51 protein-coding genes and 3 pseudogenes (2 of these 54 cut by a window edge) are annotated in these 55,877 nt (G+C 65.4%); 27 read left to right on the top strand and 27 right to left on the bottom strand.

Annotated features, from left to right (window positions below; all coding sequences use genetic code 11):
• Both octT and G6N15_RS00620 read left to right on the top strand, forming a co-directional pair.
• Positions 1-222 carry the final stretch of a diglucosylglycerate octanoyltransferase gene (gene octT, locus G6N15_RS00625; protein WP_083084401.1) on the top strand. The gene continues 567 nt to the left of window position 1, outside the view, so 222 of the gene's 789 nt are visible here — the last part of the coding sequence; the start codon falls outside the window, past its left edge; it ends in the stop codon at positions 220-222.
• Positions 210-1,043 carry a DegV family protein gene (locus G6N15_RS00620; RefSeq protein WP_083084403.1) on the top strand — a complete coding sequence of 278 codons (834 nt, stop codon included), beginning with the start codon at positions 210-212 and terminating at the stop codon, positions 1,041-1,043. The genes octT and G6N15_RS00620 overlap by 13 nt, the downstream gene beginning before the upstream one ends.
• A gap of 5 nt (positions 1,044-1,048) precedes the next feature.
• Here the strand turns inward: G6N15_RS00620 and G6N15_RS00615 are convergent, their stop codons facing one another.
• From G6N15_RS00615 to G6N15_RS00580, 8 genes are all read right to left on the bottom strand, one after another.
• Complete coding sequence (locus tag G6N15_RS00615) at positions 1,049-3,922, bottom strand: MMPL/RND family transporter (RefSeq protein WP_083084406.1); 2,874 nt, start codon at positions 3,920-3,922, stop codon at positions 1,049-1,051.
• The gene (locus G6N15_RS00610; RefSeq protein ID WP_232070515.1) at positions 3,919-4,308 is read right to left on the bottom strand and encodes an MmpS family transport accessory protein; all 390 of its coding nucleotides are present in this window, start codon (positions 4,306-4,308) and stop codon (positions 3,919-3,921) included. The genes G6N15_RS00615 and G6N15_RS00610 overlap by 4 nt, the downstream gene beginning before the upstream one ends.
• A 238-nt stretch (positions 4,309-4,546) precedes the next feature.
• On the bottom strand, positions 4,547-5,617 hold the full coding sequence (locus G6N15_RS00605) for an NAD(P)H-dependent amine dehydrogenase family protein (RefSeq protein ID WP_083084408.1): 1,071 nt from the start codon (positions 5,615-5,617) through the stop codon (positions 4,547-4,549).
• An 85-nt stretch (positions 5,618-5,702) separates the two neighbouring features.
• Positions 5,703-6,125 (bottom strand): PPOX class F420-dependent oxidoreductase, encoded by a 423-nt coding sequence (locus tag G6N15_RS00600; RefSeq protein ID WP_083084410.1) that lies wholly within the window; start codon positions 6,123-6,125, stop codon positions 5,703-5,705.
• 16 nt (positions 6,126-6,141) lie between these two features.
• Entirely contained in the window at positions 6,142-7,233 is a 1,092-nt protein-coding gene (locus G6N15_RS00595) for an acyl-CoA dehydrogenase family protein (RefSeq protein WP_083084412.1), read from the bottom strand.
• A gap of 7 nt (positions 7,234-7,240) precedes the next feature.
• Entirely contained in the window at positions 7,241-8,401 is a 1,161-nt protein-coding gene (locus tag G6N15_RS00590) for an acyl-CoA dehydrogenase family protein (RefSeq protein ID WP_083084415.1), read from the bottom strand.
• A gap of 114 nt (positions 8,402-8,515) precedes the next feature.
• Positions 8,516-8,755, bottom strand: a complete 240-nt coding sequence (locus G6N15_RS00585; RefSeq protein ID WP_083084418.1) for a DUF3618 domain-containing protein — start codon at positions 8,753-8,755, stop codon at positions 8,516-8,518.
• Positions 8,742-9,152, bottom strand: a complete 411-nt coding sequence (locus G6N15_RS00580; protein ID WP_083084421.1) for a phage holin family protein — start codon at positions 9,150-9,152, stop codon at positions 8,742-8,744. The genes G6N15_RS00585 and G6N15_RS00580 overlap by 14 nt, the downstream gene beginning before the upstream one ends.
• Positions 9,153-9,322: 170 nt before the next feature.
• Here G6N15_RS00580 and G6N15_RS00575 point away from each other — a divergent pair, with 170 nt between their 5' ends.
• From G6N15_RS00575 to holA, 3 genes are read left to right on the top strand one after another with little or no spacing between them, the layout of a single operon-like run.
• Positions 9,323-10,165, top strand: coding sequence for a ComEA family DNA-binding protein (locus G6N15_RS00575; RefSeq protein WP_083084424.1), 843 nt, complete (start codon positions 9,323-9,325; stop codon positions 10,163-10,165).
• Between the two features lie 5 nt (positions 10,166-10,170).
• Positions 10,171-11,748: a ComEC/Rec2 family competence protein gene (locus G6N15_RS00570; RefSeq protein ID WP_139797672.1), complete on the top strand. Its 1,578-nt coding sequence runs from the start codon at positions 10,171-10,173 to the stop codon at positions 11,746-11,748.
• Positions 11,745-12,728, top strand: a complete 984-nt coding sequence (gene holA, locus G6N15_RS00565; protein WP_083084427.1) for a DNA polymerase III subunit delta — start codon at positions 11,745-11,747, stop codon at positions 12,726-12,728. The genes G6N15_RS00570 and holA overlap by 4 nt, the downstream gene beginning before the upstream one ends.
• Before the next feature lie 12 nt (positions 12,729-12,740).
• On the opposite strand, the gene rpsT is transcribed toward holA, so the two are convergent.
• The gene (gene rpsT / locus G6N15_RS00560) at positions 12,741-13,001 is read right to left on the bottom strand and encodes a 30S ribosomal protein S20 (RefSeq protein WP_083084429.1); all 261 of its coding nucleotides are present in this window, start codon (positions 12,999-13,001) and stop codon (positions 12,741-12,743) included.
• A 171-nt stretch (positions 13,002-13,172) separates the two neighbouring features.
• On the opposite strand from rpsT, the gene G6N15_RS00555 reads away from it, so the two are divergent.
• Genes G6N15_RS00555 through G6N15_RS00540 form a run of 4 tightly spaced genes read left to right on the top strand, consistent with a single transcriptional unit; the run spans position 13,173 to position 17,414 of the window.
• Positions 13,173-14,831, top strand: coding sequence for a circularly permuted type 2 ATP-grasp protein (locus G6N15_RS00555; RefSeq protein ID WP_139797680.1), 1,659 nt, complete (start codon positions 13,173-13,175; stop codon positions 14,829-14,831).
• A gap of 14 nt (positions 14,832-14,845) precedes the next feature.
• Positions 14,846-15,823: an alpha-E domain-containing protein gene (locus G6N15_RS00550; protein ID WP_083084431.1), complete on the top strand. Its 978-nt coding sequence runs from the start codon at positions 14,846-14,848 to the stop codon at positions 15,821-15,823.
• Positions 15,823-16,662 (top strand): transglutaminase family protein, encoded by an 840-nt coding sequence (locus G6N15_RS00545; RefSeq protein ID WP_083084433.1) that lies wholly within the window; start codon positions 15,823-15,825, stop codon positions 16,660-16,662. Before G6N15_RS00550 ends, G6N15_RS00545 begins: the two co-directional genes overlap by 1 nt.
• Before the next feature lie 26 nt (positions 16,663-16,688).
• Positions 16,689-17,414, top strand: coding sequence for a hypothetical protein (locus tag G6N15_RS00540; RefSeq protein ID WP_179961768.1), 726 nt, complete (start codon positions 16,689-16,691; stop codon positions 17,412-17,414).
• A 3-nt stretch (positions 17,415-17,417) separates the two neighbouring features.
• On the opposite strand, the gene G6N15_RS00535 is transcribed toward G6N15_RS00540, so the two are convergent.
• Entirely contained in the window at positions 17,418-18,260 is an 843-nt protein-coding gene (locus G6N15_RS00535; RefSeq protein ID WP_083084435.1) for a ribonuclease Z, read from the bottom strand.
• Positions 18,261-18,413: 153 nt separating this feature from the next.
• On the opposite strand from G6N15_RS00535, the gene G6N15_RS00530 reads away from it, so the two are divergent.
• A complete protein-coding gene (locus G6N15_RS00530) occupies positions 18,414-18,842 on the top strand; it encodes a CBS domain-containing protein (protein WP_083084436.1) in 429 nt (142 codons plus the stop codon).
• Between the two features lie 76 nt (positions 18,843-18,918).
• Here the strand turns inward: G6N15_RS00530 and G6N15_RS00525 are convergent, their stop codons facing one another.
• On the bottom strand, positions 18,919-19,521 hold the full coding sequence (locus tag G6N15_RS00525) for a type II toxin-antitoxin system PemK/MazF family toxin (RefSeq protein ID WP_179961767.1): 603 nt from the start codon (positions 19,519-19,521) through the stop codon (positions 18,919-18,921).
• Between the two features lie 59 nt (positions 19,522-19,580).
• Positions 19,581-19,715: a hypothetical protein gene (locus tag G6N15_RS23685; RefSeq protein ID WP_372506470.1), complete on the bottom strand. Its 135-nt coding sequence runs from the start codon at positions 19,713-19,715 to the stop codon at positions 19,581-19,583.
• Between G6N15_RS23685 and lepA the strand changes: the two genes are divergently transcribed.
• Positions 19,669-21,468, top strand: coding sequence for a translation elongation factor 4 (gene lepA / locus G6N15_RS00520; protein ID WP_372506474.1), 1,800 nt, complete (start codon positions 19,669-19,671; stop codon positions 21,466-21,468). The two genes, G6N15_RS23685 and lepA, sit on opposite strands and share 47 nt — an antisense overlap.
• Before the next feature lie 92 nt (positions 21,469-21,560).
• A complete protein-coding gene (locus tag G6N15_RS00515; RefSeq protein WP_139797673.1) occupies positions 21,561-22,286 on the top strand; it encodes a sensor domain-containing protein in 726 nt (241 codons plus the stop codon).
• Positions 22,287-22,298: 12 nt separating this feature from the next.
• On the opposite strand, the pseudogene G6N15_RS00510 reads toward G6N15_RS00515, so the two are convergent.
• Positions 22,299-23,814, bottom strand: a pseudogene (locus G6N15_RS00510) (glycoside hydrolase family 15 protein); the annotation flags it as partial.
• 51 nt (positions 23,815-23,865) lie between these two features.
• Positions 23,866-24,177, bottom strand: a pseudogene (locus G6N15_RS00505) (FAD-dependent monooxygenase); the annotation flags it as partial.
• A 52-nt stretch (positions 24,178-24,229) separates the two neighbouring features.
• On the opposite strand from G6N15_RS00505, the gene G6N15_RS00500 reads away from it, so the two are divergent.
• From G6N15_RS00500 to G6N15_RS00480, 6 genes are all read left to right on the top strand, one after another.
• Positions 24,230-24,430, top strand: coding sequence for a hypothetical protein (locus G6N15_RS00500; RefSeq protein WP_232070318.1), 201 nt, complete (start codon positions 24,230-24,232; stop codon positions 24,428-24,430).
• 141 nt (positions 24,431-24,571) lie between these two features.
• The gene (locus G6N15_RS23680) at positions 24,572-24,664 is read left to right on the top strand and encodes an Ms4533A family Cys-rich leader peptide (protein ID WP_369407271.1); all 93 of its coding nucleotides are present in this window, start codon (positions 24,572-24,574) and stop codon (positions 24,662-24,664) included.
• A gap of 126 nt (positions 24,665-24,790) precedes the next feature.
• Positions 24,791-25,825: a sulfate ABC transporter substrate-binding protein gene (locus tag G6N15_RS00495; RefSeq protein ID WP_083084441.1), complete on the top strand. Its 1,035-nt coding sequence runs from the start codon at positions 24,791-24,793 to the stop codon at positions 25,823-25,825.
• Complete coding sequence (gene cysT, locus G6N15_RS00490) at positions 25,822-26,700, top strand: sulfate ABC transporter permease subunit CysT (RefSeq protein ID WP_083084443.1); 879 nt, start codon at positions 25,822-25,824, stop codon at positions 26,698-26,700. Before G6N15_RS00495 ends, cysT begins: the two co-directional genes overlap by 4 nt.
• Entirely contained in the window at positions 26,697-27,512 is an 816-nt protein-coding gene (gene cysW, locus G6N15_RS00485; RefSeq protein WP_083084446.1) for a sulfate ABC transporter permease subunit CysW, read from the top strand. The genes cysT and cysW overlap by 4 nt, the downstream gene beginning before the upstream one ends.
• A 50-nt stretch (positions 27,513-27,562) precedes the next feature.
• Positions 27,563-28,597 (top strand): sulfate/molybdate ABC transporter ATP-binding protein, encoded by a 1,035-nt coding sequence (locus G6N15_RS00480; RefSeq protein WP_083084448.1) that lies wholly within the window; start codon positions 27,563-27,565, stop codon positions 28,595-28,597.
• A gap of 80 nt (positions 28,598-28,677) precedes the next feature.
• Here G6N15_RS00480 and G6N15_RS00475 read toward each other — a convergent pair whose 3' ends face one another.
• From G6N15_RS00475 to G6N15_RS00465, 3 genes are read right to left on the bottom strand one after another with little or no spacing between them, the layout of a single operon-like run.
• Positions 28,678-29,373, bottom strand: coding sequence for a sirohydrochlorin chelatase (locus G6N15_RS00475; RefSeq protein WP_179961766.1), 696 nt, complete (start codon positions 29,371-29,373; stop codon positions 28,678-28,680).
• Positions 29,370-30,110 carry a phosphoadenylyl-sulfate reductase gene (locus tag G6N15_RS00470; RefSeq protein WP_083084453.1) on the bottom strand — a complete coding sequence of 247 codons (741 nt, stop codon included), beginning with the start codon at positions 30,108-30,110 and terminating at the stop codon, positions 29,370-29,372. The genes G6N15_RS00475 and G6N15_RS00470 overlap by 4 nt, the downstream gene beginning before the upstream one ends.
• Positions 30,107-31,786, bottom strand: coding sequence for a nitrite/sulfite reductase (locus tag G6N15_RS00465; RefSeq protein ID WP_083084621.1), 1,680 nt, complete (start codon positions 31,784-31,786; stop codon positions 30,107-30,109). The genes G6N15_RS00470 and G6N15_RS00465 overlap by 4 nt, the downstream gene beginning before the upstream one ends.
• Before the next feature lie 501 nt (positions 31,787-32,287).
• On the opposite strand from G6N15_RS00465, the gene G6N15_RS00460 reads away from it, so the two are divergent.
• From G6N15_RS00460 to hemW, 3 genes are read left to right on the top strand one after another with little or no spacing between them, the layout of a single operon-like run.
• On the top strand, positions 32,288-32,851 hold the full coding sequence (locus G6N15_RS00460) for a hypothetical protein (RefSeq protein ID WP_139797674.1): 564 nt from the start codon (positions 32,288-32,290) through the stop codon (positions 32,849-32,851).
• Between the two features lie 47 nt (positions 32,852-32,898).
• Complete coding sequence (locus tag G6N15_RS00455) at positions 32,899-33,285, top strand: transglycosylase family protein (RefSeq protein ID WP_232070317.1); 387 nt, start codon at positions 32,899-32,901, stop codon at positions 33,283-33,285.
• Positions 33,286-33,344: 59 nt separating this feature from the next.
• Positions 33,345-34,517, top strand: coding sequence for a radical SAM family heme chaperone HemW (gene hemW, locus G6N15_RS00450; protein WP_083084459.1), 1,173 nt, complete (start codon positions 33,345-33,347; stop codon positions 34,515-34,517).
• Positions 34,518-34,866: 349 nt separating this feature from the next.
• Here the strand turns inward: hemW and G6N15_RS00440 are convergent, their stop codons facing one another.
• Both G6N15_RS00440 and G6N15_RS00435 read right to left on the bottom strand, forming a co-directional pair.
• A complete protein-coding gene (locus G6N15_RS00440) occupies positions 34,867-37,734 on the bottom strand; it encodes an MMPL/RND family transporter (protein ID WP_083084462.1) in 2,868 nt (955 codons plus the stop codon).
• Positions 37,731-38,159 carry an MmpS family transport accessory protein gene (locus G6N15_RS00435; RefSeq protein WP_083084464.1) on the bottom strand — a complete coding sequence of 143 codons (429 nt, stop codon included), beginning with the start codon at positions 38,157-38,159 and terminating at the stop codon, positions 37,731-37,733. Before G6N15_RS00435 ends, G6N15_RS00440 begins: the two co-directional genes overlap by 4 nt.
• A gap of 194 nt (positions 38,160-38,353) precedes the next feature.
• Between G6N15_RS00435 and G6N15_RS00430 the strand changes: the two genes are divergently transcribed.
• Entirely contained in the window at positions 38,354-39,151 is a 798-nt protein-coding gene (locus G6N15_RS00430; RefSeq protein ID WP_083084467.1) for a helix-turn-helix transcriptional regulator, read from the top strand.
• 203 nt (positions 39,152-39,354) lie between these two features.
• Here G6N15_RS00430 and G6N15_RS00425 read toward each other — a convergent pair whose 3' ends face one another.
• Together G6N15_RS00425 and G6N15_RS00420 are read right to left on the bottom strand one after the other, a co-directional pair.
• On the bottom strand, positions 39,355-40,560 hold the full coding sequence (locus G6N15_RS00425) for a sodium-dependent bicarbonate transport family permease (protein WP_083084470.1): 1,206 nt from the start codon (positions 40,558-40,560) through the stop codon (positions 39,355-39,357).
• A gap of 202 nt (positions 40,561-40,762) precedes the next feature.
• Positions 40,763-40,978 (bottom strand): hypothetical protein, encoded by a 216-nt coding sequence (locus tag G6N15_RS00420; RefSeq protein WP_083084472.1) that lies wholly within the window; start codon positions 40,976-40,978, stop codon positions 40,763-40,765.
• Between the two features lie 332 nt (positions 40,979-41,310).
• Between G6N15_RS00420 and G6N15_RS00415 the strand changes: the two genes are divergently transcribed.
• Positions 41,311-42,666: a salicylate synthase gene (locus G6N15_RS00415; protein ID WP_083084475.1), complete on the top strand. Its 1,356-nt coding sequence runs from the start codon at positions 41,311-41,313 to the stop codon at positions 42,664-42,666.
• A gap of 2 nt (positions 42,667-42,668) precedes the next feature.
• On the opposite strand, the gene G6N15_RS00410 is transcribed toward G6N15_RS00415, so the two are convergent.
• Genes G6N15_RS00410 through G6N15_RS00390 form a run of 5 tightly spaced genes read right to left on the bottom strand, consistent with a single transcriptional unit; the run spans position 42,669 to position 47,870 of the window.
• A complete protein-coding gene (locus G6N15_RS00410; RefSeq protein WP_083084477.1) occupies positions 42,669-43,583 on the bottom strand; it encodes a MerR family transcriptional regulator in 915 nt (304 codons plus the stop codon).
• Positions 43,584-43,589: 6 nt separating this feature from the next.
• On the bottom strand, positions 43,590-45,092 hold the full coding sequence (locus G6N15_RS00405) for a flavin-containing monooxygenase (RefSeq protein WP_083084479.1): 1,503 nt from the start codon (positions 45,090-45,092) through the stop codon (positions 43,590-43,592).
• On the bottom strand, positions 45,089-46,009 hold the full coding sequence (locus tag G6N15_RS00400) for a reductase (protein ID WP_083084481.1): 921 nt from the start codon (positions 46,007-46,009) through the stop codon (positions 45,089-45,091). The genes G6N15_RS00405 and G6N15_RS00400 overlap by 4 nt, the downstream gene beginning before the upstream one ends.
• Positions 46,006-46,881 (bottom strand): SDR family NAD(P)-dependent oxidoreductase, encoded by an 876-nt coding sequence (locus G6N15_RS00395; RefSeq protein WP_083084483.1) that lies wholly within the window; start codon positions 46,879-46,881, stop codon positions 46,006-46,008. Before G6N15_RS00395 ends, G6N15_RS00400 begins: the two co-directional genes overlap by 4 nt.
• 2 nt (positions 46,882-46,883) lie before the next feature.
• Entirely contained in the window at positions 46,884-47,870 is a 987-nt protein-coding gene (locus G6N15_RS00390) for an alpha/beta hydrolase (RefSeq protein ID WP_083084485.1), read from the bottom strand.
• Positions 47,871-48,005: 135 nt separating this feature from the next.
• Here G6N15_RS00390 and G6N15_RS00385 point away from each other — a divergent pair.
• Positions 48,006-49,393 (top strand): annotated as a pseudogene (locus tag G6N15_RS00385) (WS/DGAT/MGAT family O-acyltransferase).
• Here the strand turns inward: G6N15_RS00385 and G6N15_RS00380 are convergent.
• Entirely contained in the window at positions 49,390-51,036 is a 1,647-nt protein-coding gene (locus G6N15_RS00380) for a (2,3-dihydroxybenzoyl)adenylate synthase (protein WP_083084623.1), read from the bottom strand. The pseudogene G6N15_RS00385 and the gene G6N15_RS00380 overlap by 4 nt on opposite strands.
• A 158-nt stretch (positions 51,037-51,194) precedes the next feature.
• On the opposite strand from G6N15_RS00380, the gene G6N15_RS00375 reads away from it, so the two are divergent.
• The 3 genes in view from G6N15_RS00375 to G6N15_RS00365 are tightly spaced (each overlapping or abutting the next) and all read left to right on the top strand, a layout consistent with a single transcriptional unit that may run on beyond the window.
• Positions 51,195-54,680, top strand: coding sequence for a non-ribosomal peptide synthetase (locus tag G6N15_RS00375; protein ID WP_372506471.1), 3,486 nt, complete (start codon positions 51,195-51,197; stop codon positions 54,678-54,680).
• Positions 54,667-55,431 (top strand): thioesterase II family protein, encoded by a 765-nt coding sequence (locus G6N15_RS00370; RefSeq protein ID WP_139797675.1) that lies wholly within the window; start codon positions 54,667-54,669, stop codon positions 55,429-55,431. Before G6N15_RS00375 ends, G6N15_RS00370 begins: the two co-directional genes overlap by 14 nt.
• Positions 55,424-55,877 carry the beginning of a beta-ketoacyl [acyl carrier protein] synthase domain-containing protein gene (locus G6N15_RS00365; RefSeq protein ID WP_083084493.1) on the top strand. It continues 863 nt past the right edge of the window, so the window shows 454 of its 1,317 coding nt (coding positions 1-454); it begins with the start codon at positions 55,424-55,426; the stop codon falls past the right edge of the window. The genes G6N15_RS00370 and G6N15_RS00365 overlap by 8 nt, the downstream gene beginning before the upstream one ends.

The following is a 55,877-nucleotide window of genomic DNA, read 5'->3' as shown; positions in this document are numbered from 1 at the left end:
CACGACATTCCGCTGGTCGATCTGAAAGCCGCGGTGGCTGAACACATCATGAGCGGCCGCGGCAACCCTGACGGGATCCACTGGAACTTCGAGGCGCACCAGGCAGTCGCGGAGCTGATGCTCAAGGCGCTGGCCGAGGCCCGCACGGCGACGACGCAGAGCGCGCAGCGCGATGAGGAGGAGCCGGGCAATCAGGCAGGCGTAGACACATGCCGGTCGTAGTCGTCACCGACTCGTCGTCCCGCCTGCCGGAGGAGCTGCGCGAACGATGGGGGATTCGCCAAGTGCCGCTGCACATCTTGGTCGGCGACCTCGATCTGCGCGACGGTGTGGACCAGATCGCCGACGACGTGCACGAGCATGGTCAGGCCACCACCTCGGCGGCCACTCCGGCCGAACTGTGCGACGCCTACCAGCGGGCGCTGGCTGACAGCGATGGTGATGGGGTTGTGGCCGTGCATCTTTCGGCGCAGCTGTCCGGGACCGTCGGCGCCGCGGAGTCGACTGCGGCCGACATCGGCGAGAGCGTGAAAGTGGTCGACTCGAGAACGGTCGCCATGGGGACCGGGTTCGTCGCGCTGGCCGCCGCCCGCGCAGCAGCCGACGGCGCCGACCTAGACACCGTCGATCAGGCGGCGAGGGCGGCGGTGGCGCGCAATCATGGATTCATCGTGGTGCACCGGTTGGACAACCTGCGCCGCAGCGGGCGGATCGGCGGTGCCGCAGCGTGGCTGGGGACCGCGCTAGCGCTCAAGCCGTTGCTGCGCATTGACGACGGCAAACTCGTACTGGAGCAACGGGTTCGCACCGCCAGTAAGGCCGTCGCGGCGCTGATCGACCGGGTGTGCGATGTCGTCGGCGACAGCGCGGCAGCGATCGCCGTGCATCACGTCGCCGATCCGCATGGAGCGGACGGGGTGGCGGCGGAACTGGCCGAGCGATTACCCGCATGCCAGCCGGCAATCGTGACCGGGCTGGGTCCTGTGCTAGCGCTACACGTGGGCCCGGGTGCGCTCGCTGTGTGCGTCGAGATGCCAGAGTAGCGGGCTTAACGCTGGGTTTGCACCGCGAGCGGCGCGGTGTCGTCGCTCACCCGATCCCGGCGACGCACGGCATTGTCGCCGCGGGGGTGGATCACCTGTGGCCACCAGAACCAGCGCCCCAGCAGTGTGGCGATCGAGGGCATGAACAGCGTGCGAACGATCAGGGTGTCCATCAGTAGACCGACACACACCGTTGAACCGAATTGCCCGAGAACTCGCAAATTGCTGCCGAGCATCGCGGCCATGGTGAACGCGAACACCAGACCGGCGGCGGTCACCACCCCACCACTGCCGGCCATCGCCCGGATATATCCCGTCTTCAGTCCGGCGTGAATCTCCTCTTTGAACCGCGAGACCAACAACAGGTTGTAGTCAGATCCAACCGCCAGCAGGATGATGACGGACAGCGCAGCCACCACCCAGTGGACGTGGATGCCGAAAATATCCTGCCAGATGAGCACAGAGAGCCCGAATGATGCGGCGATCGAGCTGGCGGCGGTGCCAACGATCACCAACGCGGCAACAAGACTTCGCGTGAGCAGCAGCATGATTATGAAGATCAGAGTGAGCGATGAAAGCACCGCGATCATGAGGTCGTATTTCTCGCCGTCGTGCATGTCCTTGTAGGTTGCGGCGGTACCGCCCAGATAAACTTTCGCTTCCGACAGGGATGATTGTTTCAGCCCTTCTTGGGCGGCCGTTCGCTCTGCGTCGACGCGCGAGATTCCTTCCGGGCTCGCGGGATCGCCCTGATGCGTGATGAAAAAGCGCGCGGATTTACCGTCCGGAGACAAAAACTGCTTCAGACCGATCTTGAAGTCGGGGTTGTCGAAAGCCTCCGGCGGCAGGTAGAAGAAGTCATCGTTGCGAGACGTATCGAAGCTTTGTCCCATGACGATTGCGGTGTCGCTCATGGATTCCATCTGGTTGATCATGGCCTGGAATGTACTGTGCATGGTCAGCGTTATCGCGCGGGTGGTTTTCATGCTCTCTATCTGCGGCGGCAAGATCACGGCCAATTGGTGCGTGAGCATGTCCAGTGTCCTTGTGTCTGCCGATAAGTGATGCACCGTTTCCGCTAGCTTGTCAGTTTGGTCCAATGCGTCCCACAGGGAGCGGATCGACCAGCAAATTGGAATGTCGTAGCAATGTCTTTCCCAGTAGAAATAGCTGCGGATCGGCCGCCAGAAATCATCGAAGTCCGCTAAGTGGTCCCGCAGCTCATCAGTGATCCCCGCCATTTCTTCAGTGAGATTGGCCATGTCGTGAGCGTTGTCGGCCATCTGTTTGGTGATGTTATACATTTGCTCCAAATAATTTATGGTGATTTGCTGCTCAGCGGCCATCTTGAGGATATCGGCCATGCGCTCTTTCATAAATGCCATGTTTTGCATGGTCGTCTGGCTTTGCATACTGTTCTGAAACGGTATCGAACTATGCTGAATCGGAATTCCCAGGGGTCGGGTGATATCCTGGACCATCGCGATACCGTGGACACGGAGCACGTTTTTAGCTACCCGGTCTAAAACCAACATGTCGGCCGGATTACGCATATCGTGGTCGGCCTCGACCATCAGCATGTCGGGGTTCATCCTCGCCTGGGAGAAATGTCGGTCCGCGGCCGCGTAGCCGAGATTAGCCGGCGCGCTGGCAGGCAGGTAGTAGCGATCGTTGTATCCCGCCTTGAATCCCGGGAGGGCGATCATACCGATCAGCACGACCACGGCACTGGCAGCGAGAATCGGGCCCGGCCACCGCACGACCGAGATCCCGACCCGTCGCCACAGCCGTCCCCTGGCCGTCCGCTTGGACTCCATGAGACCGAAGCGACTGGCGACGGTAAGGACGGCCGGCCCCAATGTGACCCCGGCCGCCACCACCACCAGCATGCCTATTGCCGTCGGTTCGCCCATGGTGTGAAACCAGGGCAGCCGCGCGAAGCTGAGGCAGTAGGTCGCCCCGGCAATGGTCAGGCCCGAACCCAGGACAACCGGCGCAACTGAACGAAACGTCGTGTAATAAGCCGTTACCCGATCTTCGCCGGCCGTGCGCGCTTCTTGATAGCGGCCGGTGAGGAAAATCCCATAGTCTGTTGCGGCTGCGATCGCCAGCATCGTGAGGATATTCGCCGCGAACGTGGTAAGCCCGAACGCGTCGTGGTCGGCCAGCACGGCGACGACGCCCCGCGATGACGCCAACGCGATCCCGGTTATGAAAAGCTGGAGCAGTGTGGTGACGATCGAGCGGTAGACGAGAAACAGCATGATCGCGATCGCCGCGAGTGTGAACAACGTGATCTTCGCCAGGCTCGCGTTTCCGATGACGTGCATATCGTCGGACAGCGCCGCCGGGCCGGTGACATAGGCCTTCACTCCCGGCGGCGCAGGCGTCCGGTCTATGACTTTGCGGACCGCTTCGACGGAGTCGTTAGCCAGGGTGGTGCCCTGGTTGCCGGCCAGATTCAGCATGACGTAGGCGCCCTTGGCGTCGGCGCTCTGGACTCCTGCCGCCGTTAACCGATCGCTCCAGAAGTCCTGAATGTGCTGTATATGCTTCGGGTCCTCCCGCAGTTTGCGGATTGTGTCGTTGTAGTACTGGTGTGCTGCGTCGCCGAGCGTCTGCTGACCCTCGAGCACGATCATGATCGTGCTGTTGGAGTCGAATTCTTTGAAGTTATGGCCGAGTCGCATCATCGCCTTCATGGACGGCGCGTCCATGGGGGCCATCGGCGCCGAGTGTGCCTCACCGACCACTTCTAACCGTGGGACGACGGTATTCACCACGATGGTGATGAAGACCCACACCAGGATGATCGGCACCGCGAACAAGCGGATTGTGTGCGGGATGACGGGTCGGCGCTCGGTGCTCGTGTGGGTCATGCTGACTTCACCAGGCAGAAGGTCTGGGCATTTAAGCCATCGGCGGTTTGCTGTTCGCGGACGACACCGTCCACGGTGACGCGGCAGCGGATTTGATCGCCGTCATCCTGCGCCATGATGTTGGCGCTGACGGCAGGTAGGGTGGTGCTGAATGTGTAGGACCAGGGCAGCGGCGCGCCGTTGACTTGGTGCGTGTTAGCTTCAGCGTCCCAATAATTGATGTTGGCGGTACTCCCGGGCGGCCCGAAGACCTCGTAGGTCACGACCTTCGGGTTGAACTGCACAATCTCGATGCCGCCACCGGCGTTGGCGTTGAGGTCTTGGGAGCCGAAAATGCGGTGCAGCCGCGCCACCCCGAACCCCGACACCGTAAGCACCACGATCATCACGAGCGGTATCCATGCGCGTTTGGCGATTCTGGTAATTGGAATCTTTCTCACCCAAGTCTCCTCCCGCTCAGGCGAACCACGATCGTTCGCGCGAGTGGCTTAGCCGCGGATACTCGGTACCACGTTGGCCAAGCGTTCCTAGGCGCTGACCCTAATGCTGTCGGAAACGGGTGCCTCCGTTGCCTATAGCATCAGGGGTCAGCGGAACATTCGCACGTCTAAGCATCCTAGAACCTTACGGTACGACAGCGTTCTCCGGGTTATCCACGGCCGCACGGCCGGTGATCGGGGGCAGATCGGCCAGCGTCACGATCCCGGGTTCGGCTGCCACCACCGCCGGCACAGCGTTGGTGACCGGCATCGCGGTGTAGATCATGCCCAGGCCCATGAATCCCGGCTCTGTCCAATCCTGCGGCGGAAGGCAGTGAATGACGGTGCGCATGTTGGGCAGCCCGAAGACCTGGATGACGTGGCCGTGCTCAAGCGGTTTGGGAGGGACCACGTGCTCGCCCATGATCCAGTTGAATCCGACGCTGACGACGTTATTGTCGCCGACCCAGCCGCGGTGGTAGCCATAGACGCCGCCGACTGTGCCCTTGGGAATCGTCATGAAGCCGAGGTCGGTATCGCCGGTGGCGGCTGTGAACGTGACGTCGAACGTCATCCGGTCCAGTCGTGCGCCGACCGCGTCGGCCATCATCGCCGCCGACTCGGCGAAGACTTCGCTTTCGCGCCGCACGCTGTCGGCTAGGCCTGGGGTGTCGGGATCCCGCGAAAAGCCCATTGCTTTCTGGGTTTCTGCCGATTCGTAGGTCGAGCAGTCGACCGACTCGGTGATGCGGATTTCGTCGACGCGCTCGCACGCCCCGCTGAGCACCATGCCGACCGTGTTCGAGATTCCGGGATGCGCGCCGCTGCCGAAGATGGTCGAACTGCCGCGCTGACGCGCCTTGCGGATCCGGTCGAGGTCCTGGGGGCTTTGCTTGCCGCCGGTGATCCACGCCGCGCTGGAGCAGACATTGACCCCCGCCTCGAGCAGCCGTACCAGCTCGTCGATGTTGGGCCACAACGGGTTATAGCAACAGGCGTCGGGTCGCAGCGCCAACAGCGTATCGATGTCGTTGGTAGCCTTGGCACCGGTCGGCTCCGGCCAGCCGCACAGGTCGGCAGCGTCGACGCCGACTTTGCCCTGCCCGTGCGTATAAACCCCGACCAGCTCCATGTCGGGTCTGCCGATTATGGCGTGTAGGGATCGCCGTCCGATGTTGCCGGTCGTCCACTGGATCACACGAATCGGTGCGCTCATGTACCCCCTCCGTTCGATGGACGAGCAGACGCAAAAGCACCCCAAAATGCCTCGGATTGGGGGCCTTTGCGTCTGCTCGGCACTCCTAGTCGGCGATATTGAATCCCGCCACCACCTTGGTCGGACGCACCCGCACCACAAACTCGCCGGGTGCTGCGTTGCGGCGGCCGAACTCGCGGGCGCGATGCAGTCCCATGTACCGGGCGCCGATCCGGGTGGCGATCTCCAGCAGATCCGGCGCATCCTCGGTGATCGTGGCGACGCCTTGCACCTGCACGAACGAATACGGTGGGTGTGGGTCGTCCACGCAGATCACGACCCGCGAATCCCGCGCCAGCGCACGGCCTTTCGCGGTATTGCGGCCGGTGTTGAACACCAGCTCACCGTGATCGACGATGAACCACACCGGAGCAACCAGTGGCCGGCCATCGGCCGCGAGATAGCCGAGCATGCCGGTTCGGGTGCCGGCCGACAGGAATTCGACGACCTCGTCGGTCAATTCGGCCATCCGAGTCTCCGCGGGGTCAGAGCCTGACCAGGTCGTAGTCGCCGAGGTGGTCGACCAGCACGTGCAGCTGGTCAGTCGACGACCCCAGCGTCTGCTCGATCGCGGTGAGCCGGGCCGCGTAATGCCCGACCGGGTATTCGGCCGTCATGCCGATGCCGCCGTGCAACTGAATCGCCTCTTGGGCGATGTGGCGGCCAGATCGGCCGATCTGCAGCTTGGCGCGGGCCGCGATCAGCGGATCGAGGTTGCCGTCCGCGATCGACATCGCGGCGTAGAGGTTCATGCTACGAGCCAGCTCGAGCGAGACGTACATGTCGGCGGCGCGCTGGGTCAACGTCTGGAATTTGTTCAACGTGACGCCGAACTGCTTGCGCGTCTTGAGATAGTCGGTGGTCAGCCGAAGCGCTTCCTCCATCGCCCCGACGGCCTCCGCACACAGCGCCGACTGGATCCGGATGACGGCGTTGACGATCGGCGATGACGCGTCGACTGCCTCACCGAGCGGCTCGGCGGGGGCTTGGTCGAAGTCGATCTGCGCGCCGCGATGCCCGTCGAACGTTTGGTATCGACGCCGGGTCACCGTCTCGGCGTCGACCAGGAACAAGCCCGTGCCGCCTTCCGGTAACGCGGCGCTGACCACCAGGGTGTCGGCGCAATCTCCGGCCAGCACGGGGTTCTTCCGGCCGCTCAGTGTCCACGAATCCCCTTGCTGCACAGCCATCGTCGCAGCATCCCCCCGGGGCTCGAGGTGCGCGAACGCCAGCAGCTTCTGGCCCGCCGCGACGTCGTCCAGCAGCTGCTTCTGCTCCGTGGTACCGACTTCGGCGACGATCGCGCCGGGGCCCAGCGCGGCGTTGATGACCGGTTCGGGCGCCAGTCGCCGGCCGATTTCGATAAGCACCAACATGATTTCGATCTGGCCGGCCTCCGCCGGCTCGAACCCGAGCCCGAGAATGCCGATCTCGGCGAGCTGGTTCCACACCTCGCGGCTCCAGCCGAGCTCAGTGTCGACGATCTTGTTGCGGGTCTCCGGGTCATAGGTGCGGGCAAGCACGTCGCGGGTGGTGTCGCGCAGCAAGGCTTGCTCGTCGCTCAACTGAAAATCCATGGCTAGCTCACAATCCGAGAATGGTGGACGCGATGATGTTGCGCTGTACTTCGTTGCTGCCGCCGTAGATCGACGTCTTGCGGTAGTTGAGGTAATGCGGTGCGCTGAGTTGCGCCCATCCCGGTGAAGCGATGTCCTCGCCGGCGTGGAACGGCAGCGCGTCGTGGCCGGCGACCTCCATGAGGAGTTCGGTAGCCGCCTGCTGTAGTTGGCTGCCACGCAGCTTCAGTACCGAGGATGCGGGGTTGGGCTTGCCGTCGGCCGAGCTCGCGGTGACGCGCATCTGGGTGAGTTCCAATGCCAGCAGCTCGTTTTCGACTTCAGCGAGCCGAGCCGCGAACAGCGGGTCGTCGAGGATGCCGGTGTCGGCGGCATGCCGTTTCACTTCCGCCAGCCGCACCTTGGTTCGGCCGACTCCGGCGATGCCGGTTCGCTCGTTGCCCAGCAGGAACTTCGCGTAAGTCCAGCCCTGGTTTTCCTCGCCGACAAGTTGATCGACGGGTACCCGAACATCCTCGAAGAACACCTCGTTGACCTCGTGGCCGCCGTCGATCAGCTTGATCGGCCGCATCGTGATCCCGGGGGTGTCCAGGTCGATCAGCAGAAACGAAATCCCGGCCTGTTTCTTGGGGGCCTGCGGGTCGGTGCGCACCAAACAGAAGATCCAGTCGGCGTATTGGCCCAGCGTGGTCCACGTCTTCTGCCCATTGACCACGTAGCTGTCGCCGTCACGTTGCGCGGTGGTGCGCAACGAGGCCAGATCGGAGCCGGCTTCCGGCTCGGAAAAACCTTGGCACCACCAGATATCGAGGCTGGCGGTCGGCGGCAAAAAGTGCTTCTTGATGTCGTCGGAGCCGAATTCGGCGATCACGGGACCGACCATCTTGGCGTTGAAGTTCAGCGGCTCCGGCACGCCGGCCAGTTGCATCTCGTCGAGCCAGATCTGGTGTTGGGTTGGCGTCCAGTCCTTGCCGCCCCACTCGACGGGCCAGTTGGGCACCGCGAGCCCGTGGTCGTTCAAGATCTTGTGGCTGGTAGCGATGTCATCGCGGGTGGGCGGCAGGCCGGCTCGCGTCCGCTCCCGGATCTCGGCCGGGATTTCGGTGGTGTAGAAGGTGCGAAGCTCGTCGCGGAAGGCTGCTTCGTCTTCGGTGAGAGCCAGCTGCATGACGGCCTCCTTCAAACGGTCAACGACGGGAGCGAACCGGCGGTTCTGTCCTGCACGTTAGGCGGCCACTGTCGTCAACCACTCACCGGGTGCCGCAGCCGGGTTGCCGAGACGTCAGCGCCGGCGACGCGAGCGCCGACGCCACCAGAACATGCTGACCACGGTCGCGCCGGCAACGGATGCCACCGCCACAAGCGACGGTTTCGCGGCGGCCCGGGCCCTGCCGGCGACGTCGAACTTGTCCGACAGCGCTCCCACCGTGTCACCGAGTTCGCCGCGGGTGTGCTCGATATCGGACTGGATCTCGCTGATGGCGGCGTTGGGCCCGGGCTCGGGGCGCTCAGCTTCGGCCATGGCGGGCGGCTTTCACTTCTTGGACGTCTTTTTTCACGTTGGCGACGGTTTGCGGCGCCGCGGGGCTCGCCTTCTCGGCTTGGCTCTTGCTGACCAGGGCCGCCGCCCCGGCCGCGAGGAGCAGCGCCGCGCCCACGATCAGCGCGGCCGCCCAAGCGGGCAGTGCCAGGGCCACCGCGGCGATTGCGGCGGCGATCAAGCTGGCCGCCCCGAAGAACGCCAGCAGACCGGCTGCCGTGAAGAGACCGGCACCTGCGCCGGCATGCTTGGCGGATTGCTGGAATTCCTTTTGCGCCAGGCGCATTTCGTCTCGGACGAGCCGTGACAGCTGCGACGAGAGCTGAGCCATCAGCTCACCGGTCGATGCCTCCGACTTCGGTTTTGCTTCTAGACTCATCGGGTTACCTCCATGCGGGATGCTTCCCGGCTGCGCCGGGTTTGCTGTCCGTTCGGCTACCCACCGCAGGGGCGGCCAAACTTCTCCACAGTCCGGGTTTGCTCCACAACCGGCGATCAGCCGCTCTGCGCCGCGACGGTGATGACGGCCTTCGCGCCTACGGTCGGCGCATGCGAACAGAACTGCCCGCGCAGCGGCTGCACCGACGCCTCGCTACTCAGCCTGACGGCGACAGCCGCGCCGATGTCGTCGACGACACCGCGCACGACGGTGACCCGAACTCGCTGCTGCCGCGCTGGCTCCCGGACGGCTCGGCTCATACCGGTGCGGGCTGGCTGGCCCGGATACGCGCCGACCCGGGTCGCGCCGGTGTCATCGCATTGGCGGCCATCGCCGCTCTTGCGGTGTTGGTCACGGTGTTCACCGTGTTGCGCAACCGGCCCGCGCCGGTCATGTCAGCCAAATTGCCTCCGGTTGAGATGGTTTCGTCGGCCAGCCGCAGCCCCACTGCCAGTCCTTCGCCGAAAGCGGATCAACCGGTGGTCGTCAGCGTAGTGGGCCTGGTGCACAAACCCGGGCTGGTCACTTTGGCCCCCGGTGCCCGCATCGCCGACGCGCTGAGCGCCGCCGGCGGTGCAATGGACGGCGCCGACACCATCGGGCTAAATATGGCGCGCCAGCTGGGCGACGGCGAGCAGATCGTCGTCGGCATCGCGCCGGCCAAAGGCCAACCCGCGGCGCTGGGCAGCTCGGTGACGTCGGGAACGCCGGGCACCCCGGTGACATCAAGCAAGCCGGGATCGGCATCGCCTAAACCCGGGGAAGTGATCGACCTCAACACCGCGACGGTGCAGCAGCTCGACACCCTGCCCGGCATCGGGCCGGTGACAGCCGCCGCGATCGTGGCTTGGCGCGAGGCCAACGGCAAGTTCACCAGCGTTGACCAGCTCGCCGAAGTGGACGGCATCGGCCCGGCCCGGCTCGAAAAGCTGCGACCCCTCGTCCGTGTCTGAGACCAGTGCTGGAGGCCGGCGCCGATTCAGCCTCGGCGCGGCTGGACGTGCGCCTGGTCCCGGCCGCGCTGAGCAGCTGGCTCGTCACCGCCGCCGGGATCATCTGGCCCGTCGGCACGGTCGCCGCGTTGACATGCGTTGTGCTGGTGGCCTTCTCCGGTGCGCTCTGCTGGCACGCGGCAATTCGTCAGGGACCACAATGGGCTCGCACGGTCGGTGTGTGCCTGCTGGGCAGCGGTGTGGTGGGCGCCGGCTTCGGGTTCGCGATCGCACTGCGCGCCGAAGCGGTCGATCACCACCCGATCACTGCGGCGTTCGCGCATGCCGTACCGGTGACCGTCACACCCAACGAAAGCGCGATATCGGTTGGCCACGGCCGGCTGCTGTTTCGCGCCACCCTGGAGCGCCTGGCAGACCATGAAATGTCCGGTCGGGTGGTGGTTTTCGCGCCGGTAACCGATTTCGGCGAGGTGATGGTGGGCCAGCCGGTGCGTTTCACCGCACGGATTACCCGTCCCACCCGGCGGGACCTGACAGTCGCGGCGCTCACCGCGACGGGAAGGCCGACGATGGGCCAAGCCGGAGCGGTGCATCGGGCGGCGCATGTTGTCCGCGAGAGGTTCGCAGCTGCTGCCCGGGAAGCACTGCCCGCACCGCAGGCCGCCATGCTGCCTGCGCTGGTCCTCGGCGACACATCGGCGGTCACGGCGATGACCGGCCAGGAATTTCGTGCGGCTGGGCTGACGCACTTGACGGCGGTATCGGGAGCCAACGTCACGATCGTGTGCGGGGCGGTGCTGTGCTGCGCACGGCTGATCGGCCCGCGGTCGGCGGTGGGACTGGCCGCGATCGCCTTGGTGGTGTTCGTGATCGTGGTGCAGCCGACGGCCAGCGTGTTGCGTGCGGCGGTGATGGGCGCCATCGCGCTGCTGGGCATGCTGTCTTCGCGGCGACGACAAGCGATCCCGAGCTTGTCGGCCGCGGTGTTGGTATTGATGCTTGCTGCTCCCCAGCTCGCCGTCGACGTGGGCTTTGCCTTGTCCGTGGTTGCGACGGCGGCGCTGGTGGTGATCGCGCCGGTCTGGTCTCGGCGGATGGTGTCGCGCGGCTGGCCCAAGCCGCTCGCGGACGCGGTTGGTATCGCGTGCGCGGCGCAGTTGGTCACCGCGCCGCTGGTGGCCGGGATCTCCGGGCGCGTCAGCCTGGTGGCCGCAGCGGCCAATCTTGCTGCGGCGCCGGTGATCGCACCGATCACCGTGCTGGGCACCGCGGCGGCCACGCTCGGCATGTGCTGGCCGGCGGGGGCAGAACTGCTGATCCGGTTCACCGGTCCCGAGCTGTGGTGGGTGCTGAACGTCGCGCACTGGGCGGCCGGTGTGCCGGCCGCGAGCCTGCCCGTTCCTGCGGGCGTGGCCGGCGCCGTGGTGGTCGGCGTGTGCGCCGTGTTGGTCGTCGCCCTGTGGCGGTGGCGGTGGTTCCGGGCGGCCGCCGGGGTTGCCGTGGTGTGCCTTGTCGCGTGGGCGTTGTCGGGGCTCCTGTCCGGCGCGTCGGTGTCGGCTGGTCGTGACACGATCGTGGGGTGAGCTCACCGGTTTCGCCGTTACACCTGGTGCTGGGCGACGAAGAATTGCTGGTCGAGCGCGCCGTCGCGGCGATACTGCGATCGGTGCGCGAGCACGCCGGCACCGACGATGTGCCGGTGAGCCGGGTGCGCGCCGGCGATGTCGATGCCTACGAGCTCGCCGAGCTGCTCAGCCCGTCGCTGTTCGCCGACGAGCGAGTGGTCGTGCTGGAAGCCGCCGGCGAGGCGGGCAAGGACGCAGCCACCCTCATCGCCACCGCCGCTGCCGACATCCCGCCGGCAACCGTGCTGGTGGTGGTGCATTCCGGCGGTGGGCGAGCCAAATCACTGGCAAGCCAACTGCGCGACCTCGGCGCCGAAGTTCACCCCTGCGCCCGCATCATCAAAGCCAGCGAACGCGTCGACTTCGTTCGTGGCGAATTCCGCTCGCTGGACGTGCGGGCCGACGAGCAGACGGTCACCGCGCTGCTCGACGCGGTGGGCTCAGACGTGCGCGAACTGGCGTCAGCCTGCTCGCAGTTGGTCGCCGACACAGGGGGCCATGTCGACGTCGCGGCGGTGCGGCGCTACCACAGCGGCAAGGCGGAAGTGAAGGGCTTCGACATCGCCGACAAAGCTGTGACCGGCGATGTGGCGGGAGCAGCTGAGGCGCTCCGCTGGGCGATGATGCGCGGTGAGCCGCACGTGGTACTCGCTGACGCGCTGGCCGAAGCCGTGCACACCATCGCCCGGGTCGGGCCGGCCCCCGCAAGCGGGAGGTACCCCCCATCCGGCGACCCGTATCGGCTGGCGGCGGAGCTCGGGATGCCGCCGTGGCGGGTGCAGAAAGCCCAGCGACAGGCACGGCACTGGTCGCGCGACACGGTGGCGACGGCGATCAAACTGGTTGCGGCGCTGAACGCCGACGTCAAGGGGGCCGCCGCGGACGCGGACTACGCGCTGGAAGCCGCGGTCAGAAAGGTCGCCGAGCTCGCCCGGTGAGTCGGGCGGACGTCAGATCTTGTTGTACGCGCGCGCCAGGGCCGACTTCTTGTTCGCTGCCTGGTTTTTGTGGATCACGCCCTTGCTGGCAGCCTTGTCCAGCTTGCGGCCGGTCGCCACCAGCAACTCCGCGGCCTTGTCTTTCTCACCGGCCTCGGCAGCCTCACGGAACCTGCGGATCGCCGTGCGAACCGACGACTTCACCGACTTGTTGCGCAGTCGCCGGCGCTCATTGGTGCGGTTGCGCTTCGCCTGCTGCTTGATGTTGGCCACGCGCTAGTTCCTTCGTCGTTCTCGGCGGGTTTGTGGAAGTCAACGTTTGCCCAGGTTGCTGGGCAGCGACGAGCCAGGGTATCAGTCAGCGGGGCACTCTCTCAAAGCGGAGCGCCTTGGCCTGCGGAAACCGCCGCAGTGGTGCAGCATATTTCAGTGGGCGTTCGCACCCTGTCCGTCGAGACCAGGCGGAACTCGCGCAGCCAAACGCGCCCGTCGAAGCGCTACCAGCGCATCTTCGACGGCTACGACAACGCGGGCAGCTACGCGAACGCCTTCGACGAGATGTTCGACTCCCAAGGCAACGTCCGGGCCCCGTACCGCGGCGTCTACGCCGAACTTGCCCCGTCCGACGCCTCCGAACTCGAGGCGCGCGCTGAGGCGCTGGGTCGCGCATTCGTCGACCAGGGCATCACGTTCTCACTGTCGGGCCAGGAGCGGCCGTTTCCGCTCGACCTGATCCCGCGGGTGATTTCAGCCGCCGAGTGGGCGCGGCTCGAGCGCGGCATCACCCAGCGCGTCAAGGCGCTGGAGATGTATCTCGACGACATCTACGGCGACCAAGAAATCTTGCGCGACGGCATCATCCCACGGCGGCTGGTGACGTCCTGTCAGCACTTTCACCGCCAAGCAGCCGGCATCGTCCCACCCAATGGCGTACGCATCCACGTCGCCGGCATCGACTTGATCCGCGATCAGCGCGGCAACTTCCGTGTCCTCGAAGACAACCTGCGCTCGCCGTCGGGGGTCTCGTACGTGATGGAGAACCGCCGCACCATGGCGCGGGTCTTCCCGAACCTGTTCGCCACCCACCGGGTGCGCGCGGTCGACGACTATGCCGCGCATCTGCTGCGGGCGCTACGGAAGTCGGCGGCCACCAACGAGGCCGACCCCACGGTCGTCGTGCTCACCCCGGGGGTGGCCAACTCCGCGTACTTCGAGCACTCGCTGCTGGCCCGGCAGATGGGCGTCGAACTCGTCGAAGGCCGCGACCTGTTCTGCCGCGACAACCAGGTCTACATGCGCACGACCGAAGGCGAACGCCAGGTCGACGTGATCTACCGGCGCATCGACGACGCCTTCTTGGACCCGCTGCAGTTCCGCCCGGACTCGGTACTCGGGGTGGCCGGGCTGCTCAACGCCGCCCGCGCCGGCAACGTGGTGATTTCCAGCGCCGTCGGCAACGGGGTCGGCGACGACAAATTGGTCTACACCTATGTGCCGACGATCATCGAGTACTACCTCGGCGAGAAACCCCTGCTGGCCAACGTGGACACGTTGCGGTGCTGGCTGGACGACGAGCGCGAGGAAGTGCTCGACCGCATCGGCGAGCTCGTTGTCAAGCCCGTCGAGGGTTCCGGCGGATACGGCATCGTCTTCGGCCCGGAGGCCTCCGCGCAGGAATGCGCGGCGGTAGCCAAAAAGATCCGTGACGATCCGCGCGGCTGGATCGCGCAACCGGTGATGCAGCTGTCGACGGTGCCGACCCGGGTGGGAAACAAACTCGCGCCCCGCTACGTCGACCTGCGGCCCTTCGCGGTCAACGACGGCGACGAGGTGTGGGTCTTGCCTGGCGGTCTGACGCGCGTCGCCCTGCAGGAGGGCTCCCTGGTGGTCAACTCCAGCCAGGGCGGGGGTTCGAAGGACACCTGGGTCCTGGCGCCGCGCGCATCGCTGCTCGACCGCGAGCTGGGCGCGGCTGAAATCGTCCGGTCGCTGCCGCAGCCGGCCCCCGCGCCGGACGGCGACACCGCGACCGACGGATCCGCGTCGCCGCACCGCCAGCAGCCGGTGCGCCAGCCGCCGGATCAGCAGTCGCAGCAACAGTAAAGGCGGGATGGGCGATGCTGGCACGAAACGCCGAAGCGCTGTACTGGATCGGCCGCTACGTCGAACGCGCCGACGACACCGCACGCATTCTCGACGTCAGCGTGCACCAGCTGCTCGAAGACTCCAGCGTCGACCCTGACCACACCTCTCGGGTACTGCTGCAAGTGCTCGCGATCGAGCCACCGCAGACCCAGTTGGACGTGTGGTCGCTGACTGATCTGGTGGCGTTTCGCCGCAACACCCAAGGCGGCTGCTCGATCGTCGACGCGATCTCAGCTGCCCGGGAGAACGCGCGCTCGGCGCGGGAAGTGACGTCCACCGAGATCTGGGAATGCCTCAATACCACCTACAACGCCCTAGCCGAACGTGAACGGGCAGCCAAACGCTTTGGGCCGCATGACTTCTTGTCCTTCATCGAAGGCCGCGCCGCGATGTTCGCAGGGCTGGCGGACTCGACGCTGTCCCGTGACGACGGCTACCGCTTCATGATGCTGGGCAGGGCGATCGAGCGGGTGGACATGACGGTGCGGCTGCTGCTTTCGCGGGTGGGGGACAGCGCGTCGTCGCCGGCATGGGTGACGGTTTTGCGCTCGGCCGGCGCGCACGACACCTACCTGCGCACCTACCGCGGAGTGTTGGACGCGAACCGGGTGGTCGAATTCATGTTGCTCGACCGGCTTTTCCCGCGCTCGATCTTCTTCTCCCTGAAACTGGCCGAACACAACCTTGACGAACTGCAGCACCGCCCGCACAGCCGGATCGGAGCCACCGCGGAAGCGCAGCGGCTGCTCGGCCGGGCCCGCAGCGAACTCGAATTCCTGCAACCCGGTGCACTGCTCGAGTCGTTGGAGACCCGGCTGGCCGGCCTGCAGAACACCTGCCGGGAAGTCGGAGAAGCGTTGGCGCTGCAGTACTTTCATGTGGCGCCGTGGGTGGCGTGGTCCGATGTCGGCCAACGTGGTCCGCGGTCCGCATCGCGCGGGACGACCTGATGTGGCGGATGCGGGTGGTGCACACCACCGGCTACGCCTATCCGTCGCCGGTGACTGCGTCGTACAACGAAGCCCGGCTCACGCCGCGGTCGGACCCACGGCAAAACGTCATCCTCAACCGTGTCGAGACGGTGCCGGCCACCCGGTCATATCGCTACGTCGACTACTGGGGAACCGCGGTGACCGCATTCGATCTGCATGCCCCGCACACCCAACTCACCGTGACGTCGTCGTCGATTGTCGAGACCGATCGTCCCGAGCCGCCGACCGAGAAAATCACGTGGCCGGAGCTACAAACCGAAGCGGTGATCGATCGGTTCGACGAGGTGCTCAGCCCGACCGGATACACGCCGGCAAGCAAACGCGTAGCCGCCGTGGGCAGGCGGATCGCCAAATACCACGAGCCCGCCGACGCGGTGGTCGCCGCAGCACAGTGGGTGCGCAGCGAACTGGAATACCTTCCGGGAAGCACGGGCGTGCATTCCTCCGGGCTCGACGCGCTGCGCGACGGTAACGGCGTATGCCAAGACTTCGCGCACCTGTCGTTGATTGCTTTGCGCAGCATGGGAATTCCCGCCCGCTACGTCTCGGGCTACCTGCATCCGGAGCGGGAACCCGGGATCGGCGACAGGGTGGATGGTCAGACTCACGCGTGGATTCAGGCCTGGACGGGGGTGTGGTGGGACTACGACCCGACCAACTACGCCGAAATCAACGAGCAGTACGTCAGCGTGGGGGTAGGCCGCGACTACTCGGACGTGTCCCCGCTGAAAGGCATCTACTCCGGTGAGGGAGCCACCGACCTCGACGTGATCGTCGAAATCACCCGCCTGGCTTAGCCGCTGCCGGGCATATCGTTCCTGGAATGAACGACTCGTCTGCAGAGCGGTCGGCTCGGGCCGGCAGGCACGGTGGGCCGCTGCTGGTGCTGCTCGCCGCGGGGTGTTTGGTGCTGCTGTTCGGCGGGCTGGCTATCGCAGTTGCGCTGGGCGGGCTGATGCCCCTGCCTTACGGGCCGCCGGGGCCCATCCTGAACTATGTGCGCGCCGAACCGGTGGCGATACAGGCCGGCGCGGTTGGAGCGTTCGCGTCGTCGGTGCCGTTGGCGATCTACGCGGCAACGGCCGGTGCCCGGTTGCGTCAGCTCGGCGCGTCCGCATCGGCGGCGACGCTCACGCTGGCCGCAGGCACCGTGGCGGCGGCAGCGTTGGGCCTGACCGGTTTGCTGGCCTGGACGCTGTCGCGACCGGACGTCAGCGCCGACCCCGCCTTGGTCAGAGCCCTATATTTCCTGGTGTTCCTGGTCGGCGGGCCCGGGCACATTGTGGCCCTCGGGCTGCTCGTCGCTGGCATCGCGGTACCTGCGCTGGCCCTGGGATTGCTGCCGAAGCCGCTGGCCTGGGTGGGGCTGGCCATCGCGGTCGTCGCCGAAGCCGCCACGCTGGTCCTGGTTTGGCCCGGTCTGGGTGTGATCTTGCCCGTCGCGCGTGTTCTGGCGTTGCTGTGGCTGCTGGTCGCTGGCGCGATGCTGCCGCCGCGCCGCGCGCCGGTGGCCGTGGACCATCCCGCCAACCACACGGCGGGCGCATAGCCGTCACGACCGCGGTGCAATCTCGACGCGGTGCAGGTCGTCGCCGAGCTCGATGCGTCCATCGAACTCCGCCGCAGCCAGCGCCCGCCATTGTTCTTCCTGGCCTGGCGCGATGCCCGGCACGTAGTGGGTCAGGATCAGCGTGCGGACCCCGGCACGGGTGGCGGTCGCGGCGGCCTCCTGAACCGACGAGTGGTAATCGCAAATGTCCTTGATCCGCTGCTGCGGCAACAGCTCGACGATGTCTTTACGAAGCACGGTGTGCACCAACGCATCTGCATCGCGGGCCAGCTCATCCAGGCTGTCGCACGGCACGGTGTCGCCGGCCAGAACAACCGCAGCGCCCCCCGATTCGATCCGGAACCCGATCGTCGGCGCAACCGGACGGTGATCGGTGGGCGCTACCCGGATCGCCACGCCGCCGCGGTCCCACACCACGCCCTCGGTGTGTTCGCCGACTTCCACTGCAGGCGGCGCGGTCAGGTCAGCGTGGTGGGCAAGCCGATAGCCGATGTCGTGCCCGAACGCCGTCAGCGTCGCCTCGACCACATCGGACGTGCCGGGCGGTCCGATGATCGGCAGCGCAGCCGGATCGGGTCCGAAGGTCGTGACCCAACGCGTGATCAGAACGTCGCCCAGATCGGCGATGTGGTCGCTGTGCAGGTGGGTGAGCAGCAGAGCCGTCAAACCGTTGGCGCCCACGTCGATTGCGGCGGCACGCTGCAGGACTCCTCGGCCGCAGTCGACGAGGAAGAGCTGTCCGTCCGCACGCACCAGCGTCGACGGGCCGGCGCGGTTGGGATCCGGGATCGGGCTTCCGGTGCCCAGCAGGGTGATCTCGATCATGGCGCCATCCGTCGTAGTTCCAGGGCAAGCGCATGCAGCGTCTTCTAGGTATGGCACAGACTGCGGTCCGTTCGAAACCGATTCGCTGCTTTCACGCCGAGCAAGATCGCCGTAGCCTGGTGTGAACCAGCTCACAACCGGCGGGAGGCTTCGATGCGGATTCGGGACGTGTTGCGGAACAAGGGCGCGGCGGTCGTGACCATCAATCCCGATGCCACGGTGACCGAGCTGCTGGCCGCGTTGGCCGAGCATAATATCGGCGCGATGGTCGTCGTCGGGCCTGACGGCCTGGAAGGCATCGTGTCCGAACGTGATGTCGTGCGCGAACTTCACACCCATGGCGCCCGGGTGCTCGCGTGGCCGGTATCGAAAATCATGACATCGGTGGTCGCCACCTGCACCAAGGCCGACACTGTCGACGCGATCAGCGCGCTGATGACAAAAAACCGGGTCCGGCACGTGCCGGTGCTGGAAAACGGCAAGCTGGCCGGCATCGTCAGCATCGGCGACGTCGTCAAGACCCGCATCGACGAGCTGGAAGCTGAGCACGCGCAGCTGCAGTCCTACATCACCCAGGGCTGACCGCCGAGCGTGCGCTTGAGTCACGGTCCGCGCCGCGGAAGTGTGCGGTAAGTCCACACTCGGCGCAGAAAAGCGATCAGCTCCAGGAGTACTCGGCGCGCAGACGGGCGGCGACCACCTCGAAGATCTCCGGCTCCAAAATCGCGCCCTCGCGGCGAATGCTCTCCTCGGGCACGTCGAGCACCCGGTCGAGGCGAACCCAGCTCGGTCGGCCCGCCTCATCCCAGCTCCCGGCCCCGATGCCCACCCAGTTCGGGTCGTGGGCGTGGCTTTCCTGGCTGGAGAGCATCAGTCCGAGCAACGTTCGGCGATCACGTCCCACGACCAGCACCGGGCGGTCTTTGCCGCGGGTCGGGTCCTCCTCGTAAACCACCCAGGTCCACACGATTTCGCCCGGATCGGCACGCCCGTCCAGGTTCGGCGCATAGACGAGCTTGCGTGCCCGATGCGCGGTGGGCACACTGCGGCTGGTCACCGGCCGGCCCTGGGTGACGGCGGCCGGCGGTTGCGCGATGCTGCCGATGATGGCGTCCATCCCGACCTTGATGCCGCGCTGTATGCCCCGTTGCATGGTCGGCGAATTCTGCAGCTGGCGGATGAATTTCGGGGCCTCGTTAAATACCAGGTTCTCCGCCATCCGCTGCAACGTCTTCCACTGCGACTTCCGCGGGGAGGCCATGTGGGCCAGCATAGGCTCGCCGGATTGGGTCGTCGTTGCCTTGCCTCGATACCCTGGAGCTACCCGCGCAGCGCCGCGTAACCGCACGTCGACCAGGAGATTCCCATCAGCAGTTTCGCCGACCAGACTTTCACCGCGCCGGCGCAGATCAGGAATTTCTGCATCATCGCCCACATCGACCACGGCAAATCCACCCTGGCGGACCGGATGCTGCAGCTCACCGGCGTGGTCGACGAACGGTCCATGCGCGCCCAGTACCTGGACCGGATGGACATCGAACGCGAACGCGGGATCACGATCAAGGCCCAAAACGTGCGGCTGCCCTGGCGGGTGGGCGACACCGAGCACGTCCTGCACCTGATCGACACCCCCGGCCACGTCGACTTCACCTACGAGGTGTCCCGCGCGCTGGCGGCCTGCGAGGGTGCGGTGCTGCTGGTGGACGCCGCGCAGGGCATCGAGGCGCAGACGCTGGCCAACCTGTACCTGGCGCTGGACCGCGACCTGGTGATCATCCCGGTGCTCAACAAGATCGACCTGCCCGCCGCCGACCCGGACCGCTATGCGGCCGAAATCGCCCACATCATCGGCTGCGAGCCGGGCGATGTCTTACGGGTGTCCGGCAAGACCGGTGAGGGCGTGGCCCAGCTGCTCGACGAGGTGGTCAAGCAGGTGCCGCCGCCGACCGGCAACCCCGACGCGCCGACTCGGGCGATGATCTTCGACTCGGTCTACGACACCTACCGCGGCGTGGTCACCTACGTCCGGGTGGTCGACGGCAAGATCACCCCGCGCGAGCGGATCGCGATGATGTCCACCGGAGCCACCCACGAGCTGCTCGAGGTGGGCATCGTCTCACCGGAACCCAAGCCCACCGCAGGACTCGGCGTGGGGGAAGTGGGTTATCTGATCACCGGGGTGAAGGACGTCCGCCAGTCCAAGGTCGGCGACACCGTCACGACGTCGCGCCACGGCGCCACCGAACCGCTCACCGGTTACCGCGAACCCAAGCCGATGGTGTACTCGGGCCTGTATCCGGTCGACGGCTCCGAGTACCCGGCGTTGCGCGATGCGCTGGACAAGTTGCAGCTCAACGACGCTGCGCTCGCCTACGAGCCGGAGACGTCGGTGGCGCTGGGCTTCGGATTCCGTTGCGGCTTTTTGGGATTGCTGCACATGGAGATCACCCGGGAGCGGCTCGAACGCGAATTCGACCTCGATTTGATCTCGACTTCGCCTAACGTCGTGTACCGGGTCATCAAGGATGACGGGACGGAGGTCCAGGTGACCAACCCGTCGGACTGGCCGTCGGGCAAGATCCGCACCGTCTACGAACCCGTGGTGAAGATCACCATCATCGCGCCCAGCGAGTTCATCGGCACGATCATGGAGCTGTGCCAGTCGCGCCGCGGCGAGCTCGGCGGCATGGACTATCTGTCACCCGAACGTGTCGAGCTGCGCTACCGCATGCCGTTGGGTGAGATCATCTTCGACTTCTTCGACGCGCTGAAGTCGCGGACGCGCGGCTACGCCAGCCTGGACTATGAAGAGGCTGGCGAGCAGGAAGCCGAACTGGTCAAGGTCGACATCCTGCTGCAGGGCGAACCGGTCGACGCGTTCAGCGCGATCGTGCACAAGGACGCGGCGGCCGCCTACGGCCACAAAATGACCGCGAAGCTCAAAGAACTCATTCCGCGCCAGCAGTTCGAGGTGCCCGTGCAGGCGGCGATCGGCTCGAAAATCATTGCTCGGGAAAACATTCGGGCGATCCGTAAAGACGTGCTGTCGAAGTGCTACGGCGGGGATATCACCCGCAAGCGCAAACTGCTGGAAAAGCAGAAGGAAGGCAAGAAGCGGATGAAGACGATCGGACGGGTCGACGTGCCGCAGGAGGCGTTCGTTGCGGCGCTCTCCACCGACGTCAGCGCCGACAAAACCAAGAAGTAACCGTGCCGGCGACCACGCGCGTCGACTTGACGATCGACGCGAAATTCGTTAGAAGACTCCAACTGCTGTGCACGGCTGGAGGGCGCGAAGGTATGAAAAGGGTCGGGCGCGTCGGAGCGATTGCGGCCTGCGTGATCGCCGCGCTGCTCGCAACCAGCTGCAGCGCCGTCGTCGGCGGCCTAGCGCGTCCGGTCGCCGGGATCGCACCGCGCCCGGTCGTCGGGGTGACCATCGAGCAGGCGCTGCTGGGCAACGTGGAGCTGGAAAAACTGCTCGACCAGTCGGTCAGGACTCTCCAACCGCCCCGCTACGGCGGCGCGACGAAGCTGTTCCACACGTTGGCGCCCGGCCCTAACGATTGCTTAGGTGTACTGGCCGAGATGCAGTCCAGCAGCTACCGCTCCGCTGACGTCCGCGACGTCACCTGGGAAAGTTGGCTGGACGCAAGGACGCCGGCGAAAGTGATCGCCGTCGACGAGGGCGTGGTCGCGCTGCCGACCGCTGCAGAAGCCAACGCACTGTTCGCGGCGTTCGCCGATGAATGGAACCGCTGCAACGGTAGGGCCGCAACCTATCGCGACCAGACGTATCGGATCACCGATGTGCGCGTCGCCGACTCGGTGCTGGCCGCCACCCTGCAGACCTCGCCCACCCCTATCGCACGGGCGATCGGGGTCCGGGTGAATTGCCTTGTCGAGGTCAAGGTTCCGTTCTCCGCCGACGCCCGCTCGACCCCGGGCTCGCCGGCCGGCGATCCGGAAACCAGAGCCATCGAGGTGGCGCGGCTGATGATGGACAAGATCAGCGATTTGAGCTGAGGCCGTCCGGCGCTACATCGGAGCGTTGGCCGGGTGGAAAACCCCGGTGCTGTCGGCTTCTTCCTCGGCGCGGATGACGTGGACCACCGCATTGATCAACGCCAGGTGGGTGAACGCCTGCGGGATGTTGCCCAGGTGCCGGCCGGTACGTGGCTCGAGCTCCTCGGCGTAGAGATACAGCGGGCTGGCGAACGACAACAGCCGCTCACACAAATGCTTGGCTCGGCTGACTCCCCGATCTCGACCAGCGCTGAAACCAGCCAGAACGAGCAGATGGTGAAGGTGCCCTCCTCGCCGGTGAGCCCGTCGTCGGTCTCCTCGACGCGGTAGCGCAGCACCAGGCCTTGCTCGGTGAGGTGGTCGGCGATGGCCAGCACAGTGGCGCGCACCCGCGGGTCGTCCGGCGGCAGGAACCGGTTCAGCACCACCAAGAGCAGCGAAGCATCCAGCGCATCGCTTCCGTAGGACTGGGTGAACACGCCGTCAGAGTTGACCCCGTGTTTGAGGATGTCGGCCTTGATCTCGTCGGCGATCGCACGCCACTTCTGGGCGTACGCCGTCTCACCCTGGCGCGCGGCCAGTTTGGTGCCGCGGTCGAGCGCCACCCAGCAAGCCACCTTCGACGACATGAAGTGCTGCGGTTCGCCGCGAACCTCCCAGATCCCCCGGTCGGGCTCGCGCCAGTGCTTGATCGCCTCTTCCACCTGCGCCTTGAGCACCGGCCACAGCGTCTCGGGGACCTGCTCACGGGATCGGGAGTGCAGGTAGAACGAGTCGAGAAGGTTGCCCCAAATGTCGTGTTGGTCCTGGTTGTAGGCGCCGTTGCCGATACGGACCGGGCGCGCGTGGTCGTAGCCGGAGAGATGGTGCAGCTCTTCTTCTTCGAGGGTGCGCTCCCGCCGACGCCGTACATCACCTGCAGCGGGTGGCGTTCACCGTTGTTGGCGCCGGAGACGTCGGCGATGAACGAGAAGAAATCGTCGGCCTCGCGGTCCAGGCCCAGGGTGTAAAGGCCCCACAACGCGAACGTCGAGTCGCGGATCCACGCGTAGCGGTAGTCCCAATTGCGTTGCCCGCGAGGGGATTCCGGGAGCGACGTGGTGCTGGCCGCCAGCAGCGCGCCGGTGGGGGAGTAGGTCAGGCCTTTCAGTGTCAGCGCGCTGCGTTGCAGGTATGCCCGCCAGGGGTGGTCGGGGAAGTTGCCGATGTTGATCCATTGCCGCCAGCATCCGGTGGTCTGCCACATCTTTTCGGCGGCGTCGGCGTAGGTCTGCGGCGCCGGGTGCTTGGACCAGCTCAAGGCGACGAACACGTCATCGCCTTCTTTCAGCCGGGTGCGGGCCCGTGCTTCTCGGCCCTCCAACCCGATGCGCAGATTGGTGGTCAGCCGAAGTGTCGGGTGAGCGTCGGAATCCGTTTTCGCCCGCGCGACGGCCTCGCCGTAGGCGGCCGCCGAGTATTCCCACGTCGCGCCGATGCGGTGGTAGTCGAACGCCGGCTCGCAGCTCATCATCAGCTCGACCGTGCCGATCTGGAAATAGCCTTTCCGCGGGATCACGACCAGCGCCTTTGCCGGTCCGATGCGGGGCAGGAACGAAAACTGGGCGGGCCCTTCATGTGGCAGCCGAAACCACCACGCGTCGAAGTTCACCGGGTACTCGCGCCCGGTCAGTCCTGCCGCTTGCCGGACGGTGGACCGGCGACCGTCGCAGCCCACGGTCAGTTCGGCACGTAGCTCACCGGTCCCGTCGCGATCTCGATAGCGCACACCGGTCACCCGGTTGCCCTCCCGCAGCAGTCCGGTGGCTTCGGTGTTCATCCGCAGGGTGAAGCTCGCCTCGGTTTGGGCGGCTTCGGTGAGCAGGTTCAGCAGGTCCCATTGCGGCACCATCGCGATAAACATCGATGAGGTTACGTTGGTTTAGCACGCTGCGGCGAATAGGGTGAGCCCGGTGGACGGGTTCCTGAGTTGGTGGGACGGCGTCGAGCTGTGGCTCTCCGGGCTCGGCTTCGTGCTGCAGACCATCGTGGTGATGCCCGTCGTGCTGCTGCTGGCCTACCTCATCGCCGTGGTGCTCGACGAGATGCTGGGCCGCGGCATCCGGCTGATGCGCCGCGCTCGCCATGACGAGGATCCCCGATGACCGGCAAAACCGGGCTGCCCCGCTCCCAGGTGACCTTGATTTTGATCGTGCTGGTGGTCCTGGTGATCGTCACGTGGCTGTTGACGCGCTGACCTAGCGCGAACGGCGAGCGGGCAGCCACATTCTGTTAGGCTTCGCGCCATGCACGCGGCGTCCGGCAATCGAGAGTGCTACGTCTTGGCACTCATTGCCGTGGGTGATTGCGCTGTGAGCGATGTTCACTGTTGTCGCTGACCTCCTACCCGCGCGCGGTGTGGTCTCGAGCCTTTGGGAAGTCGCTACGGACTGATTCTTCGAAACCGCAGCACCCTTCCCGCAGCGTGGGACTCGTTGAGCAGAAACCGCACGGAAAGGCCGCCAATGTCTGACACCGCCGGATGCGTCCGACGCTGGCAGCTTGCGGTCGCATTTGCGGTGACCGCGAGTGTGGTTGCGGCGTGTCATGGTGGCGCCAGCGACGTCGTCGGCGGTGCAGCGGACAATGCGCACACCAGCATCACCCTGGTCGCTTATTCCGCGCCCGAACCCGGGTGGAGCAAGGTGATTCCGGCGTTCAACGCTTCCGAAGAGGGCAAGGGCGTGCAGGTGATCACCTCGTACGGCGCATCCGGAGACCAGTCCCGCGGTGTTGTCGACGGGAAGCCGGCGGACTTGGTGAACTTCTCGGTCGAACCCGACATCACCCGACTTGTCAAGGCGGGCAAGGTTTCCAAGGATTGGGACAAAGATGCCACCAAAGGAATCCCGTTCGGGTCGATAGTGACGTTGGTAGTGCGCGCCGGTAATCCGAAGAACATCAAGGATTGGAACGACTTGCTGCGTCCCGGTGTGGACGTCATCACTCCCAGTCCGCTGAGTTCCGGGTCGGCCAAATGGAATCTGCTTGCGCCATATGCCGCCAAAAGCGCCGGCGGCCGGAACGTCCAGGCTGGACTTGATTTTGTCAACAAGTTGGTGAGTGAGCACGTGAAACTTCGCCCGGCGTCGGGGCGGGAAGCCACCGATGTCTTCGTGCAGGGCAGCGGTGACGTGTTGATCAGCTACGAAAACGAAGCGATTGCTACTGAGCGCCAAGGAAAGCCGGTCGAACACGTCAACCCGTCGCAGACCTTCAAGATCGAAAATCCCTTGGCGGTGGTGACCACCACCAGCCACCTTGATACGGCGACCGTGTTCAAGAACTTTCAGTACACCGCGCAGGCGCAACGGCTTTGGGCGCAAGCCGGTTTTCGGCCCGTCGATCCTGCAGTTGCCGCCGAGGTCCGAAACCAGTTCCCAGCGCCGGTGAAGCTGTGGACGATCACCGACCTCGGTGGCTGGGACGTGGTCGACCCGCAGTTGTTCGACAAGAACACCGGCAGTATCACCAAGATCTACATGAAAGCCACCGGATGACGACCACGATCACGCCCGACCCGGAGGCCATCCGCCCGGAAGTCGACTACCACGCGCGCCGGGGGTCGAGCCGACCCGATGTGCTGCACGCCAGCACGTCGCTGCGGGTGGGGGTGGCGGTGGTGTGGCTTTCGATAATCGTGCTGCTGCCGCTGGCCGCGATCAACTGGCAGGCCGTCGGCGGCGGCTGGCGAGCGTTTTGGCTGGCGGTCACGTCGCATGCCGCGCTGGAATCGTTTTGGGTGACGCTGAGCATTTCCGCCGGTGTCACACTGCTGAACCTGCCGTTCGGCCTGCTGGTCGCGTGGGTGTTGGTGCGGGACGACTTTCTAGGCAAGCGGTTCGTCGACGCGGTCATCGACCTGCCGTTCGCGCTGCCCACCATCGTCGCCAGCCTGGTGATGCTGGCGCTCTACGGGCCGCACAGTCCGGTAGGCCTTCATCTGCAGCACACCGCGTGGGGCGTCGGAGTGGCGCTGGCGTTCGTGACGTTGCCGTTCGTGGTGCGGGCGGTGCAGCCGGTGCTGCTCGAAATCGATCGCGAGACTGAGGAGGCGGCTGCGTCGCTAGGAGCCACCAATCCGACGATCTTCACCTCGGTGGTGCTGCCGTCGCTGACCCCGGCGTTGCTATCCGGTGCGGGCCTGGCCTTCTCGCGCGCCATCGGCGAATTCGGCTCGGTGGTGCTGATCGGCGGCGCCGTGCCGGGCAAGACCGAAGTATCCTCGCAGTGGATCCGGACATTGATCGAGAACGACGACCGCACCGGGGCAGCTGCGATATCCATTGTGCTGCTTGCTATCTCGTTCGTCGTGCTATTCATCCTGCGCACCTTCGGGGCGCGGGCAGCGAAACACGAGGAGTTGGCCGCATGACGGTCTCGCCGCGGGTTCGCTACCTCCTCCGCTTTCTGGCGCTCGGTTACGTGTTCGTCTTGGTGATCGTTCCGGTGGCGGTGATCCTGTGGCGAGCGTTCGCACCGGGGTTAGGCCAGTTCTTCGCCTATGTCAGTACCCCGGCAGCGGTGTCGGCGCTGCATCTGTCGCTTTTGGTGGTGGCGATCGTGGTGCCGCTGAACGTGGTTTTCGGCATTCCGACGGCACTAGTATTGGCGCGCGACAAGTTCCGCGGCAAGGGTGTGCTCCAGGCCATCATCGACCTGCCATTCGCGGTTTCGCCGGTGATCGTGGGTGTAGCGCTGATCGTGTTGTGGGGTTCAGCCGGGGTGCTGGGCTTCGTCGAACGAAACGTCGGGCTCAAGATCATATTCGGTCTACCGGGCATCGTGCTGGCCAGTATCTTCGTCACCTTGCCGTTCGTGATCCGTGAAGTCGAACCGGTGCTGCACGAGCTGGGCACCGACCAGGAGGAGGCGGCGGCGACCCTGGGTTCGGCTTGGTGGCAGACGTTTTGGCGGGTGACGTTGCCGTCCATCCGGTGGGGACTGACCTACGGGATCGTGCTGACCATCGCGCGCACGCTCGGCGAATACGGCGCGGTGCTGATGGTGTCCTCGAACCTGCCCGGTACATCGCAGACGCTGACCTTGCTGGTCTCCGACCGCTACAACCGGGGCGCGGAGTACGGCGCGTACGCGCTGTCGACGCTGCTGATGGCGGTCTCCGTGCTGGTCCTGATCTTCCAGGTGGCCCTGGACGCGCGGCGCGCACGAAAGGAAGTGTTATGACTCGCGCCGGCAACGATGCGAAAGCGATGCGATGAGGAGGAGCGGCGCTTATGAATGACGCGATCATTGTGACCGGCGCCTACAAGCGTTACGGCGACTTCGTCGCGCTCGACAACATCGACTTCACCGTGCCCGCCGGTTCGTTGACGGCGCTGCTGGGTCCTAGCGGTTCGGGCAAATCGACGCTGTTGCGGGCCATCGCGGGCCTCGACCAACCCGACAGCGGCACGATCACGATCAACGGCCGCGACGTTACCCGGGTGCCCCCGCAGCGGCGTGGGATCGGGTTCGTGTTCCAGCATTACGCGGCGTTCAAGCATTTGACGGTGCGCGACAATGTGGCGTTCGGGCTGAAGATCCGCAAGCGGCCCAAAGCCGAGATCAGCAAAAAGGTCGACAACCTCCTCGAGGTCGTCGGGCTGAGCGGATTCCAAAACCGTTACCCCAACCAGCTTTCCGGCGGCCAGCGCCAGCGCATGGCGCTGGCCCGCGCACTGGCCGTGGACCCGCAAGTGCTGCTGCTCGACGAGCCTTTCGGTGCGTTGGACGCCAAGGTCCGCGAGGATCTGCGCGCCTGGTTGCGCCGGCTGCACGACGAGGTGCACGTCACCACGGTGCTGGTGACCCACGATCAGGCCGAGGCACTCGACGTGGCCGACCGGATCGCCGTGCTCAACAACGGACGGATCGAGCAGGTGGGCTCGCCGACCGAGGTCTACGACACCCCGGCCAATGCGTTCGTCATGTCGTTCTTAGGCGCGGTGTCCTCGTTGAACGGCACCTTGGTGCGTCCGCATGACATCCGGGTGGGTCGGCGTCCCGATATGCAAATCGCCACCGGTGACGCGGCCGCGGAGGCCACCGGCGTCATTCGGGCCACCATCGACCGGGTGGTGATGCTGGGCTTCGAAGTGCGCGTCGAATTGACCAATGCCGCCAGCGGTGCGCCGTTCACCGCGCAGATCACCCGAGGTGACGCCGAAGCATTGGGTCTGAAGGAGGGTGACACCGTTTACGTCGCACCCACCCGGGTGCCGCCGATTGCCGGCGAGGCGAGCGTGCCGACAGCCGACGCGCTGGCATAGACGTCGGCCTTGCCCGCCGAGATCTGCGTTTTGCAGGCCGCTACTCGAATTTCCGCTGCAGAACGTCGATCTCGGGGACGTTAAGCCGCCAACCGGTCGGCAGCCAGCGCTGCGTCGAAGCGATCCAAGACGGTCTCGGCAACCAGCCGGTGCGCACCGAGTGGGGCGGCCATCGGAATGCCTGCGGTGCAGGCGAACTCGCGTACCCGATCGGTCAATCGTCCGGGCGCCAAGAACCATGGCGCGATCACCAGCCGGCGCGCCCCGCGTCGCCGCAACTCGGCGGCAGCTTCCGCCAACGTCTGCGGCGACGTGGCAAACGCCGTCGTCGCACCTGCCCATCGGGTACCGACCGCCAGCCTGGGCGCCACCGAAGCGGTGCGGGCATTTGCGTCGGCGTGCGAGGAGCCGATGGCCACCACGATCACGCCAAGCTCACTATCGAGCCGGGAAACGCCTGCCGCACTGAGCCTCTCGCGCAGCACCGACACTAGCCGGCCGTCTTCGCCGAGGACCTCGGCCTGGCGTACACCGGCCACACCCGCGATTTGTCGGGGAATGTCGATGCGGGCATGGTAAGCGTCGGCCAACAACAGGGGAGCGACCAGGGCGCCAGGCGTCAGCACGTCGACCAGCCGTGGGCTGTTCAGCTCGCAGAACCCGACGCGCACATCGAGTTCGGACCGCATCCGCCTCAGCTGGCCGGCTACCGCGCGGGCGTTGGCGGCAGAGCGCGGATCTGCGCTGCCGTGCGCGGCCAGTACGAGCGTGGTCACGATGCGTGCAGCCCGCATTCGGTCTTGTTCAACCCCCGCCAGCGCCCGCTGCGCGGATCGGCGCCATCGGCTGGCTTGGCCGTGCAGGGAGCGCAACCAATCGATGGATAGCCCTCGTAGACAAGGGGATTGACCAACACGTCGTGTTCGGCGATGTAGTCGGCCACATCGTCGTCGGTCCAGGCGGCCAGCGGGTTGACCTTCACCAGCTTGAACTGCTCGTCGTAAGTGATGAACGGGGCGTTCGCGCGGGTCGGCGCCTCCACCCGGCGCAGCCCGGTCACCCACGCGGCGTAGCCGCGCAGCGCTTTGGACAGCGGAGCGACCTTACGTAACCGGCAGCACTCGTTGGGATCACGCGCGAACAGGTTCTTGCCCAGCAGCTTATCTTGCTCGGCCACCGTGTGCTCGGGAGTGATGTTGAGCACGTGTATGTCGTAGACGGCCTCGACCGCATCGCGGGTGCCGATGGTTTCCACAAAGTGATAGCCGGTGTCCAAGAACAGCACCGGCACGCCGGGGCGAACCTTGGCGGCTAGGTCGACCAGCACGGCGTCTTGCATGTTGCTGGCCACCACGTAGTTACAGGTCGCCCAGCCTCGTGGCCCGTTGACGCCGCCGAAGGTCTCGTCGGTCCAGCGCAACAGCTCGGTGGCGTCAGCGCCCTCCAGCTCTTTGGCGCCGCGCTCGGCGAGCTCACGCAGCTGTGCCTCGGTCCAGTTCGTCGAATCGCTCATCGCAGATCGTCCTCGTCGGCTCGCATGGCCCACTGTGCGAACCGCTCACCGTCGTTGCGGTGCTTGACGAAGTTGCGCACAACTCGGTCGATGTAGTCGCCCAGCTCGTCGCTGGTGACCTTGTGCTGGCGCAGCTTTCGGCCGAACCCGCTGTCCGCGCCGAGGCTGCCACCCAGATGCACCTGGAATCCCTCCACGGATCCGCCGTGGCCGTCGTCGATCATCTGGCCCTTGAACCCGATGTCGGCGACCTGGATTCGTGCACATGAGTTCGGGCAGCCGTTGATGTTCACCGTGATCGGCACATCAAGCTGGGTGTTGATGTCATCGAGGCGCTTTTCCAGCTCAGGCACCAAAACCTGTGCGCGGCCGCGGGTCTCGGCAAACGACAGCTTGCAGAACTCGATCCCGCTGCAGGCCATCAGGTTCCGGCGCCAGTGCGACGGCCGCGACGGTAGCCCGAGCGCGTCCAGGCCGGCGACCATTTCGTCCAGTTTCTCGTCGGGCACGTCGAGGATGATCAGCTTCTGGTACGCGGTGAACCGGGCCCGGTCCGAGCCGGCGCGCTCCATCAGGTCGGCCACCGCCGACAGTTTGGTGCCGGAGACACGGCCGGCGATCGGGGCGACCCCGACCGCGTTGAGCCCGTTCTTGAGTCGCTGCACCCCGACGTGGTCGATCGGGTGCTTCGCCGGTTCGGGGGCGGGCCCGTCGATCAGCTTGCGGTTCAGGTACTCGGTCTCCAGCACCTGGCGGAACTTCTCGACGCCCCAGTCCTTGATCAAGAACTTCAGCCGGGCTTTGGAGCGCAGTCGTCGGTAGCCGTAGTCGCGGAAGATCGCGGTCACGCCCTCCCACACGTCGGGCACCTCGTCGAGAGGCACCCAGACGCCGACGCGCTGGGCCAGCATCGGGTTGGTCGACAGCCCGCCGCCGACCCACAGGTCTAGGCCCGGCCCATGCTCGGGATGGTGCATCCCGATGAACGACACGTCGTTGATCTCATGCGCGACGTCCTGCAGACCCGAAACCGCGGTCTTGTACTTGCGCGGCAGGTTGGCGTACTCCGGTTTGCCGATGTAGCGGCGGATGATCTCTTCGAGCGCCGGTGTGGCGTCGAGCACCTCGTCGAGCGATTCACCGGCCACCGGCGAGCCGAGCATGCCGCGTGGACAGTCACCGCAGGCCTCGGTGGTCTGCAGGCCGACAGCGGCCAGCCGCTGCCAGATCTCCGGGACGTTCTCGATTTCGAGCCAGTGATATTGCAAATTTTCCCGGTCCGAGATGTCGGCGGTGTCCCGGGCGAACTCCGTCGAGATTTGGCCAAGCGTGCGCAGTGCGGAAGCAGATAACGCTTTGCCGTCGGTGCGCACCCGCATCATGAAGTAGCGGGCCTCGAGCAGGTCGGCGTTCTCGTCGCCGGTCCAGGTCCCGTCGTAGCCTTCGGCACGCTGGGTGTAAAGGCCCAGCCAGCGGAACCGCCCCCGCAGATCGGTCTTGTCGATGCTGTCGAAACCGCGCTTGGAGTAGATGTTTTCGATGCGCGCCCGCACGTTGAGCGGAGCGTCGTCTTTCTTGAGCTGCTCGGTGGCGTTCAGCGGCTCCCGGTAGCCCAGCGCCCACTGGCCTTCGCTGCGGCCCTTGGAACGAGGGGGGCTGGGACGGGGAGTGGTCATTCGCGGGTTCTCCTTCGCGGAGGTGCCGGCCTGGACCGCGCAGATCACGGGAGGCTGTCCCGGCGGCGCAGATCCGGCGGCCAGCTGGAAGTACAGGTGGGCGGGTCTACGACATCAAGGCCAGACAGCGACAGCTGCAGACACGCTTGAGATCGACGTGCCGACGCGCCACCAACGGAATACGAAACGGGCTGTGATGGGCGACGGTCACCCGGCCATTGTGCCATACCAGCTGGCGAGCCCGGCGACCAGGGATAACTTTGCATCACAGTGAGCAAAACTACGCCGGACCGCTGAATCGCAGGTGAACGGTTCCCGCGAATCTCCTGGAAGGGTCCGTTGTAGTAGCTCCGGGAGCGGGCTGCGGGCCCCCGGCCGACTCCTGCACCTCGCCTGGCTTGCTGACTTTGACGCGCGAGAAAATTCGCCGCGTGTCGGTCGCAGAAGCGGGGGCTGTAGCGAGTCAGGATGTTCTGACCACGCATAGGTTAGGCGATCGAATTGGAATCTCCCGGAGATGCCGCATCGGCTGGTCTCCACGAGTCAGCCGCGGAATCCACTGCCGATGACGGTGGCACTCGCCGCCGGGGGCGCGCACCGGTCCGCTTGCTCGCCGCTGCTGCGCTGATTGCCGTGCTCGCCGGGGCCGGCAGCGGGGGGTGGCTGCTGTATCAACGACACGAGAAGGATGTTGCCGCCCAGCAGGCGCTGAGTGCCGCCGAGAACTTCGTCGTCATGCTGACCAGCGTCGACAGCAACACCCTCGACAAGCACGTGGCCGATGTCCTCGACGGCTCGACCGGTGACTTCAGTGAGAAGTACGCCAAAACCGTCAGCGGGCAACACCATCAACACGTCGTCGAAAACAAGGTGACGACGCACGGGAAGGTCGTCGAATCGGCCGTTAAATCCGTCAGCGCGAACAAAGTCCAGGTTCTGCTCATGGTGGATCAGTCAGTGACGAGCTCGGCTAACCCGGAGCCGTATATCGATCGCAGCCGCGTCAAGGTGACCATGCAGAAGGTCAACGGTCGGTGGCTGGCCAGCGATGTGGAGCTGTTATGAGGACCTGGTGCACCCTGTCGGCCGCAGCATCGATCGCCGGATCGGTCATGGCAACATCAACCGCTTTGTTGACCGGTAGTGCGCACGCGGATGGGGTCAACTGGGAGGCCATCGCGCAATGCGAATCCGGCGGGAACTGGGCGGCCAATACCGGCAACGGTGACTATGGCGGTCTGCAGATCAGCCTGCGCACGTGGGATGCCAATGGGGGCGCTGCGTTATCCCCGTTACCGTCGACCGCCACGCCGCAAGAACAGGTTCTGGTGGCGCAGCGAATCATGGCCACCCAGGGGCCCGGAGCCTGGCCGAGATGCGCATCCTGTAGCCAGGACGAAGCGCCGGTGGGTTCTCTGACGCATCTCCTGACATTTATGTCGCGCCAGACCGGCGGGTGCCGGGGGTCGTCGCGCGCAGTCGAAGATGGAATAGCGTAACCGCTGGTGCGTGGCTGAGGACCGGCCTTGGCCGGCTCGCTATGTGATGATGGGGTGGCATGACAGCGAATCCGGCAGCGGTCGGGCTACCCGACATGCAGCTGACCCCTGGGGCACCGTTCGGGGTCTATGTACATGTGCCGTTCTGCCTGACGCGCTGCGGGTACTGCGACTTCAACACCTACACCCCGGCCGAGTTGGGCGGGGTCAACCCGGACGCCTGGCTGGGAGTGCTGGGCTCGGAGCTGGAGTTGGCGGCCGCCCGGTTGGGCGGCCCGACGGCCGACACCGTGTTCCTGGGGGGCGGGACGCCGTCGCTGCTGGGCGCCGAGCGCTTGTGCGCAGTGCTCGACACGGTGCGGCAGCAGTTCGGGCTGGCAGCCGATGCCGAGGTCACGACCGAGGCCAACCCGGAATCCACCTCACCGGAGTTGTTCGCGGCGCTGCGCTCCGCGGGCTACACCCGGGTATCGCTGGGCATGCAGTCAGTGTCGCCGCGGGTGCTGGGCACGCTGGACCGGGTGCACTCGCCGGGACGCGCGGTGGCGGCGGCCGGCGAAGCGCTGGCCGCCGGCTTTGACCATGTCAGTCTCGACTTGATCTACGGAACGCCGGGCGAATCCGACGACGACCTGCGGCGTTCGGTGGACGCCGCGATCGACGCCGGCGTCGACCATGTGTCGGCTTACGCGCTCGTGGTCGAAGAGGGCACGGCGTTGGCGAGACGGGTCCGGCGCGGAGAGCTGGCCGCGCCCGACGACGACGTGCTGGCGCATCGCTATGAGATCGCCGATGAGCTGCTGCGGGCAGCCGGTTTCGATTGGTACGAGGTCTCCAACTGGAGCCGCCCCGGCGGGCAATGCCGGCACAACCTTGGCTACTGGGACGGCGGCCAGTGGTGGGGTGCTGGCCCGGGCGCCCACAGCTATGTCGGCAACACTCGGTGGTGGAATGTCAAGCATCCCAACACATATGCGGCGCTGCTGGCCGATGCAGCCCTGCCCGTGGCCGGTTTCGAGCAACTCGACGCCGACGCTTTGCACACCGAGGACGTGCTGCTGAAAATCCGACTGCGCCGAGGCTTGCCATTGGATCTGCTGGAAGCGGCGGAACGCGAGCGCGCCGCGGTCGCGATCGCCGACGGTTTGGTGGTGACGGAGGATGAGCGGCTGGTGCTCACCGACCGCGGCCGGTTGCTGGCCGACGCGGTGGTACGCGCGCTGCTGGATTAAACAGCTAAAACGGCGGCGGCTGGTTGCGTTCGGCGACGTGCGCGTCGTTGAGTGCGCGTTCGGCGTCGATGCGGTAGGCGCGGTCTTGCTCTCGCGTTCGGCGGCGCCTGGGCATCATGAGCCCGCGGTCGTCGCTCAGTTGCGTCGTTTGAGCACAAGGCAACTGGCCGGTGGGCAGGCATAAGGCGGGAAATAGCAGGCGACTTCCCGGGCGAGTGGTATACGTCTAACCAGTTGGAGAAGTCCAGACCACCGTGCCGTCGGCCCATTGCTCGTCGCGCCAGTCCCAAAAGTCTTGAGCAAGTGGTGTTTTCGGTATAAACACTTGGGTTCGTCAGGTGGCGGAAATCTACCCCCTCAAAAGAAGAGCGCGAACCAGAGGACGGGGTCCGACAGATCGGAGCAGTTCGCTAGCCGGGCGGGTACGCACCCGCAGCGGCCACCAGAACCAGCGTCCCAGCAGGGTAGCTATGGACGGCGTCATCAGCGAGCGCACGATCAAGGTGTCGACAAGCAGGCCCAAGCCAATGGTGGTGCCGCCTTGCTTGAGCGTGTGCAGCTCGTTGACTGCCAATGAGGCCATGGTAAAGGCGAACACCAAGCCGGCTGCGGTCACGACTCCACCGGTGCCGCCCATGGAGCGGATGATGCCGGTTTTGAGTCCTGCGCCGATCTCCTCTTTGAACCGTGAGACCAGTAACAGGTTGTAGTCCGATCCCACGGCCAGCAGGATGGTCACCGAGAACGGCAGCACGATCCAGTGCAATTCCAAGCCGAGGAGGTGCTGCCAGACCAGCACCGAGAGCCCGAAGCCCGTCGCCAGCGACAGCACCACTGTGCCGACGATCACGATCGACGCGACCAGCGCGCGGGTGATGACCAACATGACGATGAAGATGAGGATCAGTGCGGCGATGGCCTCGGTCATGACGTCGTATTTGGTGGATTCTTGGATATCTTTGAATGCTGCCGCGGTGCCGCCGAGGTACAACTTGGCGCTGGCCAACGGGGTTTCTTTCACGGCCTCGCGCGCGGCCTTGAGTTCTGCGTCGACATGTGAGATGCCCTCGGGGGTCGCGGGATCGACGTCGTGGGTGATGATCATGCGGGTGGATTTGCCGTCAGGGGAGACCAGCAGTCTCAGCCCTGTCTTGAAGTCTGGGCTGTCGAACACCTCCGGGGCGATATAGAAAAGACCGTCTATTTTAGCCTTGTCGAAATATTCCCCTATGAGTGTGCTGGTGTCGGTCATGCGATCCATCTGAGTTAGCAGGTCCGAAAAACTGCTGTAGAGGGTCAAAAATGTGGTCTGCATTGACTTTGCGACGTCGATCATCGGCGGTATCAACGTGAGCATCTCTTGCGACGCGTCAGCGCTTCTCTGGAGGTCTTTGGCTAGCTTGTGAAAATTCTCGGCGAGTTTATCGAAGCCGTCCAAAGCGTCGAAGATAGACCGCAGCGACCAACATATGGGGATGTCGAAACAGTGTTTTTCCCAGTAGAAGTAACTGCGGATCGGCCGCCAAAAATCGTCAAAATCTGCGATATGGTCCCGTATTTCGTCCGTAATGGCAGCAGTATCATTCGTCACCCGAGCGCTATCGCCAATGGACTCGGATAGTTCTTTTTGCACGTTGTACATGCGCTCTAACGTCGCAATCTGGACGCCGAGGTCATCGCGACTCAGCTTGAGAATATCGGCTAACCGGTCCTTCAGATACTGCAGGTTTTCCCGGATGGGGACCGGCTGCATGCCTATTGCAAACGGTATGGTGCCGTGCTCGATGTTGTATCCCAGCGGTCTGGTGATGCTTTGTACCCTGGCGATGCCGGGCACCCGGAAGATATTTGCTGCGATCCGGTCCAAGTCGAGCATGTCGACCGGATTGCGCAGGTCGTGATCGGCTTCGACCAGCAACAGGTCGGGATTCATTCTTGCGTGGGTGAAATGCTGTGTGGCAGCTCGGTCGCCGACGTTGGATATCAGGCCGGCGGGTATGTAGTAGCGGTCGTCGTAGTTGGTGTGGTACCCGGGCAGGGTCAGCCCGCCGACGATGGAGACCACCACAGCGCTGGCAAGGATCGGCGCGGGCCAGCGTACGATCGCGGCCGCTAGGCACCGCCACCTGCGGATGTTGATCGCTCGTTTGGGGTCGAGCAGGCCGAAGCGGCCGCCGATGGCGATAAGGGCCGGGACCAGTGTCAGCGAGGCCGCGATCACGACGACCAGCGCCACCGCGCATGGGATCGCTAGGGTGTTCAGATAGGGTAGCCGCACCAACCGCAGACACAGCATCGCCCCGGCGACAGTCAGCCCCGAGCCCAGGACAACGTGGGCAACCCCGCGATATGTGGTGTAAAACGCCGTCTCGCGATCCTGGCCGGCCTGGCGGGCTTCGTGATAGCGGCCGAGGAAAAATATCGCGTAATCTGTGCCGGCCGCGATCGCCAGCGACATGAGCAGGCTGACCGCGAAAGTGGTGAAGCCGATCAGGTGAAAACTACCGATGAATGCGACGACTCCCCGCGCCGCCGCTAATTCGACGAAGATCACGCCCAGCACAACCAGCACGGTCACGAACGAGCGATAGACAATGAGCAACATGAGCGTGGCCACGCCGATCGTTATCGCCGTCCGCTTCGCAAGTCCCCTGTCGCCGGCTTCGGTGATGTCGGTAGTCAGCGGTGCCTGACCTGTGACATACGCCTTGATCCCCGCCGGCGGATGTGAGCGCGCCACGATGCTCTCTACCGAGTGCACCGACTCGTCCGCTCTCGTCGAGCCTTGATCGCCGGCGAGATTGACCTGCACGTAGGCGGCCTTGCTGTCGGCGCTCTGTTCGCCCCCTGCCGTGACCAGTTCGCCCCAGTAGTTTTGCACTTTCTCGACATGGGTGGTGTCGCGCTCAAGCCGGCCCACCAAGCCGTCGTAATAGCGGCGCGCCTCGGCACCCAGGGGCTTGTCACCGACCAGCACCACCATCGCGACGCTGTCGGAGTCAAACTCGTGAAACACCTTGCCCATGCGCTTCATCGCGATCAGCGACGGAGCATCCTTGGGCAACAACCCCACGGAGTTTTCCCGTTCAACCACATCCAGCCGCGGCACGAAGACGGTGACGACGATGGTAAGAGCCAGCCAGCCCAAGAGAATCGGGACCGCAAGCCGCCGCAACGTCCGCGCGAGCCGCGACGGTTCTGTGCGATCGCCGTTCATGCGGCCTTGTCCAGGCAGAAAACTTGTGCGTTAAGGCTAGTAGCGGACTGCTGGTCTCGGACTACCCCGTTGACGACGATGCGGCAGCCGATTGTGTTGCTATTCCCCTGGGCCACCACGTTGGCGAACACCCCTGGCAGCGTCGTATTCACGGTGTACGACCAAGGCAGGGTAGTGAAATCTGCCCGCTGGGGTTGGGCGTTTTCGTCCAGATAGTTCACAACTCCCGCAGTATCCGCGGGACCGGTGACCTCATAGGTCACGTGCTTAACGTTGACCGGCACAATCTGTTCGACTGGGCCGGCTTCGGAAAAAGGGTGCGAGCCGAAGATCCCTTGCAACCGGTAAGCCACAAAACTCCCGACGGCCACAACTGCAGCGATCACCAGCGGAATCCAGAAGCGCTTGAGGGTGCCCAGCAACATCGGATCGTCCTTAGAAGGTCGCAGTTGCAGTTGCTTCGTGTTGCGTTGGCTGTGAGCCCGGTGGGTCGCCTCTGCAAGCGAGCCGCAAAAGGTGCTGCGACCACCTATGGTGGCGAAAGACTGTAGCTCGAAGGCAGAGCGGGCTTTACCTAGGAATTTGACAACCACGAAGACGCGCCGGCTAGCATCACGTCGTGACGACACTGGGAGAATTTCTTCGTGCGCGTCGCGAGGCGATCACACCCGGCCGGGAGTGCGACGGCGAGTTGCGGAGACGGCGGCGCACCCCTGGATTGCGCCGTGAGGAGGTGGCTGCGAGGGCCGGGATCAGTGCCGACTATTACGCGCGGTTGGAGCAAGGACGAGAAAACCACCCGTCACCGCAGGTATTAGGCGCCTTGGTGAGGGCGCTCGGCTTGTCTCCCGACGAGGCGGCATATTTGCATGACCTCGCGGTCCCGCAACACCGCTGGCGGTGGAAGCCCGGTTCGCAGCAGAACCCAGGTGAGTATCTGCTTCTACTGATGCAGGCCTGGACACTCGGTCCGGCGTACATTGTCAATCGGCGCTGCGATGTGTTAGCCGAAAACCCGCAAGCGTCGTTGCTCTTCCAGCAATTCAAGATCACCGGAAATATCCTGCGCCTACTATTCCTGGATCCGGAAGCGAAAACCCTCTGGATGAATTGGGAATCATACGCGAAAACGGCCATCGCCACCGTGCACCGCATCCTGGGTGCTGATATTGAGCAGCAAGATATGGCCGAGATCATCGTTGAACTTTCCGAAAAGAGCAGCGAGTTCGTCGGGATGTGGAAAAGTCACGATGTCGGTATCTCCGGCGGTAAAGTCAAGCAGCTCCGGCATAGAGATTTAGGTGAGATTGAGTTTGACTATGAGCTGCTTTCTGCTGCGAGTGCGCCAGGACAATTTCTTGTAATTCACAGGAGCAGGAAAAACGGCTCTTTCTTTTCGATCGGGCAATCAGCGTGAAGGCGGACCAATCCGATTCCGCACCTTGGCGAAGCTTTTTGCCGGGCTGGCAGTCTCCAGGCGGACACGCTCATCGACTCGGCGCGCGGGTAAAACGAGCGACGCTAATCGGGCGCGTCGACACGCGCGGGCGGTCCGGCTGCTGATCAGTGCAATCTGTGAATCAAGGCCCGACTGTGGATAACGCCTTTCGGGCCGTGCCGTCAGGTGACCGGGAAGTGTTGGGTGATGACCCGCGCGATCTCGATGTAGAGCGGGATTCCGATTGTGACGTTGTAGGAGAACGTCAAGCCCAGTGACGCGGCCAGCGGCAGGGTCGGGCTGGCCTCCGGGATCGCCAATCGCTGCACGGCGGGCACAGCAATGTACGAGGCGGCGGCGCAGAGCACAGCGAACAAGATGTAGGTGCCCGGCTTGAAGTGGAAATGCGTCAGGTGGGCGTAGGTGTGGGCCGTGATAATCCCCAGCGTTGCAAACAGGTTGGGCGCCAACAGACCAAACGCGATGAAACCCGGGCCGGCGGTCTTGAGGTCCTTCAATCGCCGCGACGCCGTCATCCCCATCTCCAGCAGGAACAAACACAACACGCCTTGGAAAGCGGTCACGAAGACACTGTCGTCGTCGTGCACCACCTTGGCTCCCTGCAGCCGGCTGACCAACCCGATGACGATGCCGCCGAACAGCAGATACAGGCCCGGATTGAGCAAGACCTCCCTCAGCAGCTTCACAGTGGCGAGGCTCTGCTTCTGGCCGTTGTCGGGATGCTCTCGCTGTTCCAATGAGAGCTCCAGCTCCTGCTCGATCGCTCGCTCGCGTTCGGTGTCCAGGCTTTGCCCCGCACTCGGCTGAGTGGCCGCACCCGGCCCCACCTTCGCCAGCTGGTAGCCCGGCTCGTCCGGCATGGTGCCCGCGGCGTCCATTCCCCGGTGCCGCAACCGCGCCGCAAGGTAGAGAGCTACCAGGCAGCCGGGCATCTCCATGACGGCCAGCATCACCGGCATGAAACCGTTGAACGTCAGTCCCACAGTGGCGAGCACACCCACACAGGTGGCGAAGGTGCCCGCCGAGTCCGAGCCGTAATAGCCGGCGACGGTGGCTTTGTCGATCCGCCGCATCTTCGTCATGCGGGTTAGCAGCAGATAGGCGATGAAGCCGATGACGAAGTTCAAGAGGAAGCCCAAGACGATGAACCCGACGATGTTGCCGATGCTCGAGGCGTGGATCGTCGCGAGCTCTTCGCCTCCGTGCCAGCCGATGGCCAGCAGCAGGTACATCGTCAGGCCCTGATAGATCACGTAGGGGAATTCGAATTCCACCTTCAGCAGGGGGATCAGGAACCCGAGATAAAAGAACAGCAGCAGCGGCTTGAAAAGGTTGTGAGTGAAGTTCTGCCAGAACTCCAGGAGCATGGGGCTCTCCCTTACTACTTAGCGCCGCTGTGCTGACTCTCGTGACCACCCGTGCGTCGACGCCGCGGTGGACAACCCCGCAAACATAGCGATGTCGAAGCCGGATGGCGAGCCGCATTCCCGGCTTGCCGCTGGTTTGGCAGGCAACCTCAAGGTTCGATGGCGAACGGGCACGGCGCGGCGGTAAGGGGTTAACGCAGCGTCAGCGCGACGACGAAACGAGCGAGGGCTTGGTACCGACGGCACCCCTGATGCGGTGCGTCACCGATCCCCATACCGACGGCGAGTAGTGGGTTGTGACTTCGTCGAATCCGTCCGCGCGGGAGACGGTCAGTACACCGGTTTCCTGGTTGAGCATGAGCTGGTCGCCCTCGGTTGCGTGGATCTCTTCGCCGTCAAGGAGCCGGATGATGAACACGATGTGTGCCCCTCTCTCTCGGTCGGTAGTTCGATTCGCCCCGGTCGAGCGGTAGCTTCACGGCTCACTGATCTTTCGCCGGAGGCTCGCTCGACCGATGCTGCTGTCCTTTCGCAGAAGCGCAAGCCGAGATGATCTTACGGAGCGATACGGTCCGCGGCCATGCCGTGATTCGCCACGTCATCGGTCGTTTGCCAAAGGTTCATATAGGTTCACATATCAGCAGCATTGAGGGGTCCCGCGGTCTGTGCCTCAGACGTCGCTCCAGCTGGAGCGTGCATTTATGAGAGACCACCCCTTGCCGTGGATAGGTTAGGCTACATTTACTAATCGTGACCGAGGTCGGTGTCCAGACAAGTACCGCGCACGCCGCGTCCGAGTCCATCCGGTTGCCCCGCGACACCGACCCGGCCGATCTGGCGGCCGAGGTGGCAGCGGTGCTGCCGGAGCGCGACGGCGACGATTACCTGCTCTACGAACACGACGGGCAATGGGTCTTGGCGTGCGGTGTGCAGGCCGTAGTCGAGCTGGACTGCCACGAGCTGCGTGTCGTGCGCGACGGTGTCGTTCAGCGCCAGCCGTGGTCTGGCCAGCCTGGGCGGGTACTCGGTGAGGCGATCGACCGGCTGCTGCTGGAAACCCAACACGCTTTCGGCTGGATCGCGTTCGAATTCGGTGCTTACCGCTTCGGGCTGCAGGATCGTTTGGCGCCGAATACTCCGCTGGCCCGAGTCTTTTGGCCGCGAAACCGCATCGTCATCAGCGGCGACATGATCGACTTGTCCGGCGCCGAAGAGCGCCACCGCGAGGCGGTGCGTCGGCTGCTGAACGACGGCGTGCCCGGCATACCCACGGCGTCCCCGGTCGAGGTGGCCGCCGACGCCGCCGGCTACCGTCGCCGGGTAGCAGCCGCCATCGGTGAGATCGTTACGGGCCGCTATCACAAGGTGATCCTGTCGCGTCGGGTTGACGTGCCATTTGAGCTCGACTTTCCGTCGACCTACCGCTTGGGCCGCAGACACAACACCCCCGCGCGCTCGTTCCTGTTGCGGCTAGGCGGATTTCGTGCGCTTGGCTACAGCCCGGAGCTCGTTGCGGGGGTGCACCGCGACGGCATGGTGGTCACCGAGCCGCTGGCGGGGACACGGGCGCTGGGCCGCGGGCCGCTGCGCGACCAGCAAGCCCGCGACGACCTGGAGTCAAACGCCAAAGAGATTGCCGAGCACGCGATCTCGGTGCGCGGCTCGCTGCGAGAGATCACCGAGATCGCCGAGCCGGGCAGCGCGGCGATCACCGATTTCATGACGGTTCGCGAACGGGGCAGTGTGCAGCACCTGGGGTCGACTGTCAGCGCGCGCCTCGACGCGTCCAAAGACCGGATGGATGCCCTAGAGGCGCTGTTTCCGGCGGTGACCGCGTCAGGCATCCCGAAAGCCGCCGGGGTGGACGCTATTCTGCGTCTCGACGACAGCCCGCGCGGATTGTATTCCGGTGCAGTGGTGATGTTGTCGGCCGACGGCGGCTTGGATGCCGCGCTGACGCTGCGTGCTGCCTTCGAGCACGATGGGCAGGCTTGGCTGCGGGCGGGCGCCGGCATCATCGGCGCGTCGGACCCAGACCGGGAATTCGAGGAGACCTGCGAGAAGCTGAACACGCTGACCCCGTATCTCGTTGCGCGTCGCCGCTAGTCTCAGTTCGCTTCAGCCTCAGGCGAATTCGCCATGTAATCCGCGAGAATGCGGCTGACCAGCGACTCGATGGTGGATTCGATCGACGACGCGAGGGTGGCGGCGACCGACGTGACGGCCTGGGTACGGAAGCGCACCAGCATCGTGATCAACTCGGCGATTTCGGTGTCGGGAGGCAGCGGCTCGCCGGGCTTGATGCGGCTGGCGACGTGCTCGGCGCCGGCGCGCACCAGCATCTCGCTGATCTGGTCGACCAGCGGAACGATCTGCTCATGCAGGTCGACCAGCGTGTCGATGCTCACGCCGTAGCCGCGGATCTCGTTGAACGCCTTGATCAATTTGGGCCGCACGACTGTGGCTTGCGAACCGTCGAGTCGGATCAAGCCAAGCTTCACCAGCCGGTCGAACGCTTCGACGTCGTCGACGAGGCGCTGAGCATCGGCGAGCGGCATGGTCTCAGGCTTCTCGGTGGCCCACGTCCCCACGATCGCAGACTCCAAGCCGAGCACGTCGGCGAGGTCCTTGCCTTCCTCCCACGCGTTGAGCATTTCTCGCACGTGCGCGATGTTGTATCCGCGGTCGAGCATCGAGGTGATCAGCCGCAACCGGGTCAAATGGGTGTCGTTGAACAGCGCGATCCGCCCTACCCGCAGCGGTGGGTGCAGCAGGCCGCGGTCGCGGTACACCCGGATGTTGCGGGTGGTGGTGCCCGCCAGCCGGGCCAGCTCCTCGATCCGGTATTCGCCGGTGCCGGCTGCGCCATGGGGATGGTGAGCCGCCGCGTCGAACAGCTGCGACACCGCGGTTTCGATGAATTCGCGGGACTGCCGCCGAACCCGCCGAGGCGTTCGCCGCAGGTTGGCCAGCACCCCGGCGATCGTGCCGGTTTCTGCCCGCGGCGGTCGGTCGGCAGCCATCGCGGATCAGGCCGATGAGCTGACGCGGACGTCGGAGGGTTGGGCGACCGCGTCGTAGTCGGCGAACCGGAAATCGCGCATCTGTCGAAGATACTGGGTGGCGAACCCCGGGTACATCGAGGCGTTGAAGCCGTCCTTGGTCAGATACCAACTGCTGCACCCGGTCATCCACGTCGTCTTGGCGAGCCGCTGCTGGATGCGCTGGTTGTGCCGCCGCTGCACGTCTGCTTGCACGTCGAGATAGCGCAGGTTGTTGTCGAGAATCGTCGTGATGCCGCGCACCGCGTAGTCGAGCTGTCCTTCGATGTACACCAGCAGCGAATTGTGTCCGGGCCCTGAGTTGGGTCCGGTCATGACGAACAGGTTCGGGTAGCCGTGCACGTTGATGCTCTTGTAGGCCTGTGCGCCATCGACCCATTCGGCGTTGAGCGAGCGACCACCCAGCCCGGTGACCGGGAACGGCGGGCCGGTCAGGTGCACGTCGTAGCCGGTGGCGAACACAATGCAGTCGAGGTGATGTTCGACGCCATCGCTGGTGCGGATGCCGACCGGGCTCAGCGTCGCGATCGGCCAGTCGATGAGCTTGCAGTTGTCGCGTTGCAGCGCAGGGTAGTAGTCGCTTGAGACGAGCATGCGTTTACAGCCGGGAACGAAGTCCGGGGTCAGCTGCCGGCGCAGCCAGGGGTCTTTGACTGCCACTCGCAGATGCGCCTTGCCGAGCCGCGCCACCAGCGACGTCAGCGGCGTATTCCACACCAGCGCGGTGGCACTGGCCTCATGACCCCAGTACAGTGCCTGCCGCGCAAGTTGTTGAGCCGCAGGCACTTTGGCGAACAACTCCTGCACGGGCCGGGGAGTGGGGACGTCGAGTCGGGGCAGCACCCAGCCGGGGGTGCGCTGGAACACTTTGACGAACTCGGCCTGCTTGACCAGTTCCGGGACGATCTGGATAGCGCTGGCGCCGGTACCGATGACACCGACCCGCTTGCCGGTGAAGTCGTAGTCATGGTCCCAGTGGGCGCTGTGAATCTTCTTGCCCCGATAGGAGTCGATGCCGCGGATGTTGGGGAAGCTGGCGTCCGAAAGCGGCCCAGACGCCAACACGACGGTGCGGGCCTGGAATCGCTTGCGGCCCTTCGTAGTGGCCGTCCACAGGCCGGTGTTCTGGTCGAACGAGAGCGCGCTAACCTCGTGGTTGAAGCGGATGCGCCGGTAAAGGTCGAACTCGGTGGCGAGGTCCTCGATGTGGCGACAGATCTCCGCGCCGGACGGGTAGGTGCGCGACCAACGCGGGTTGTTGGCGAACGAGAACGAGTACAGCAGTGTCGGGATGTCGCAGGAGATACCGGGATAGGTGGTGTCGCGCCAGGTTCCGCCGACCCGATCACTGCGCTCGAGGATGACGAAGTCGTCGACACCGGCTTCTGCCAGTTTGAGCGCCGCACCGAGCCCGGTGAAGCCGGCACCGACGATCAATGTCGCGTGGATGTGGTTGCGCGCCATCGTCATGCCGCCGGCTCGTAGGTGAGCTCCTTGAACCAGCTCGGCACCGGCTTGAGCAACGGTTTGGGATAGAAGTCCGACAGCCACACCATGGAATTAGCCAGCAAGTGATACGGGTGGCGCGGGTTGACCACCATCGCGGCGTGCCGCTTGAGCACCTGGTACGTCGGTACCCGCCACGTGAAGTCGCCGCGCTCGCCGAGCTGCTTGAACCGCTTGACCGCGTTATAGAGCCGCTCAGGCTCCATCCCCATGTCGGCCAGTTCGTTGCGCACCCGGTTGAGGAGCGGCAGATACATCAGCGTGCCGATGATCAATCCAGGTGAAGCGACGGTGCCGACCAACTCGATGGCCAGCTTGCGCGCCTTGGCGTGGCCGATCATGTTGAGCACTTCGAAATCCACGGCCAGATGCCGGGATTCGTCGTTGTTGATCTTCTCGAACACTTTGTGACACACCGGGTCGTCAACCTCGTCGAGCAGGAATTTCAGCAGCGCGCCGTCCAACGCCACCTCCAGCATCGGGATGACGCTGCCCAGGATCGACAGCGACATGCCGTCGGCGTACGTGTCGAGCCACTGCATGGCCAGCCTGATGTTGACATTGGGTTCGGGCATCTCGCCGTCGTCGAGCATCCCCCAACGCTTCATCAGCGCCAGTTCGGCGTTGGCGTGGCGCTGCTCCTCGGCGTGGAAATAGCGGTAGATCTCGGCGATGGTCGGTGTGGGGGCCTTCTTCGCCAACGCCGCGAACCCGCGGGCGCCGATGTTCTCGATCCAGCACAGGTCGGCCATGAACGCCTTCAGCTTCGGCCGGAAGTCGTCGCTGATCGTCTCGGCGCCCGGGGCGTCCCAGTCGATGTCGGCCAGCGCCCACTGCCGGTCCTTGATCTTGGCAAGCATGGCGTCCATGTCGATAGTCATGTGCGCAACTCCTTACTTGTTCCGTCCCAATGCGGGCCGACCCGAGACGCCAGGCCAACCGCACGGGTGTAAGCCGCCGGCGCCAAGCGTTTGGCGTTCCAGCCGATCTTGGCCTCGAGTTGCGGCATGCAATACAGGTCGCCGCGGTCGTTGGTATCCAGGCACGTCCGGGCAACTTTGGCGGCCGAAACACCGGTCCAGCGCATGAGTTTCGCCGCGAATTCGGTTGATTCGGCTGTGATGCGTCCGGATTGGACGATGTTGGTCTTGACGAACGTCGGACACAGCACCGTGACGTGGATGCCGGTGCCGGACAGTTCGGCGGCCAGCGTCTCGGAGAGCGAGAGCACGCCCGCCTTGCTGACGTTGTAGGCGGCCATGCCGGGCGCGGCGCCGAACGCAGCGGCGGAGGCGACGTTGATGATGCCGCGCGGGACGGTGGACGGTTCGGCTGTGCGCAGGATCGGGGTGAAGACATGGCAGCCGTGTATGGGTCCCCACAGGTTCACGCCCAGTGTCCAGTGCCAATCATCGAGGGATACTTCGCCGATGGGCGTTCCGCCGGCGCCGACACCGGCGTTGTTGATCAGCAATGTGGGCGCGCCGTCGAACCATGATTCGGACTTGGCGGCCAGTTCGCGGACATCGTCGAACTGCGACACGTCACAGTGGATCGCGGTCGCCCGGCCGCCGTGGTCGGTGATCGTGTCGGCCGTTTTTCGGGCAGCGACCTCGTCGATGTCGCTGCACACCACCGCACCGCCACGGCGGGCGAGTTCGACGGCGAATGCCGCGCCGATTCCGCTCCCGGCACCGGTCACCACCGCCGATGCCCGGTGGCTTGGCTTCTTCTTGTTGAACAGCCCCAGCATCTCTAGCCTGCCTTCCCGGCGTGGACCACATTGGCCGCCAACGCATTAGCCATAAACCGGGCTGCGTACGCCATCGCCTTGGCGGCTTCCGGAGACAGGCGCGGCAGGGCCTGGAAGACGTGCACCTGGTTCGGCCACACTTGCAATTCGCAGTCGCCGCCGGCCGCGCGGATATCCTCGGCAAGGCTGCGCGCATCCTCGACCAGCATCTCGGCCCCGCCGGCTTGGATCAACGTCGGTGGCAGGGCAGGCCCGCCGGCCACATCGAGCTTCAGCCGCGGATGGGCAGGATCGAGTCCGCGGCTGTAGAGCCCAACCAGTCGTGCGGCATCGGCTGCCCGGATTGCCGGATCGGTGCGGCGTTGTTCGACCTTGGCGGCGAGGCTGAAGGTCAGGTCGACCAGCGGCGAGAACAGCACCAGCGCTGCAGGGTGCGCCGCGGCGACGTCTGGCTGCAGCAGAAGGTCGACCGCCAAATGCCCACCAGCCGAATCACCCGCGAGCACAATACTTTCCGGTGCCACGCCGCAGCTCGTCACCAGCCAATCCCAGCCCGCGCGCACGTCGTCGGCGGCAGTGGGGAAGCGGTAGCGGGGCGCCAGCCGGTAATCGATGCAAAACACCGACAGGCCGGTCAGCCGCGACAGCCACGCTGTCAACCGCCGGTGAGTGCGTGGCGAACACAGCGCAAAGCCGCTGCCGTGCAGGAAATAGACCACACTGTGGGCGTTCTCCACACCGGCCCCGCGCACCCATTCGCCGACGACTCGGCGGCCGTCGGGAAGCACGCAGTCGACCGGTTCGACGCTCGCGCCCGCCAATGACGGTCCGAAGACGTCCATGATCGTGGCGACGATCTGCCGTGAGGCCCATAGGCCCCAAGCCCTTTCAGGTGGGAGGATCGCGCTGATCTGTCGCAGGGTCAGCGCGCTGACCGCCGCCGCTGCGCGTGATCGCAGTGAGCCGCGTGCGGGAATCCCGTCGCCCATGCAACAGAGTCAATCGCAAATGGTGACATTAGTCAATGGCAATATCGGTGCGGCCCTCAACCTGAGGTCAACAGGCATGTGCGGAGCTTTTCATTTCTGGTTCGCACCCTTGTGCAGCGTCCTACGCTTTTTGCCATGAGGCGTATGTCAAGTGTCGATGCCGCATTCTGGTTCGCCGAAACACCGGGCTGGCACATGCATGTCGGCGCCTTGGTGATCTGCGATCCCGCGAAGGCCCCGAACTTCCGCTTCCACGCGCTGCGTGACCTTCTCGCCGCCCGGATCGGCGAGCTGCCGCAGCTGCGCTACCGCGTCGTCGGCGTCCCGCTGGGGCTCGACCGGCCGTATTTTGTGGAAGACAAGGAACCCGATCTCGAGTTTCACATGCGGCGCATCGCGGTACCCGCACCGGGAGGGCGCGCCGAGCTCGACGAACTTGTCGGGCATCTGATGTCCTACAAGCTCGACCGTTCGAAACCGTTGTGGGAGATGTGGTTCATCGAAGGGGTCGAGCACGGCCGAGTGGCCATCTTGACCAAAATGCACCACGCGCTGATCGACGGCGTGTCCGGTGCCGGGCTGAGCGAGATCATGCTTGATGTCACTCCGGAACCTCGAGGGCCCAATGAGCACGCCGCGCGAACACTCGGCGACAAAGGGCCGCCCGGCCTGGAACGCCAACTGATCGGCGCGATGTTCAACGTCGCAGTGATGACGCCGTACCGGATGATGCGACTGACCGAGCAGCTGCTGCGCCAACAACTCGCCGCGCGCAGCATCTCCAACAAGCCGCCGCGGTACTTCTCGGCGCCGAAGACCCGCTTCAATGCGCCGATCTCGCCGCATCGGCGCATTGCCAGCAGCCGGGTGGAGCTGGATCGGATCAAGGTGATCAAAGACGCGTTCGCCGTCAAGATCAACGACGTGGTGCTGGCGATAGTGGCGGGGCGCTGCGCAGCTACCTCGAAGACCGTGGCGAGTTGCCCGACCATCCGCTGATCGCGCAAGTGCCGGTGTCGACCCACAACGACAAGAAGGATGTGGCCAATCAGCTCAGCTCGATGACCGTCAGCCTGGCCACCGACGTCGCCGACCCGGCCGAGCGGTTGGAAGCCATCTACCGCTGTACGCAGGGCGCCAAGGCGATGAGGAAAGCACTGACGGCGCACCAGATCATGGGGCTGACCGAAACGACGCCGCCGGGGCTGCTCACGCTGGCCGCGCGTGCGTACACGATCAGCCGACTGGGCGCGAACGTCGCGCCGATCAACGTGGTGGTGTCCAACGTGCCCGGTCCCGACCGCCCGCTCTACGCCGTCGGAGCCGTGGTCGAGCGGTTCATGCCGATCGGTCCGTTGGTGATGGACGTCGGGCTGAACATCACCTGTTTCAGCTATCGCAACTGGATGGACTTCGGCTTCGTCACCACACCCGAAATCGCCCACGACGTCGTCGACTTGGCCGACGCCGTCGAGCCGGCGTTACAGGAACTGGAAAAGGCGGCGGCGCCAGGCAGCTCTTAGGGCGCGCTCCCGTGATCGGCTGAGGCCAACCGGCTGATCGCCACCTTGTCCACCTTCCCCACCGCTGTGGTGGGCAACGTGGTCAGCGGGATCACGATGTCGGGGCGCGCGTGCGTGGCAACTCCGCGCGTATCGAGGTAGTGGTTCAACTCGGTCAGCGACAATGGTGCGCCTGTGAAAACTACTGCAGCGCAGATTTTTTCGCCGAGGTAGCGGTCGGGTAGGGGCACGGCCGCGGCCGACGTGATTGCGGGATGGGTGAGCAGGTGCTCTTCGACGTCCTGGGCGGCCACGGTTTCGCCGCCGCGGTGGATGACGTCTTTGACTCGGCCGGTGACTTGCAGGCAGCCGTTGGCCAAGCGGCGCACTACGTCGCCGGTGCGGTAGAAGCCGTCGCGGTCGAAGCTGCGCTGGTTTTCACGCTCGGCGCGGAAGTAGCCGTTGAGCGTGTACGGGCCCCGTACCAATAATTCGCCTTCGGCGCCGGGTGATACCGGATCGCCGGCGTCGTCGACGATGCGCAGTTCGTCGTCGTCGCACAGCGGCCGTCCCTGGGTGTGGTCGAGAAGGTCAGGCGGGTCGTCGAGCCGGGTGTAGCTGAGCAGTCCCTCCGCCATCCCGTACACCTGCTGTAGACCCGGGGTCAGCGTTTCGCGTATGCGGCGGGCATCTGCTGCCTCCAGCTTGGATCCGCCAACTTGCAAGAGCCGCAACGTTTTCGGGGGCAGCGGCTCCCATTCGCAGGCGTATGCCCACAGGGTGGCGAGTGCCGGCACCAACGCGGTGACGGTGACGCTGTGGCGCGCGATGGCGGCGAAGGCCGATTCGGGGCTGGGATCGGTGGTGAACACGGTGGTGGCACCGACGGTCATCGCGCCGAGCAACCCGGGGCAGGCCAGCGGGAAGTTGTGCGCCGCCGGCAACGCCGCCAGATAGATGTCGTCGCCGGTTAGCCGGCACACTTCGGCGCTGGCCGCGGCGTTGTAGACGTAGTCGTCATGGGTGCGGGGAATGAGCTTGGGCAGCCCGGTCGTGCCGCCGGAAACCAGCAGTAATGCCGGCGACCCGGTATCGACCGCGACCGGAGGACGCGGCGCGGAGGTGGCACATACCTGCGCCCACGACGCGAACGGCCCAGGGTCGCCGTCGACGACGACATGCTGCAGCGCGGGATGATCACCCGCTATTACCCGGGCCATCGCGCGGTAGTCGAACCCGGCTGCCACGTCGGTGATAAGCAGTGCCCGGGCGTCGCTGACGGCGGCGAAGTGCCCTACCTCGGCGGCGCGGTGCCCCGGCAAGCACATCACGGGGATCGCTCCTGCGCGCAACAGGCCGTATAAGGCCACCGCGAACTCACAGGTATTCGGTAACTGCAGCAGAACCCGGTCGCCGGGCGCGATGCCGAGCGCCGCCAGTCCCGCGGCTGCGCAATCGGCCCGCGCGTCCAGCTCGGCGTAGGTCAGGCATTGGCCGCGTCCGTGGTCGTCGGCGTCAAGCACCGCCGGACGATCGGGCCAGCGCTGGGCGGCATCGGTCAGGATCGAATCGACGGGTCGCCCCAGCCAATAACCGGCTGCCCGGTATCGCGCTGCCCGGTCGACGGGAAACGGCACAAACCCTGGCGGGGCTGCCGTCGGCATCTGCTGCACCAGCCTCCTTTGATCCCTCCATGGCCAAGATTAGGGTAACCAACCCAAATTAGGGCAGCCTGTGCTAACTAGTAGGGTTAACGCGAAAATCGGCGATGCCCCAGGCGCAACCCATCGGTGTGCTGCGAGCAGGTCATAAGGAGGCGTTCGTGGTGGGTGTTGCTGCGAGCCGCGAGGCCATCCGTGCGGAAGTCGCGGAACTGCTCGGCATCAGCCCACACGCCCTCGACCCTGCCGGCAACCTGATCGGCCAGGGGCTTGATTCCATCCGAATGATGGCGCTCTCGGGTCGCTGGCGTCGCCGCGGCGCCGATATCGACTTTGCCGCTCTGGCCGCCACACCCACCATCGAGGCGTGGTGGGACCTGCTGTCCAGCGCGTTAAGCAGCGCCGATACGCCGGAGCATGTCGACGTGGCGGCGAGCGCCGACGCAGCCGAGGCGTTTCCGCTCGCGCTGATGCAGCACGCGATATGGGTGGGCCGCCAGCACAACCAGGAGCTGGGCGGGGTGGCCGCACACCTGTACGTCGAATTCGACTGCGGCCCTATCGATGCCGAACGATTGCGCACCGCTGCCGCCGCTTTGGCGTCGCGCCACCCGATGCTGCGGGTGCAGTTCCTGGCCGACGGAACGCAGCGCATCGATACAGGCCGACAGCTCGGCGTCGTCGTACACGACTTTCGCGAACTCGACCCCGAGGGCGTCGAGCACCGGCTCAGCGACATCCGCGAGACCAAGTCGCACCAGCAGCTCGACGGCCAAGTGCTCGAGTTCACCTTGTCGTTGCTGCCCGGAAACCGGTCGCGGCTGCACGTCGACCTCGACATGCAAGCCGCCGACGCGATGAGCTACCGCACCCTGATGGCCGACCTGGCGGCGCTCTACCGAGGGCAACACCTGCCGGAGCTGCGCTACACCTACCGGGAATACCGTCAGGCCATCGCCTGCCAGGAGGCCGCCCCCCAACCGGCTCGCGACGCCGACCGCGAGTGGTGGGCCCAGCGCATCCCGGAGTTGCCGGACCCGCCGAGGCTGCCTCTGGCCCCGGCACCCGACATGTCGCGGAGCACCCGGCGCTGGCACTGGCTGGACCCGGCAACCTGCGAGGCGCTATTCGCGGCGGCCCGCACGCGCGGCATCACCCCGGCGATGGCCGTGGCCTCGTCGTTCGCCGACACGCTGGCGCGCTGGTCGGCCAGCCCACGGTTCCTGCTGAACGTGCCGCTCTTCGGCCGGCAGCCTCTGCACGCGGATGTGGATCGGGTGGTCGGTGACTTCACGTCGTCGCTGCTGCTCGACATCGATCTGACGCACACCGGCACGCCGGCGCAGGGGGCGTGCGCCATGCAAGACGCCATGCAAACGGCGGCCGCGCATTCGGCCTATCCCGGGTTGGCGGTGCTGCGCGACCTCAGCCGGCATCGTGGCGCCCAGGTTCTGGCTCCGGTGGTCTTCACCAGCGCGCTCGGGCTCGGTGAGCTGTTCGCGCTCGAGGTCACCGAAGCCTTCGGCACACCCGGGTGGCTTTTGTCGCAGGGCCCGCAGGTGTTGCTCGACGCTCAGGTCACCGAATTCAGCGGCGGGGTCTTGGTGAACTGGGACGTCCGCGAGGGGGCTTTTGCATCTGGCGTCATCGACGCGATGTTCGCCCACCACATCGACGAACTGGCCCGGTTGGCCGGCAGCGACGAAGCCTGGGATGCGCCCGGACCGTCGGCGCTGCCGGTTGAACAGCGCGCAGTGCGAGATGCCCACAACTCCCGCACCGCCGCCCCCAGCGGGGAAGCGTTGCACGACGGGTTCTTTCGTTGCGCCGAGGCGCGGCCCGAAGCGCCGGCGGTCTACGCCGATACCGGTTGCCTCACCTACGGGCAGCTGCGAAGCCAGGCGCTGGCGGTGGCTGGCGCATTACGTGAGGCCGGCGTCCAGCCTGGCGACACGGTGGCTGTGCTGGGACCCAAGGGTCCCGAGCAGATTCCCGCACTCCTGGGCATCCTGGCCGCCGGCGCGGTCTATCTGCCGATCGGCGTCGACCAACCTGCAGAGCGGGCAGCGCGCATCCTGGACACCGGAGCGGTGAGCGCGGCGCTGGTCTGCGACGAGCACGTGCCTCCCTTGCCCGTTCCCGCGATCACGGTCGGCGAGGCGCTACAGCGCGGTTCCCGCGAAAGTCAGCCGCTTCCAACAGCACCGACCGAGCTGGCCTATGTGCTGTTCACCTCGGGCTCCACCGGAGAACCCAAGGGCGTGGAAATGACCCACGACGGCGCCATGAACACCGTCGAGTTCCTCACCGACCACTTCGACATCGGCCCCAGCGACCGGTGCCTGGCGCTCTCCGCGCTGGAATGCGACATGTCCGTGCTCGACATCTTCGCGACCCTGCGGGCGGGCGGGACGATCGTGGTGGTCGACGAGGCGCAGCGCCGCGACCCCGACAGCTGGGCGAGGCTGATGGACACCCACAAGGTGACGGTGCTGAACTTCCTGCCCGGCTGGCTGGAGATGCTGCTCGAGGTCGGTAGTGGCCGGTTGTCTTCGCTGCGGGTCGTCGCGACCGGCGGCGACTGGGTACGGCCCGAGCTGGCCCGCCGGCTGAAAGCCGAAGCGCCGCAACTGCGGTTCGCCGGGCTGGGGGGTGCGACCGAAACCGCGGTGCACGCCACGATCTGCGAGACCGTCGACCCGCCACCGCATTGGGCTGCGCTGCCGTACGGCACGCCGTTCCCCAACATCGAGTGCCGAGTGGTGGATAGCTCTGGTGACGACTGCCCCGACTGGGTGCCCGGTGAACTGTGGATTTCCGGACGCGGTATTGCGAGGGGTTACCGCGGACGACCCGACTTGACCGCCGAGCGCTTCGTCGAACACGGGGGTCGCAGGTGGTATCGCACCGGCGACCTGGCGCGCTACTGGCCGGACGGCACGCTGGAGTTCGTCGGCCGGGCCGATCACCGCGTCAAGATCAGCGGGTACCGGATCGAATTGGGTGAGGTGGAATCCGCGTTGCGGCGGGTGCCCGGGGTGGTCACGGCCGTCGCCGCCGTGGTACCGACGACGGGAGGCTCGGACGTGCTGGCCGCCGCGCTGCACGTCGACGACGAGTCGCTGACCGCGGCCGGGATTCGTGAGCGCATGGCGAATTCCGTTCCAGCATATATGGTTCCGCGCCATCTGTCGTTGGTCGAGCGCATTCCTTTCACCGACGGCGGCAAGATCGACCGGCGCGCTGTCGCCGACCAACTGGCTGCCAGCATGGCCGGGTCAGCCGAACCCGTCCGCCGTGCGGCGTCGACGCCGGTGGAGGCAGCGTTGGCCGCGATCATCGGCGAGGTGCTCGGTGTCGAGGACGTCGGGATCGACGACGATTTCTTTGCGCTGGGCGGGGATTCGGTATTAGCCACCCAAGCTGTTGCCCGGATCCGAACCTGGTTGGACGCACCCCATGCCATGGTCGCGGACGTGTTCGCCGCCCGCACCGTTTCGGCGCTGGCCCGCTTACTGAGCCGTCGGGAGCACGACAGCCGACGACTGGATGCCGTCGCCGAAATCTACCTGGAAGTCGCCGCCATGGACGCCGAGGAAGTCCTGTCACAATCGGCGGAAATCGAGATGGCACATGACCGTCGATAACGTGGCCAGCATGCCGGGCGCGTTCGCGTCCTGGATCAAGCACTTTCCGGGTCAAAAAACCCAGAGTTGCGTGGGTGCCACCGTGGTGTTTCCCCACGCCGGCGCCGCCGCGGCCAGTTACCGAAAGTTGGCGCTAGCCTTGGCCGCCCGCGGCGACACGTTCGTCGTGCAATACCCCCAGCGAGCCGAACGCATCAACGAACCGCCGCCCGAAACCGTGCAGGATTTGGCGCGCGACCTTTTCGATACTGCACCGTGGCAGCACGTCGCGCCGTTACGGTTGTTCGGGCACAGCATGGGAGCGGTCGTCGCCTTCGAATTCGCTCGGATCGCCGAAAACCGCGGCGTCACGGTGCAAAAGCTGTGGGTTTCGTCCGGGCCCGTGCCGTCGACGGTCGGCAATCTGCCTGAGCTGCCGACCACCGGCCCGGAATTGCTCGCCGATCTCACCGATTTGGGCGGGACCGACCCGCGGCTGCTGGCCGATGCAGAGTTCGCCGAACTGTTGACGACCGCTGCGCGCGGCGACTACCAGGCGCTCAACCGCTACCACTGCCCCGAGGGCGTGCGCATCCGCGCCGACATCCACGCTGTCGGTGGGCGGCATGACCATCGCATCGACATTCGCACGCTTCGCGAATGGGCCGCCCACACCGAGGGCGCGTTCACGTTGTCGTTCTTCGACGGCGGCCACTTCTACGTCAACGAGCACCTCGACGCTCTGGCTAATCGGGTCATCACCGATGCCTGACCAGCAGTGTGCTGCGTTCGACGACCCGGTCGTCATCATCGGCATGGCCGTTGAGGCGCCCGGCGACATCGACACCGCGGACGCCTATTGGGCGTTGCTGTCCGGACAGCGGGAGGCGCTCGGCCCGTTTCCCACCGATCGCGGGTGGCCGGTGCGCGAACTGCTCACCGGCTCAGGTCGCGACGGCTTCAAGACGATCCGCGACTCCGGCGGATTCCTATCCGGCGCAGCAACGTTCGACCCGGAATTCTTCGGCATCTCCCCGCGTGAGGCCACCACGATGGACCCGCAACAGCGCGTCGCGCTACGGGTTGCCTGGCGTGCGCTGGAGAACAGCGGCATCAATCCCGACGACCTGGCGGGGGAGAACGTCGGCTGCTATGTCGGCGCCTCACCAACCGGTTACGGGCCCGACATGGCCGAATTCTCCCGGCACAGCGGTCATC

The organism is Mycobacterium noviomagense (assembly GCF_010731635.1).
Classification (GTDB): domain Bacteria; phylum Actinomycetota; class Actinomycetes; order Mycobacteriales; family Mycobacteriaceae; genus Mycobacterium; species Mycobacterium noviomagense.
Note: the sequence above shows the minus strand (reverse complement) of the source record. Positions and strands in the feature narration are given on the sequence as shown.

Excerpts from the sequence above, each read along its gene's own strand:
- cysW (WP_083084446.1), top strand. The coding sequence starts at position 26,697 with ATGACGGTCTCGCCGCGGGTTCGCTACCTCCTCCGCTTTCTGGCGCTC.
- G6N15_RS00535 (WP_083084435.1), bottom strand. The coding sequence starts at position 18,260 with ATGATCGAGATCACCCTGCTGGGCACCGGAAGCCCGATCCCGGATCCC.
- G6N15_RS23680 (WP_369407271.1), top strand. The coding sequence starts at position 24,572 with ATGCACGCGGCGTCCGGCAATCGAGAGTGCTACGTCTTGGCACTCATT.
- G6N15_RS00585 (WP_083084418.1), bottom strand. The coding sequence starts at position 8,755 with ATGGCCGAAGCTGAGCGCCCCGAGCCCGGGCCCAACGCCGCCATCAGC.
- G6N15_RS00495 (WP_083084441.1), top strand. The coding sequence starts at position 24,791 with ATGTCTGACACCGCCGGATGCGTCCGACGCTGGCAGCTTGCGGTCGCA.
- G6N15_RS00530 (WP_083084436.1), top strand. The coding sequence starts at position 18,414 with ATGCGGATTCGGGACGTGTTGCGGAACAAGGGCGCGGCGGTCGTGACC.
- cysT (WP_083084443.1), top strand. The coding sequence starts at position 25,822 with ATGACGACCACGATCACGCCCGACCCGGAGGCCATCCGCCCGGAAGTC.
- G6N15_RS00550 (WP_083084431.1), top strand. The coding sequence starts at position 14,846 with ATGCTGGCACGAAACGCCGAAGCGCTGTACTGGATCGGCCGCTACGTC.
- G6N15_RS00575 (WP_083084424.1), top strand. The coding sequence starts at position 9,323 with ATGCGAACAGAACTGCCCGCGCAGCGGCTGCACCGACGCCTCGCTACT.
- G6N15_RS00440 (WP_083084462.1), bottom strand. The coding sequence starts at position 37,734 with ATGAACGGCGATCGCACAGAACCGTCGCGGCTCGCGCGGACGTTGCGG.
- G6N15_RS00610 (WP_232070515.1), bottom strand. The coding sequence starts at position 4,308 with ATGATCGTGGTGCTTACGGTGTCGGGGTTCGGGGTGGCGCGGCTGCAC.
- G6N15_RS00590 (WP_083084415.1), bottom strand. The coding sequence starts at position 8,401 with ATGCAGCTGGCTCTCACCGAAGACGAAGCAGCCTTCCGCGACGAGCTT.
- G6N15_RS00540 (WP_179961768.1), top strand. The coding sequence starts at position 16,689 with ATGAACGACTCGTCTGCAGAGCGGTCGGCTCGGGCCGGCAGGCACGGT.
- G6N15_RS00480 (WP_083084448.1), top strand. The coding sequence starts at position 27,563 with ATGAATGACGCGATCATTGTGACCGGCGCCTACAAGCGTTACGGCGAC.
- G6N15_RS00390 (WP_083084485.1), bottom strand. The coding sequence starts at position 47,870 with ATGGGCGACGGGATTCCCGCACGCGGCTCACTGCGATCACGCGCAGCG.
- G6N15_RS00405 (WP_083084479.1), bottom strand. The coding sequence starts at position 45,092 with ATGACGATGGCGCGCAACCACATCCACGCGACATTGATCGTCGGTGCC.
- G6N15_RS00370 (WP_139797675.1), top strand. The coding sequence starts at position 54,667 with ATGACCGTCGATAACGTGGCCAGCATGCCGGGCGCGTTCGCGTCCTGG.
- G6N15_RS00470 (WP_083084453.1), bottom strand. The coding sequence starts at position 30,110 with ATGAGCGATTCGACGAACTGGACCGAGGCACAGCTGCGTGAGCTCGCC.
- G6N15_RS00515 (WP_139797673.1), top strand. The coding sequence starts at position 21,561 with ATGAAAAGGGTCGGGCGCGTCGGAGCGATTGCGGCCTGCGTGATCGCC.
- G6N15_RS00615 (WP_083084406.1), bottom strand. The coding sequence starts at position 3,922 with ATGACCCACACGAGCACCGAGCGCCGACCCGTCATCCCGCACACAATC.
- G6N15_RS00425 (WP_083084470.1), bottom strand. The coding sequence starts at position 40,560 with ATGCTCCTGGAGTTCTGGCAGAACTTCACTCACAACCTTTTCAAGCCG.
- G6N15_RS00545 (WP_083084433.1), top strand. The coding sequence starts at position 15,823 with ATGTGGCGGATGCGGGTGGTGCACACCACCGGCTACGCCTATCCGTCG.
- G6N15_RS00435 (WP_083084464.1), bottom strand. The coding sequence starts at position 38,159 with ATGTTGCTGGGCACCCTCAAGCGCTTCTGGATTCCGCTGGTGATCGCT.
- hemW (WP_083084459.1), top strand. The coding sequence starts at position 33,345 with ATGACAGCGAATCCGGCAGCGGTCGGGCTACCCGACATGCAGCTGACC.
- G6N15_RS00600 (WP_083084410.1), bottom strand. The coding sequence starts at position 6,125 with ATGGCCGAATTGACCGACGAGGTCGTCGAATTCCTGTCGGCCGGCACC.
- G6N15_RS00455 (WP_232070317.1), top strand. The coding sequence starts at position 32,899 with ATGGCAACATCAACCGCTTTGTTGACCGGTAGTGCGCACGCGGATGGG.
- G6N15_RS00395 (WP_083084483.1), bottom strand. The coding sequence starts at position 46,881 with ATGCTGGGGCTGTTCAACAAGAAGAAGCCAAGCCACCGGGCATCGGCG.
- G6N15_RS00595 (WP_083084412.1), bottom strand. The coding sequence starts at position 7,233 with ATGGATTTTCAGTTGAGCGACGAGCAAGCCTTGCTGCGCGACACCACC.
- G6N15_RS00410 (WP_083084477.1), bottom strand. The coding sequence starts at position 43,583 with ATGGCTGCCGACCGACCGCCGCGGGCAGAAACCGGCACGATCGCCGGG.
- G6N15_RS00620 (WP_083084403.1), top strand. The coding sequence starts at position 210 with ATGCCGGTCGTAGTCGTCACCGACTCGTCGTCCCGCCTGCCGGAGGAG.
- G6N15_RS00605 (WP_083084408.1), bottom strand. The coding sequence starts at position 5,617 with ATGAGCGCACCGATTCGTGTGATCCAGTGGACGACCGGCAACATCGGA.
- G6N15_RS00380 (WP_083084623.1), bottom strand. The coding sequence starts at position 51,036 with ATGCCGACGGCAGCCCCGCCAGGGTTTGTGCCGTTTCCCGTCGACCGG.
- G6N15_RS00400 (WP_083084481.1), bottom strand. The coding sequence starts at position 46,009 with ATGACTATCGACATGGACGCCATGCTTGCCAAGATCAAGGACCGGCAG.
- G6N15_RS00465 (WP_083084621.1), bottom strand. The coding sequence starts at position 31,786 with ATGACCACTCCCCGTCCCAGCCCCCCTCGTTCCAAGGGCCGCAGCGAA.
- G6N15_RS00580 (WP_083084421.1), bottom strand. The coding sequence starts at position 9,152 with ATGAGTCTAGAAGCAAAACCGAAGTCGGAGGCATCGACCGGTGAGCTG.
- G6N15_RS00525 (WP_179961767.1), bottom strand. The coding sequence starts at position 19,521 with ATGGCCTCCCCGCGGAAGTCGCAGTGGAAGACGTTGCAGCGGATGGCG.